The organism is Stenotrophomonas sp. YAU14D1_LEIMI4_1, from assembly GCF_003086815.1.
In the GTDB taxonomy this organism is placed as follows: Bacteria; Pseudomonadota; Gammaproteobacteria; order Xanthomonadales; family Xanthomonadaceae; genus Stenotrophomonas.
Genome location: NZ_CP025997.1, coordinates 2421003 through 2477966, shown reverse-complemented (window position 1 = coordinate 2477966; position 56964 = coordinate 2421003). Strand labels below are relative to the sequence as shown.

The following is a 56964-nucleotide window of genomic DNA, read 5'->3' as shown; positions in this document are numbered from 1 at the left end:
GACCTATCTGGCTGCCGCGCATCTGCTGGGCCAGCTGGGCGTGGGCTACGTGCACATTGCCGAGGCCGACTGGGAAGACGCACCGGAGATGCCGGTGGCGTTCAAGCAGGCGCTGCGGATGGTCTACCCTGGCACGCTGATCTATGCCGGCAAGTACAGTGCCGAGCGCGCCGAGCAGGCGCTGGCCGAGGGCTGGGCCGATCTGATCGGGTTCGGCAGGCCGTTCATTGCCAACCCGGATCTGCCCGAGCGGCTGCGTACCGGGGCGGCGTTGAACGCACCGGACCGCGCGACCTACTTCGGTGGCGGAGCGGCGGGCTACACCGATTACCCGGTGCTGGACGAGGCTGTCGAGGCCTGATGCTGGCAGAGGTGCCGACCAACGGTCGGCACCCACCGGCATCGGTAGCGCCGGGCCATGCCCGACGGGAACCTGGAAATCAGGGCTTGTCGCGCACCAGCGCGTCGGCTTCCAGCACGCCGCCGTCCTTGCCGTGCAGGTACAGGTGCATGTCCTGCTGCGGGTAGGGAATATTGATGCCGGCCTTGTCGTAGCCCAGCTTGATCTGCTCCAGCAGCGTGACCTTGGTGCCGAAGTGGTCGGCCGACTTCACGTAGCAGCGGATGCCCAGGTTGATGGCATGCGCGCCCAGTTCGTACACCACCACGTCCGGTTCGGGCGTGGCCAGCACGCGCGGGTCGGCCTTCATCAGCGCCAATGCAGTGTCGCGCGCCTGCTGGATGTTGTCCTCGTAGCCGATGCCCACCACCAGCTCCACACGGCGGGTGGGTTCGGCGGTCAGGTTGATGATCGGCGCGGCGGTGATCAGCGTGTTGGGAATGGTGGTGTGCTGGTTGTCGGCGCCGGTGATGACGGTCTGGAAGATGCGCACTTCGCGCACGGTACCGGTCTGCCCGGCCACGGTAACCACGTCACCCACGCGGAACGGGCGCAAGGTCACCAGCATCACCCCGGAGGCGATGTTGGACAGCGAGTCCTTCAATGCCAGGCCGACGGCCAGGCCGGCGGTGCCGAGCACGGCCAGCAGCGGGGTGATCTGCACCCCCAGCGTGCCGATGGCCAGGATCACCACGATCACCAGCGAGGCGGCGTAGACCACGTTGCGCAGGAAGCTGCCCAGCATCGGGTCCACGCCCATGCGCGCGGTGGCGCGCGGCATCGCGTTGGACAGGCGACGGGCCAGCCACATGCCGATCAACAGCACCACGATGGCGGCCAGCAGCGGCACCCCATACGTTTCCAGCAGGCGCTCCCAGTCCAGCGAGTGGAACCAGGACGCAGTGGGGGGGGCGGGTGGGGCAGTGGCAGTCATGGGGGCTCCTTGGCAGGGACGGCAACGGCGTGCGCGCACGCCAGAAACAACAAACCCCGCAGTAGCGGGGTTTGCGCGCAGCGCCAGTATGGGCCGACGACGATGAACACGACGTCAGCCCATGCCACTGCGACCTCAGCTGTTGGCCTTCAGCTTGGCCAGGCGCAGCCAGGTGTCGACCACGGTGTCCGGGTTCAGCGACACCGACTCGATGCCTTCCTGCATCAGCCATTCGGCCAGATCCGGATGGTCGGACGGGCCCTGGCCGCAGATGCCGACGTACTTGCCCTTGGCACGCGCCGACTTGATGGCCATCGACAGCAGCTTCTTCACCGCCGGGTTCCGCTCGTCGAACAGGTGCGCAACGATCGACGAATCGCGGTCCAGGCCCAGGGTGAGCTGGGTCAGATCGTTGGAACCGATCGAGAAGCCGTCGAAGATTTCCAGGAACTCATCGGCCAGCAGTGCGTTGGACGGCACTTCGCACATCATGATGATCTTCAGGCCGTTCTCGCCCTGCTTCAGACCGTTCTGGGCCAGCACCTCGACCACCTTGCGGCCTTCTTCCAGGGTGCGCACGAACGGAATCATGACCCACAGGTTGTCCAGGCCCATTTCGTTGCGCACGCGCAGCACGGCCTGACATTCCAGCGCGAAGGCGGCGGCAAAGCTCGGATCGACGTAACGGCTGGCGCCGCGGAAGCCGATCATCGGGTTCTCTTCGTGCGGCTCGTAGTTGCTGCCGCCGACCAGGTTGGCGTACTCGTTGGACTTGAAGTCCGACAGGCGCACGATCACCGGGTTCGGTGCGACCGAGGCGGTGAGGGTGGCGATGCCTTCGGCCAGGCGGTTCACGTAGAAGCTGACCGGATCACCGTAGCCGGCGATCTTCTCGTCGATCTTCTTCTTGGTGGCCGCATCCTGGCGGTCGTATTCCAGCAGCGCATTCGGGTGGATGCCGATGTGGCTGGCGATGATCATTTCCAGGCGGGCCAGGCCGATGCCGGCGTTCGGCAGCTGGCCGAAGTCGAAGGCACGTTCCGGGTTGGCCACGTTCATCATGATCTTCAGCGGCGCCGCCGGCATGTTGCCCAGGTCGGTGGTGGTGCGCTCGAACTTCAGCTGGCCTTCGTAGATGAAACCGGTATCGCCTTCAGCGCAGCTGACGGTGACCGGCTGGCCATCTTCGATGACCTTGGTCGCATTGCCCGAACCGACCACGGCAGGCACGCCCAGTTCGCGGGCGATGATGGCGGCGTGGCAGGTGCGGCCGCCACGGTTGGTGACGATGGCCGAGGCGCGCTTCATCACCGGTTCCCAATCCGGGTCGGTCATGTCGGCGATCAGCACGTCGCCGGGCTGCACGCGGTTCATGTCGTCCAGGGTCTTGACCACGCGGGCCACGCCCGAGCCGATCTTGGCGCCGACGGCGCGACCTTCGGCCAGCACGTTGCCGCCCTTTTCGGTCAGCGCGAAGCGCTCGATCTGGGTGGCGTGGCTGCGCGACTTCACCGTTTCCGGCCGTGCCTGCACGATGAACAGCTTGCCGCTGACACCGTCCTTGGCCCACTCGATGTCCATCGGGCGGCCGTAATGCTTTTCGATCACCAGCGCCTGCTTGGACAGTTCCTGCACGTCCTCGTCGCTGATGGAGAAGGTGCTGCGCAGGTCGGCCGGGGTGTCTTCGATCTTGACGCGCTCACCGGGCACGTCCGAATACACCATGCGGATCGCCTTGCTGCCCAGCGAGCGGCGCAGGATCGCCGGCTTGCCGGCCTGCAGGGTGGGCTTGTAGACGTAGAACTCGTCCGGGTTCACCGCGCCCTGCACGACCATTTCGCCCAGGCCGAACGAGGAGGTGACGAAGACCACGTCACGGAAGCCCGATTCGGTGTCCAGGGTGAACAGCACGCCGGAGGAACCGACGCCCGAACGCACCATCAGCTGCACGCCGGCGGACAGGAACACGTCTTCGTGCTTGAAGCCGTGGTGCACGCGGTAGGCGATGGCGCGGTCGTTGTACAGCGAGGCGAACACTTCCTTGACCTTGTGCACGACATCGTCGGCACCGGTCACGTTGAGGAAGGTTTCCTGCTGGCCGGCGAAGGAGGCATCGGGCAGATCTTCGGCAGTGGCCGAGGAGCGCACGGCCACGGCCACGTCGCCGCCGCCGTTGTCGGCGCTCAGCTTGGCGTAGGCACTGCGGATGTCCTGGTCCAGCTGCGGCTGCAGCGGCGCATCGATCACCCAGCTGCGGATCTCCTTGCCGGCCGCGGTCAGCGCGGTCACGTCTTCGACGTCCAGCGTGGCCAGCTTGTCGAAGATGCGCTTGGACAGGTCGTTGTGTGCGATGAAGTCCTTGAAGGCTTCAGACGTGGTCGCATAGCCTCCGGGGACGGAGACGCCCAGACCGGCCAGGTTGCCGATCATCTCGCCCAGCGAGGAATTCTTGCCGCCCACGCGGGCCAGATCGGCCAGACGCAGTTCGTGCAACCACAGGATGTTCTCGTTCAAGCGCGATGCTCCGTTTGGCCATCGCCCGAGGCGGGCTGAGTGGCCGCGTCCGTAGGAAGAAGTCGATATGATGCCGGGCAGACCACCGTCGGCACAAGCTTGTGCTGGCGGCCCTTTTAAGCTTCGTAGGGGGTAAAAGCGCGCATGTCGACCATCCGACCGGTGTTCTACGTTTCCGATGGAACCGGTATCACCGCTGAAACCATTGGGCATAGCCTGCTCACCCAGTTCACCGGGTTCAGCTTCATTACCGACCGAATGTCTTTTGTCGATGACCCCGAAAAAGCGCGTGAAGCCTGTGCCCGGATCCATGCGGCGGGGGAGCGCTACCAGGTTCGGCCGATCGTGGTGAACAGTTGCGTGGACCAGAGCCTGAGCCTGATCCTGGCCGAAAGCGGGGCGCTGATGCTGGATGTGTTCGCCCCGTTCATCGAGCCGCTGGAGCGGGAACTGGCCAGCCCGCGCCTGGCCCGGGTCGGCCAGGCCCACGGCATGGTGGATTTCGACACCTACCACCGCCGCATCAATGCGATGAACTTCGCCCTGACCCACGATGATGGGATCGCGGTGAACTATGACGATGCCGACGTGATCCTGGTGGCGGTGTCGCGGGCCGGCAAGACCCCCACGTGCATCTACCTGGCCCTGCATTACGGGGTACGCGCGGCCAATTACCCGCTCACCGACGAGGACCTGGAGAGCGACCGCCTGCCGCCGCGCCTGCGCAACTACCGGCGCAAGCTGTTCGGCCTGACCATCGACCCGGACCGCCTGCAGCAGATCCGCCAGGAACGCCGGCCGAATTCGCGCTACGCCAACCTGGACACCTGCAAGCGCGAGGTGGCCGCGGCCGAGGTGATGTTCCAGATGGAGCGGATCCCGACCCTGAGCACCACCCATACCTCGATCGAGGAGATTTCCAGCAAGGTGCTGGCCACGCTGGGGCTGCAGCGCGAGCTGTATTGACCGGTGCGGCCCGCCGGGTGCCGTGGTCGGTAGCGCCGGGCCATGCCCGGCGGTGGTTGAAACGCCCCCTTTGGCCGGGGCCATCGTGCCCCCACGTTGTATGGCCAACGTGTAGGATCGACCCATGGCCCACGCCTCGCCCCGAACCGAACGCATTCCCCGCCTCAGCCGGCTGAGCTGGCTGATGGGCCTGTATGCCGAGAATTACCGGCACCTGGTGCGCCTGTTCGCGCCGGCCGAACTGACCGCTGGCAGCTATGTTTCCTCGGTGGGCGACGGCCTGGACGTGCGCCTGGACGTGATCGAATGCCACCGTTACACGGTGGAGCTGCGCCTGACCTACGACCTGGCCGACCCGGTGACCGGCGAACCGGACCCCTCGGCCTATGTGCGCCTGTACCGGGATGCCCGCCAGGCCGAGACCACCCACTGCTACGTGGGCCGCCGCTGGCAGGACACCATGGGGCTGTACCCGCCACCGGCCGAGCTGATCAACCACCGCATGCGCATGAACACCTTCCTGGGCAAGTGGCTGGAATACCTGGCTGAGCGCGGCCATGGCGTGGCCACCCTGCGCCGCGACCCGGACGGCCCCGCAGCGGTTTCGGCCGAACGCCGCCTGTCGCTGGTGCGCTGATCGGCCATAATCGTGGGCTGACCCGCCGCCGGATCCGCCCCATGCCGTATACCCCGATCGTCGCCACCCTGGGCTATGTGCTGTCGCCCGATCGCCGCCAGGTGCTGATGATCCACCGCAATACCCGGCCCGGTGACCACCACCTGGGCAAGTACAACGGTCTGGGCGGCAAGGTCGAGCCCAGCGAGGACGTGGCCGCCGGCATGCGCCGTGAGATCGCCGAGGAGGCGGGCATCGACTGCACGGCCATGCGCCTGCGCGGCACCATCAGCTGGCCGGGCTTCGGCAAGCACGGCGAGGACTGGTTCGGCTTCGTCTTCGTGATCGACAGCTTCGAGGGCACCCCGCACGGCGGCAACCACGAAGGCACCCTGGAGTGGGTGGACGTGGACAAGCTGGACACGCTGCCGATGTGGGAAGGCGACCGCAACTTCCTGCCGCTGGTGTTCGATGCCGACCCGCGGCCGTTCCACGGGGTGATGCCGTACCGCGACGGGCGCATGCAGAGCTGGTCGTTCAGCCGGCTGTGAGGCGGTCGGGCGCCGCAGTGCTCGCCGGGCATGGCCCGGCGCTACCGATCTGACCCCGGCGGGGTGGCTCAGCGGCGCTGGGCCAGCAGCAGGTGGAAATACTTGTCCCGCGTCTGCCCATCATTGCCGACCGCCGTCTCGCGGTGCGCGCGCCAGCCGCACACACTGAACCCGGCCACGCGCAGGGCCAGCTCCACCGCGTCCAGTTCGTGCAGGTGGAAATCATCGGTGAAGGGCAGGGTGCGCATGAAGGCGGCATCGCCGAAGGCCAGGCACGCGCGGCCACCCCGGCGCAGCACGCGGGCCAGCTCGGTCAGTACCGGGGCCAGGTCCGGCCAGAAGTACAGCGTGTTGACTGCCAATGCGGCATCGATGCTGGCATCGGCGACCGGCAGGACGTGGGCATCGCCCGTGCGCAGCGCGGCGCGGTCGGCCAGTCCCGCCGCGGCAAGGTGCTGGTTGCCGGCCTCGACCATGGCCGTGGACAGTTCAATGCCCAGATAGCGGCTGCCCTGGGCCTGCAGCAGCAGCGGCACGAAGGCCGCGTTGCCGGGGCCGATTTCCAGAACGTGTTCGTGATCGGCAACGGCCAGCAGGGCGATGGCGGCCTGGTTCAGTGCCGCGTTGCTGCGGTTCATCGATTCGCCCATGGCCAGCGCGGCCTCGCCATGGGGCTGCCGCAACTGCGCGGCCAGCGTACGTGCATCCAGCATCAACATCGTCCGTCAAGGGGGGAACTCGGACGTGGCGGCGGCGGGTCCGCCGTTGACCATAGCGCTGCGCGCCCGGGTTGGGAAGTAGGAAAACCCCGCACCGTGGTGATGAGAAAATAGCCAGCGTCGCAGCCCCTGCGACGGGGTTGTCCACAGGGGGTGTGGATTACGCGTGGGCAACTTTGTGGATAAGCCGTGGCAGGCGCCACCCCCCTAGGCTGTCAAGATGGGTGGCGAAAAATTCACCGCAGGTGAGCGGGCGTGATGCCCGGGTGAAGGCGGGTCATCGCCGCGCTGTTGTCCGCGCCGGTGGTCGCGGTACCCTGTGGCCCTTGATGCCCCGTGAGATTCCATGAAACGTCATTTCTCGATGCTGCGCGAATTCCAGCTGGCCGATTGGTTCACCCTGGCCAATGCGTTCTGCGGCACCGGCGCGGTGTTTGCCGCGATGCGCTTCCTGCAGGACGGCGAGCGTGGCTACCTGCTGTTTGGCATGGCGCTGATCCCGCTGGCCTTCATCTTCGACGCGCTGGATGGCCGTATCGCACGCTGGCGCAAATCCAGTTCCACCCTGGGCCGCGAACTCGATTCGCTGTCCGACGTGATCTCCTTCGGCGTGGCGCCGGCGGCGCTGGCCTATGCCTGCGGCATGCAGGGTGGCTGGGACTGGCTGGTACTGAGCTATTTCGTCTGCTGCGGGGTCAGCCGCCTGGCCCGCTACAACGTGACTGCCGAGGCGCTGGCCGGTGACGAGGGCAAGGTCAAGTACTTCGAGGGCACGCCCATTCCCACCAGCCTGGCGCTGGTGATCGTGCTGGCCATCGCCGCCGGCACCGATGCCATCGGCCGGGACATCTGGTTCGGGCAGTGGCAGATCGGCCCGTGGCAGCTGCACCCGATGGTGCTGTTGTTCGCACTGTCCGGTTCGCTGATGATCAGCAAGACCCTGCGCATTCCCAAGCCCTGATGCAGCCCCGCGGAGGCGCACGATGACCAGCTCGGCCCACGACGCCGGCAGCAGCGATTTCGAAGCCCTGGCCCGGCAGTACTTCGGCGCCTGGGGCGATGCCCTGCGCCACGCCGGCGCACCGGGTACACCGGCCGGTGATGACCCGGCCAGCTGGCAGCGCCTGTTCGACTGGTGGGGGCAGCTGTTGCCCGAACAGGGGCAGGGCGCGCCGGAAGACGCGCTGCGCCGGTTCCGCGAACAGGCCGGCAGCTGGTACGGCACCATGCAGGAAGTGGCCGCGCGCTTTGCCGGTCGCGACGCCAGCAGCGCCGATGTGGCCCAGGCCTGGCGCGAGGCGGTGAACGGACAGGGCGAGGGCATGCTGCAGTGGATGCTGCAGGGCGCGCGCGGCAGCACCCAGGCCGGATCGTCGGTGCCCGAATTCGCCGCCTGGCTGCAGCAGTGGCAGCTGCAAGCCGGCCCCTGGCTGCAGAGCCCGGCGTTCGGCCCGGGCCGCGAGCACCAGGCGCGCTGGCAATCACTGCTGCGCGCGCAGGAGGAGTACCAGCAGCACTCGCGCGCCTACGTGGAGCAGATCAAGCAGGCGTTGGATGAAGCCTTCACCCTGTTCGAGCAACGCCTGGCCGAGCACGAACAGCCCGGCAGCCAGCTGACCAGTGCGCGGGCGATGTTCGACCTGTGGATCGAAGTGGCCGAAGAGGCCTATGCCAAGGTCGCCCTGTCCGAGCCGTTCCAGCAGGTGTATGCCTCGCTGGGCAACGCGCAGATGCGCCTGCGCGCAGGCCTGCAACGCGAGGTGGAACAGATGAGTGAACGCATCGGCCTGCCGACGCGGAGTGAGATGGATACCGCGCACCGGCGCATTGCCGAGCTGGAGCGCAGCCTGCGCCGCCTGCAGGCGCAGGTGGCGGTGCTGGCCGGAACGGCAGCCGTGGACCCGGTGGCACAGCCGGCGGCGGCCAAGGTGAAGCCGGCGCCGCGCAAGGCAGCGAAGAAGGCGGCGCCGGTGAAGAAGGCCGCCACGAAGAAAGCGGTGGCAAAGAAAGCACCGGCCAAGACAGCGACGGCCAAGACAGCGACGGCCAAGAAGACCACCGCGCGCGCGGCGCCGAAGGTGCGTGGGCGATGAAAGGGCCGCTGGGCTTCAATGCCGACGATCTGATGCAGGAAACCCTGGCCATGCAGCGCAAGCTGATGGAAGGGTTGAAGCTGCTGCCGCAGGTGGAGGACGTGGACTACGGCGCCACCGCCCGCGAGGAAGTCTGGCGCGATGGCAAGGTGGTGCTGTACCGCTTCGTTGGTGAGCAAGCGCCCACCCGGCGCCGGCCCCTGCTGATCGTCTACGCGCTGGTGAACCGGCCCTACATGGTCGACCTGCAGGCCGACCGCTCGCTGGTGCAGAAACTGCTGGCACTGGGCCAGGATGTGTATGTGCTGGACTGGGGCTACCCGGACCGCTCCGAGCGTTTCCAGACGCTGGAAGACTACCTGCTGCGCTATATCGACGGCGCCGTGGATGCGCTGCGCGCGCGCAGCGGCGAGCCGGTGGACATGCTGGGCATCTGCCAGGGCGGTGTGTTCGCCCTGTGCTACGCCGCGCTGCGCCGGCAGAAGCTGGCCAGCCTGATCACCATGGTCACCCCGGTCGATTTCCATACCGCCGACAACATGCTGTCGCACTGGGCCCGGCAGGTGGACGTGGACCTGCTGGTCGATACGCTGGGCAACATCCCGGCCGACCTGATGAATGCCAGCTACCTGATGCTCAAGCCGTTCCGCTTGAACGTGCAGAAGTACGTGGGACTGCTCGACATCCTGGATGACAAGGCGGCGCTGGAAGATTTCCTGCGCATGGAGAAATGGATCTTCGACTCGCCGGACCTCGCCGGTGAGGCATTCCGTGACTTCATCAAGCAGTTCTACCAAGGCAACGGGCTGGTGAACGGCACGGTGCGCATCGGCGAAGAGGCCGTGGATCTGTCGCAAGTAACGCTGCCGGTGCTGAACATCTACGCCGAGCAGGATCACCTGGTGCCACCCGATGCCTCGCGCGCGATGCGCGGGCGCCTGGGCACGCAGGACTACACCGAGTCCAGTTTCCGCGGCGGTCACATCGGCATCTACGTCTCCGGCCGCGCCCAGCGCGAAGTCCCGGCCACCATCGACGGCTGGCTGAACGCCCGCGACCGGTAGAGTCGAGCTTGCTCGACCGCCCTTGGCCACGACCCGGAAACCACGATGTCCCGACGAACCCTTCTCATCCTCGCTGCAGTGCTGGCCGCCCCGCTGGCCCATGCCGCCCCCGATCCCCAGGCCCAGCGTGAGATCGCCCAGCTGATCGGCAGCCTGGACGGCTCGACGTGCCAGTTCCAGCGCAATGGCAGTTGGCATGACGCCGCCGCCGCCCGTGCGCACCTGCAGCGCAAGTACGATTACCTGCTGAAAAAGAAGCTGGTCGACACTCCGGAACAGTTCATTGAACGGGCTGCCAGCCAGAGCAGCATGAGCGGCAAGCCGTACCGGATCCGCTGCCCGGGCCAGCCGGAGCAGAGCGCCGCCGCCTGGTTCAGCGCCCGCCTGCAGGCCCTGCGCCAACGCACGCCGTAGACAAGGGGCGGTGTAGAGTCGAGCCACGCTCGACTGCCTTTTCCGTAACCTGGGAGAACCACCATGAACACCACGCCGAAAACGCTGTCGCGTTCACTGAACGACCGCATGATCGCCGGCGTGATGGGGGGCATCGCCCACCGTTTCGGCTGGAGCCCGACGCTGCTGCGGGTGGTCTATGTGCTGGTGTCGCTGGCGTCGGCCGCGTTCCCCGGCATCCTGGTCTACCTGATCCTGTGGCTGCTGATTCCCAACGAGGCCGATTGAACACGGCCGCCTCCCGTCCGGTGCCGCTGTGGCTGCGCGCCGTGCAGGTGCTGGGCGCGCTGTGGACCCTCCCCAATTCGTTGATCGGCCTGCTGGCCGGGCTGGCGGGCCTGCTGGGTGGCGCCAGGCCGCGCTGGAGCGGCCGCGACTGCGCGCTGGTGTTCGACCGCTGGCCGTGGGGCCCGGGCGGGGCGATCACTCTGGGCAATGTGATCCTGCACACCGGCCACGATCTGGGCATGTGCTGCCGCACCTATGCGCACCAGGCGGGGTGGGGCGTGGAGCCGTTGATCCGGCTGGATGACCATGAGCGGGCGCATGTGTACCAGTACCTGGTGCTGGGGCCGCTGTACCTGCCGGTGTATCTGCTGTGCGGGGGCGTGAGTGCGCGCAATCCGTTCGAGCGCGCGGCCGATCGCTACGCCCGGTTCGGGCACGGCTGGTGGCCGTAGGTTCCAGCCAACGGCGCAGCCCCTCGTGGCTGGGGTCGGTAGAGTCGACCAGTCAGCAGTCGACTGGCATCGTGGGTTGGGCCGGGCGGGGTGGGTTCGCGGGACACGCCGTAAACCCATCCATGGGGGCTCGATGGCGCCATCCATGGCGCCAACGGTCCCGCGAACCCACCCCGCCCGACCCCTGACAGTTTCCGTGCGCGTCCAGCCACGGAAAAGAAAAAGAAAAGCAGAAGCGGGTCGCTCGCTGCGCTTGCTCGCAGCCGAGCGTGGCTATCCCGGTCGTCCTGACCGGCACCCTTCGGGCCGTCGCCGTGGGCGACGTTGGCAGCGGCTCCTGCCGCTGCCTTCGGCTCTACAGGAAGCAAAGAGCCGCCGGCCAAGCTGCTCTGCTTTTGATCTTCTTTTTCTTTTCCGTGGGTGGCGGACGCAGCAGCCATCTGTCAGAGGGCGGTCGGGTCGGGTTCGCGGGGGTGTCCGCGGCATGGATGCCGCGGCCAAGCCCCCATGGAAGGGTTTACGGCGTCCCCCGCGAACCCGACCCGACCGCCCAGCGCGACGGTTTTGCCGTTGATCGACCAGCTCCCAGCCACCCACGAGGGGCTGCGCCGTTGGCTGGCAACGCCCGTTTGTTAGTTGGAAGTTAAAGATCCGTAAGCGTTCTGCTGTGATCGGGCCGTCATCTGCATGCAACTGATCGTCATTAGCCTTCGTGACGTTCCAGTCAGCTTGGTCGCGGTAAGCTCTACCCCGATGAGCCCACAAGTACCGCTCATCGTGTGCAGTACGTAGTAGCAATTCGGAGGAAGACATCACATGGCGATTGTTCTTTATGTCGGTGGTAGCAAGGACGGCGAGAAGGGCGTGGTGCCCTACGGCTTCAGCAAATCCCGCGCCGACACCGCGCTGGGGCCGGAGTTCTACACAGAGCGGTTCATGGAACTGCAGGGTGTCGGCAAGGTCCGCTTGATGGCATTGGAAAGCATGCGTGACGATATCGTCATGCAGCGTGCGGCCCGCCATTACCGCTGACCTTCGCACCATGCGGCAGGGTGCGCCCACGCGCGCGCACCCGCGCCGGCATCCCAGCCCGGCCAGCACGGCCCCCTCTGCCAGGATGCCGGCGTCCCCACCCGGTGCTGCCGCCTGAACCCTGCTGCTGTCAACGCTTGTATGCCCGTGCCGGGCATGGCCAGAATGGGTCTTTCCCGTAACGCGGCACAGACCGGAAGCAATGCACGACGCCAAGAACGCCCAGAGCGCGCTCGCCCAGCAGATCGCCCAGACCATCGCCGTCGAGATCGGTGCCCAGTCCACCCAAGTGCGTGCCGCCGTCGGTCTGCTCGACGAGGGCGCCAGCGTGCCCTTCATCGCCCGGTACCGCAAGGAAGTGACCGGTGGCCTGGACGATACCCAGCTGCGCAACCTGGAAGTGCGCCTGACTTATCTGCGTGAGCTGGAAGACCGCCGCGCCGCGGTGTTGGCCAGCATCGACGAACAGGGCAAGCTGAGCGACGCGCTGCGCAACGACATCCTGGCTGCCGATACCAAGAGCCGGCTGGAAGATCTGTACCTGCCCTACAAGCCCAAGCGCCGCACCCGCGCGCAGATTGCACGCGAAGCGGGGCTGGAACCGCTGGCCGATGGCCTGCTGGGCGACCCCACCCAGGACCCGCAGGCCTTCGCCGCCACCTTCGTCGACAGCGACAAGGGCGTGGCCGACGCCAAGGCCGCGCTGGAAGGCGCGCGCGCGATCCTGATGGAGCGCTGGGGCGAGGATGCTGCGCTAGTGGGCGAACTGCGCACCTGGCTTGGCGATACCGGCGTGATCCGCGCGCGCGTGGCCGAGGGCAAGGAGACCGAGGGCGCCAAGTACCGCGACTATTTCGAACATGCCGAAGCGCTGGCGAAGATTCCGTCGCATCGGCTGCTGGCGCTGTTCCGTGCCCGCCGCGAGGAAATCCTGTTCCTGGAGCTGGACCCGGGCAGCGATGCCGAGGCCGGCCACCAGTACGCCGAAGGGCGCGTGGCGCGCAAGGCCGGCATCGCCGACCAGGGCCGGGCGGCCGACCGCTGGCTGCTGGACGCCTGCCGCCTGACCTGGCGGGCCAAGCTGCATACCCACCTGTTGCTGGACCTGTTCAACCAGGCCCGCGAAAAGGCCGAGGCCGAAGCGATCGCGGTGTTCGGTGACAACCTGAAGGATCTGCTGCTGGCTGCCCCGGCGGGCCCGAAGACGGTGCTGGGGCTGGACCCCGGCATCCGCACCGGTTGCAAGATTGCCGTGGTCGACGCAACCGGCAAGCTGCTGGCCACCGAAACCATCTACCCGCATGAGCCGCGGCGGCAGTGGGATCAGTCGCTGCAGACGATCAAGCAGTTGTGCACCCGGCACAACGTGGAACTGATCGCGATCGGCAACGGCACTGCCAGTCGCGAGACCGACAAGCTGGCCGGTGAGGCGATCAAGGCCATCGGCAACCCGAAGCTGCAGAAGGTGGTGGTCAGCGAAGCCGGTGCATCGGTGTATTCGGCCTCGGAATTCGCCGCCAAGGAATTCCCGGGCCTGGACGTGTCGCTGCGTGGCGCGGTGTCCATTGCCCGCCGCCTGCAGGATCCGCTGGCCGAACTGGTGAAGATCGAGCCCAAGGCGATTGGTGTGGGCCAGTACCAGCACGACGTGGACCAGTACCGCCTGGCGCGCGCGCTGGATGCCCGCGTGGAGGACTGCGTGAACGCGGTGGGCGTGTACGTGAACACCGCCTCGGCGGCGCTGCTGTCGCGCGTGTCGGGGCTGTCGTCCACGGTGGCCGAGAACATCGTGCGCCACCGCGATGACAACGGCCCGTTCAAGCGCCGCAAGGACCTGCTGAAGGTCGCGCGGCTGGGTGAAAAGACGTTCGAACAGTGCGCCGGCTTCCTGCGCATTGCCGATGGCGACCAGCCGCTGGACGCCTCGGCCGTGCACCCGGAAGCCTACCCGCTGGTCGAGCGCATCGTGGCCAGCACCGCGCGCCCGATCAAGGCGCTGATCGGTGATGGCAGCTTCCTGCGTGGGCTCAAGCCGGAACAGTTCACCGACGCCACCTTCGGCGTGCCGACCGTGCGCGACATCCTGAAAGAGCTGGAAAAGCCGGGCCGCGACCCGCGTCCCGAGTTCAAGGCGGCGCGCTTTGCCGAGGGCGTGGAAGACATCAAGGACCTGCGCGAAGGCATGGTGCTGGAAGGCGTGGTCAGCAACGTGGCCGCCTTCGGCGCATTCGTCGATATCGGCGTGCACCAGGACGGCCTGGTCCATATTTCCGCGCTGTCGGACACCTTCGTGAAGGACCCGCGCGAGGTGGTCAAGGCCGGCGACATCGTGAAGGTGAAGGTGCTGGAGGTGGACGTGGCGCGCAAGCGCATCGCCCTGACCCGGCGCCTGGACGATACCCCGGGCCAGGCCACCAGCCGCCCCGGTGCGCGCGATGAGCGCGGCCAGGGCGGGCCGGCGCGGCGCGATGGCGGTGCAAACCGTGGCCCCAACCGCGGCCAGGGGCAGGGCGCTGCGCGTCCCCCCACCTCGGCGCCGCCGGCCAACAATGCCCTGGCCGAAGCCTTCGCCCGGGCCAAGCGCAGCTGAGCCATCGCCCCCCGGCCACGCCTGCCGTGGCGGGGGGACTTGTCGGCCTTCCCCGGCGTGCGCACACTGGCGCCCATGGGGGGCCGCGGGCCGCCCTGCAGGGCGCCGGGGAGGGCCATGACGCCAGCACGAGCCGCCAACGCGACCGCAGGCTGCAGCGCCGGGCTGCGGCTTGGCTGTGCCCGCCGTTCCGCGCGGGGGCGTCGATGACCGGGCACGGCCACGACGCCAACGCCAACGCGCTGCTGGAGCGGCGCCTGCAGGAACTGTCCGAGGAACGCCGCCGTCTGGCGATGATCATCGAAGGCACCGCCGCCGGCACCTGGGAATGGAATGTGCAGACCGGGCAGATGCGGGTGAACGCGCGCTGGGCCGAGATCGTCGGCTACCGCCTGGACGAGCTGGAGCCGATCTGCCAGGAAACCTTCATCGCGCTGGTGCACCCCGACGACCTGGCCCATTCCGACGCGGCGCTGGAGGCGCACTTCCAGGGCCACAGCGACCATTACCGCTGCCTGCTGCGCATGCGCCACAAGAACGGCCAGTGGATCTGGATCCACGACCGTGGCCGCGTGTACGAATGGGACGGGCAGGGCCGCCCGCTGTGGATGGCTGGGGCGCATGCCGACGTGACCGAACTGCAGTTGGCGCGCCAGGACGCCGCCGACATGCGCCACCGGCTGCAGGCGGTGGTCGACGCGTCCGACGAAGTGGCGGTGATCGCCACCGATACCGAGGGGCTGATCACCCTGTTCAACACCGGGGCCGAACGGCTGCTGGGCTATGCCGCCAGTGAGGTGGTCGGCAAGCTCAATCCCGGTGTGTTCCATGAGCCGGACGAAATGCGTGCCTACCTGGCCCCGCTGGCCGACGCCGATGGCCAGCCGCCGTCGGTGTTCCAGGCGTTGACCGCGCAGGCGCAGGGCCAGACCTTTTCGCGGCAGTGGACCTTCCTGCGCAAGGACGGCCAGCGCCGCCAGGTGCGCCTGTCGATCAGCCGCATGGACGGCGCCGACGGCGAGCGCATCGGTTATGTCGGCATGGCCATCGACATCGCCGAGATCCTGCAGGCGCGTGCCGAAGCGCGACTGGCGGCGGACAAGTTCGCCGGTGCGTTCACCTCCGCGGCGCTGGGCATGGCTCTGGTGTCGCTGGAAGGGCGCTGGCTGGATGTGAACGATGCGCTGTGCCGCATCCTGGGCTACCCGCGCGAAGAATTGCTGCAGGTCGACTTCCAGCGCCTGACCCACCCGGCCGACCTGCAGGCCGACCTGCAGCTGGTGCAGGACCTGTTGAGTGGCCGGCGCAACCATTACCACCTGGAAAAGCGCTACCTGGACCGCGACGGCAACACGATCTGGGCGCGCCTTTCCGTCTCGCTGGTGCGCAACGAACGCGGCGAGCCGCTGCATTTCGTGTCGCAGATCCAGGACATCACTGGCCAGCGCAGCAGCGAACAGCGCCTGTTTGAAAGCGAGCAGCGCAGCCGCATCACCCTGGACGCGGTGGCCGACCTGGTGCTGAGCGTGACCCTGCAGGGGCGCATCGAATACGCCAATGCCGCCGCGGTGCGCATGCTGTCCGGTGATGGCGCGCTGACCCTGGCCGGGCACAACGTGAAGGACGTGCTGGCGCTGACCACCGAATACGCACCGAACTCGGTGCTGGACGTGGCGGTGCTGCTGGACCCGGACAGCAATGCGGTGGACCTGCATGCCGACCTGCTGCTGCGCCTGGGCACGGCCACGGTGCCGGTGGACCTGACCCGGGCTTGGCTGCGCGACGATGAAGGGCATGTGCGCGGTGCGGTATGGGTGCTGCGCGATGACACCCAGCAGCGCGCGCGACAGCGCGAAGCCCGGCACCTGGCCGAGATGGATCCGCTGACCGAACTGAGCAACCGCCGTGGCTTCGAGGTGCACCTGCAGCAGGCGATCACCCATGTCGAGCGCACCGGCCAGGCCGCCTCGCTGATGTACATCGACCTGGACCGCTTCAAGCCGGTGAACGACACCTGGGGTCATCTGGCCGGCGATGCGGTGCTGTGGGCGGTGGCCAGCGTGCTGCGCCATGGTGTTCGCGATTCGGACGTAGTGGCCCGGCTGGGCGGCGACGAATTCGCGGTGATCCTGTCCGGCTGCGGCCCGCGTCGCGCTGCACGCATTGCCGGTGAACTGCTGAACACCCTGGCCGCGCTGGCCATTCCGTGGGATCAGGCGGTGCTGCGAATCGGCGCCAGCATCGGCATTGCGCCGCTGGCGCCGGGCATGGGCGTGGACCAGGCGGTGGCCGCCGCCGACGCACAGTGCTACCGGGCCAAGGCGCTGGGCCGCAACAACGTTCAGGTGCAGGGGCTGACTGCAGATCTGCCACCCGAAGACGGCGACGGCGGCTGAACCGGCCCGTACCAAGGGCCCGCATGAAGGATGTTTCATTTGCCCGCCCCGGCCGATTTGGCGAGCATGGGCGGGTCTGAACACCCCAGGACCCCATGTCGCGCGTACTGACCATCGAGGACGATGCCATCACTGCCCAGGAAATCGTGGCGGAGCTGGGCAGCCATGGCCTGCAGGTGGACTGGGTGGCCGATGGGCGCGAAGGCCTGGTGCGCGCGGCCAGCGGCGAGTACGACGCCATTACCCTGGACCGCATGCTGCCGGGGTTGGACGGCCTGGCGATCGTGACCACCCTGCGCCGCATCGGCGTGAACACCCCGGTACTGATGCTCAGTGCGCTGTCGGACGTGGATGAGCGGGTGCGCGGCCTGCGTGCCGGTGGCGATGACTACCTGACCAAGCCGTTTGCCTCCGATGAAATGGCCGCGCGGGTGGAGGTGCTGCTGCGCCGCCGCCAGCAACCGGCCGGCAACGATATCGCGTTGCGCGTGGGCGACCTGCAGCTGGACCTGCTGGCGCGCACCGCACAGCGCGGTGGCCGCACCCTGAGCCTGCTGCCGACCGAGTTCAAGCTGCTGGAATACCTGATGCGAAATGCTGGCCAGGTGCTGACCCGCATGATGCTGTTCGAGGAAGTGTGGGGTTACCACTTCGACCCGGGCACCAACCTGATCGACGTCCACATCGGCCGGCTGCGGCGCAAGCTCGACCTGCCCGGCGGGCCTTCCATGATCCGCACCGTGCGGGGTTCGGGTTATGTCCTCAGCGAAGCTGTCTGACGGCTGGCGCTCATCCAGCAGCCGCTTGCTGGGCCTGTACAGCCTGCTGTTCGTGGCGTGGTGCAGCGTGCTGCTGGGTGTCCTGTACTGGCGGGTGTCGCATTACCTCGATGACCTGGCGCAGTCGGCGCTGCTGCAGCGTGCGCATCTGTTCGAACACTTCACCGGCGATGCGCTGTGCGAGGCGCTGCGCGAGAACCGCCGGTACGACGTGCACGGCATCGATGCCTATGGTGTCTTCACTGCGGCTGGCATGCCGTTGGCCGGCCCGTTGAAGGCGCTGCCGGCGCAGCTGCCGCTCGATGGTCAGGTGCACCGGGTCAGCGGATTGCCCTTGTCCGATCCGACGGCGGTGGGCAAGCGCGGCTTCGGCCTGGCCATGCCCACCCGCGATGACCGCGTGCTGGTGCTGGTGCGCTACAGCGGGCCCTTGAACGAAGTGAACCATCTGATCCTGGACGCGCTGCTGTGGGGGGTATCGCTGACCCTGCTGCCAGGCCTGCTGGGCTGGCATCTGCTGCGGCGGCGCCCGCTGCGGCGCATCCAGGCGATCGAGCAGGCCACCGCGCGCATCGTTGCCGGTGACTTGGGGCAACGCCTGCCGGTGGCCGATCGCCGCGACGAGCTGGACATGCTGGCGGCCATCGTCAACGCCATGCTGGACCGCATCGAGCAGTTGATGACCGAGGTGAAAGGGGTCTGTGACAACATTGCGCATGACCTGCGCACGCCCCTGACCCGCATGCGCGCGCAGTTGTATCGGCTGCGCCAGCAGCTGGGCGAGGGCGACACGCAGGCCGTGGCGCTGGACCAGGTATTGGATGAAACCGATACGTTGATGGCGCGCTTCCGCGCGCTGCTGCGCATTTCCGAACTGGAGGACCACCAGCGGCGCTCCGGTTTCGTCGAGCTGGCGCCGGAGGCGCTGCTGCAGGAAATCCATGCGTTCTATGCGCCGCTGGCCGAGGAGAAGGGTCAATGGCTGCGGCTGGAAGTGGCGGCGGACCTGCCCAGCGTGGTGGGTGATCGCGGGCTGTTGTTCGAAGCCATCGGCAACCTGCTGGACAACGCGATCCGGTTTTCGCCCGAAGGCGGGCGCGTGCAGTTGTCGGCGCGTGCTGAGGCCGGGGCGACGTGCATCGTGGTGGAAGATTCCGGGCCGGGCATTGCCGAGGCCGAGCGTGAGCTGGTGTTCCAGCGTTTCCACCGCAGCGAGGCCAGCCAGGGCGGCGGCTTCGGTCTGGGGCTGTCGATCGTGGCGGCCATCGCCGGCCTGCACGGTTTCCGGCTGGGGGTAGCGCAGTCGCCACTGGGCGGCGCCAGCTTCAGCCTGCTGTGCCGGCCGCAGGTGTTGTAGGAGGAGGTGTTTATGCAGGGCTTGCAGCCCTGCACCCGCTCCATGCAACGGCAACTTCAAAAGCTGGGGATCCGTGGGGTGGCGGGGCGGTGTCGGAGTGCGGGGACGCCGCAAGTACGTCCGTGTAGGCTTGGCAGCCGCATCCATGCGGCTGACACGCCGCACTCCGACACCGCCCCGCCTCTGACAGATTCCCGCGATCTGTCGGAATGGCGTTCTGCCCTGGTGGGTGTCGACCTTGGTCGACACGGTAGATCCACGCCATGCGTGGATTGATTCATTCGATACCTGAAAAATTGTGTCGACCAAGGTCGACACCTACCAACAGCCGCGGGAATCTGTCAGGGGCGGGGTGGGGTGGGTGGGCAGGACCGCAGGCGCCATGGATGGCGCCTACGAGCCTACAGGGACGTACTTGCGGCGTGTCCTGCCCACCCACACCTCCCCGCCACCCCACGGAATGCTGCTTTTGACGTTGCTTCAGTCGAGCACGGCTCGACTCTACAGGGGTGCAGGGCGCAGCCCTGCCGAACACCCCTTTCATGAAATATGTTTCATGCGCGGCACAGCCTTGTTTTAGGCGCCAGCACGGATACTTCACGGCCTGCGCTGCCCGCGGTGGGCAGTGGCACTGTTGGAGAGCTGCATGCTCGGCTTGGTCAGGACCGCGCTCAACAAGCCTTACACCTTCGTGGTGATGGCCATTTTCATCTGCATCGTCGGCCCGCTCAGCGCGCTGCGCACGCCCACCGATGTGTTTCCCGATATCGGCATTCCGGTCGTGGCCGTAGTCTGGCAGTACACCGGCCTGTCGCCCGATGCGATGGCCGGGCGCGTGATCTCGCCCTACGAGCGCGCGCTCAGCACCACCGTCAACGATATCGAGCACATCGAATCGCAGTCGCTGGCCGGCATGGGCGTGGTCAAAGTGTTCTTCCAGCCGGGCGTGGATATCCGCACGGCCAATGCGCAGATCACCGCCATCTCGCAGACCATCGTCAAGCAGATGCCGGCCGGCATGACCCCGCCGCTGATCCTCAACTACAGCGCCTCCACCGTGCCGGTGCTGCAGATGGCGTTCTCCAGCCCCACGCTGGGCGAATCGCAGATCCGCGACCTGGCGCAGAACAGCGTGCGCCCACCGCTCACCTCCATTGCCGGCCTGGCTATTCCCGCGCCCTACGGCGGCAAGCAGCGGCAGATCACCCTGGACCTGGATCCGCAGGCGCTGGCCGCCAAGGGCCTGTCGGCGCAGGACGTGGGCAACGCACTGGCGGCGCAGAACCAGATCACCCCGGTGGGTACGGCCAAGCTGGGCAGCAACGAGTTCACCGTGCTGCTCAACAACAGTCCCACCGACATCCAGGCGCTGAATGATCTGCCGATCCGCACGGTGAACGGTGCAGTGGTGACCATCGGCCAGGTGGCGCACGTGCGCGACGGCTCACCGCCGCAGACCAACATCGTGCGGGTGAACGGCGGTCATTCGGTGTTGATGGCCGCCCTGAAGAACGGCGATGCATCCACGCTCACCCTCGTCAGCCGCATCCGCGACATGTTGCCGCAGATCAGCGAGACCCTGCCGCCGTCCCTGAAGATTTCGCTGTTGGGCGATGCCTCCACCTTCGTGCGCGAATCGATCGGCAGCGTGGCCCGCGAGGGCATCATTGCCGCACTGCTGACCAGCGTGATGATCCTGGTGTTCCTGGGCAGCTGGCGCTCGACGGTGATCATCGCCGCGTCCATTCCGCTGGCGGTGCTGTCGGCCATCGCGCTGCTGTCGGCGGCGGGGCAGACACTGAACGTGATGACCCTGGGTGGCTTGGCGCTGGCGGTGGGCATCCTGGTGGACGATGCGACGGTCACCATCGAAAACGTAAACTGGCACCTGGAGCAGGGCAAGGGCGTGCGCGAGGCGATCCTGGACGGCGCCGCGCAGATCGTCGGCCCGGCGTTCGTGTCGCTGCTGTGCATCTGCATCGTGTTCGTGCCGATGTTCCTGCTGGACGGCATTGCCGGCTATCTGTTCCGGCCGATGGCGCTGGCGGTGATTTTCGCCATGGCCAGTTCGTTCGTGCTGTCGCGCACCTTGGTGCCGACCATGGCGCTGTACCTACTGAAGCCGCACCGGGTGGAAGGGGGCGTGGGTCACCACCCCGAGGATGCCTTCCTGAACCACCATGAGGGCGACCACCCGCAGCATCGCCGCGCACGTCTGGCGGCGATGCTGGTGCGCTGGCAGCAGCGCTTCGAGGCCGGGTTCTCCGCCGTGCGCGACCGGTATCACGCGGTGCTGGGACTGGCCTTGGCCAACCGCCGACGCTTCCTGTTCGGCTTCATGGCCTGCGTGCTGCTGTCCTTCGCGCTGCTGCCCACCCTGGGCCAGGACTTCTTCCCGGCCACCGAAGCCAGTGCATTGTCGCTGCACGTGCGGCTGCCGCTGGGCACGCGCATCGAGGAAACCGCAGCGGCCTTCGACCGCATCGAAGCGCGCATCCGGCAGGTGGTGCCGCCGCACGAGATCGACGCCATCGTCGACAACCTGGGCCTGCCGATGACCGGCATCAACATGGCCTACAGCGCCAGCGGCACCATCGGGCCGCAGGACGGTGACATCCAGGTCTCGCTGAAGCCGGGCCATGGCGATGCTGCTGCGTATGAAAAGCGCCTGCGCGAAGTACTGCCGTCGGCCTTCCCCGGCACCAGCTTTGCTTTCCTGCCGGCCGATACCAGCAGCCAGATCCTGAACTTCGGTTCGCCCGCGCCGCTGGATGTACGCATTGCCGGGCCCGATGCCGCCGGCAACCGCGCCTATGCGCAGGAACTGCAGCGCCGCCTGCGGCATGTGCCGGGGCTCGTGGATCTGCGCCTGCAGCAGCCCGACGGCTACCCGACGCTGCAGGTGGACGTGGATCGCCTGCGTGCCAACGGGCTGGGCATTACCGAACGCGATGTGACCAACAGCATGGTGGCCTCGCTGGCCGGTAGCGGGCAGGTGGCGCCCACGTTCTGGCTCAGCCCGAAGAACGGCATCTCCTACAGCGTGGTGGCCGCCACCCCGCAGTACCGCATGGACAGCCTGGCCGCGCTGCAGGCACTGCCGGTGACCGGCAGCAGTGGCACGCCGCAGGTACTGGGCGGCCTGGCGCAGATCCAGCGCGGTTCCAGCTCGGCGGTGGTCAGCCACTACAACGTGCAGCCCACGCTGGACCTGTACGCCAGCGTGCAGGGCCGCGATCTGGGTGCCGTGGCGGCCGACGTGCAGCATGTGATCGATGGCATGGCCGGCCAACGCCCGCGGGGCACCCAGGTCGGCCTGCATGGCCAGATCGATGCGCTGCATGTGGCCTTCACTGGCCTGGGCTACGGCCTGCTGGCCGCGATCGTGCTGATCTACCTGCTGATCGTCATCAACTTCCAGTCCTGGACCGATCCGTTCGTGATCATCACCGCGTTGCCCGCCGGCCTGGCCGGTGTGGTGTGGATGCTGTTCCTGACCCACACCACGCTGTCGGTGCCGGCATTGACCGGGGCCATCCTGTGCATGGGCGTGGCCACGGCCAATTCGATCCTGGTGGTCAGCTTCTGCCGCGAGCGACTGGCCGAGCATGGCGATGCCGCCAAGGCCGCGCTGGAAGCAGGCTTCACCCGTTTCCGCCCGGTGTGCATGACCGCCCTGGCGATGATTCTGGGCATGCTGCCGACCGCACTGTCCACCGAACAGAACGCGCCGCTGGGCCGCGCTGTGATCGGCGGCCTGCTGCTGGCGACCTGCGCCACCCTGTTGTTCGTGCCGGTGGTGTTTGCCCTGGCCCATTCCCGCAAGTCCGAAACCGCCCCCGCCGGAGAGCCCCTGCATGTCTGATGCTTCCTTGCCGCAGGCGCCGCTGCGCCGCCGTCTGATCCTGGGGGCTGCCACTGCCGTGGCGGTCGTGGCCGCTGGCCTGGCGCTGCGTGCGCAGCAGGCCCATGCGGTGGGCGAATGGACCGAACAGCAGGCCGTACCGGCCGTGCAGGTGGTCACCGCCGGTGCGCAGGGCGAAGCGGGCACGCTGACCTTGCCGGCGCATCTGGGGGCTTGGACCGAGGCGCCGATCCATGCCCGCGTGGGCGGCTACCTGAAATCCTGGAACGCCGATATCGGCCAGTCGGTGAAGGCCGGCCAGGTGCTGGCGGTGATCGACAGCCCGGAACTGGACCAGCAGATTGCACAGGCGCATGCGCACCTGTTGCAGGCGCAGGCGGATGCAGCGTTGGCCAAGGTCAGTGCCGAGCGCTGGCAGGGCATGCTGGGCAGCCACTCGGTATCGCGCCAGGAAGCCGATGAGAAGCAGGCCAATGCCGTGGCCGCGCAGGCCAGCGTGGAAGCGGCGCAGGCCGACTATGCGCGGCTGCAGGAACTGGGGCGCTACCGCACGCTGCGCGCGCCCTTCGACGGCACCGTTACCGCGCGCCTGACCGACGTGGGCCAGTTGATCCGCGCCGATGACAGTGGCCGCGAGCTGTTCAACATTGCCGATACCCGCCGCCTGCGGCTGATGGTGCCGGTGCCGCAGAACAGTGCGGCCAGCATCCAGCCGGGACTGCAGGCCACGCTGCAGGTACCGGGTCTGGCCGGCCGCCATTTCACCGCCACGTTGCAGGGTGATTCCAGCGCGATCGACCGCAGCTCGGGCACGCTGCTGGCGCAGTTCGTAGTGGACAACGCCGACGGTGCCCTGCTGCCCGGCAGCTATGCCGAGGTGACCCTGCCGCTGCAGGGCGGCGCCGACGGCGTAAGCGTACCGGCCGACGTGCTGATCTTCCGTGCCAAGGGCACCCAGGTGGCGGTGCTGGATGCGCACGACGTGGTGCATCTGCGTGACATCCATATCGCCAGCGACCTGGGCAGCACGCTGCGCATCGACCACGGCCTGAAGGCCGGCGAGCGGCTGATTCCGAACCCACCCGATGCGTTGCGCGAGGGCGATCACGTGCGCGTGGTGGCCGCGGCAAAGGAGCCTGCCCATGCGCGCGGTTGAGACCGGCGTCGCCGCGTCGCTGGCGCTGCTGCTGGCCGGGTGTTCGCTGGCGCCGACCTACCGGGTGCCTGCGGTGCAGGTGCCGCTGGCGTACGAGCAGCCGACCGCTGCTGCGGCGCAGCCGGCACTGGCGCAGGACTGGTGGCGGGCATTCAACGACCCCGTGCTGGACCGGTTGCAGGTGCAGTTGCGCCAGGCCAACCCGAACCTGGCGCTGGCCGTGGCGCACTACGATGCCGCGCGCGCCGCCGCAGGCGAGACGGCCTCCGCACGCGCACCCCAGGTCGGCTTCAGCACCGGCCCGATGCGCCAGCGGCAGTCCGACGACAAGCCGCTGCGCAGTGCCACCCAGCCAGCGGTGTATGACAGCAATGCGGCCACGTTCTCGCTGTCCTTCGATCTGGATCTGTGGGGCCGGCTGCGCAACGCGGCGGCGGCCGGGCATGCGCGCGCGCAGGCCAGTGCAGATGACCTGGCCGCGGCACGGCTCAGCCTGTCCCAGCAGTTGACCGCCACCTACCTGCAACTGCGCAACACCGAGGCGCAGCAGGCCATCCTGCGCGACAGCATCGACGACTACCAGCAGGCGCTGCGCCTGACCCAGGACCGCTTCCAGGGCGAGATCGCGTCGGAACTGGATGTGGCGCGCGCACGCCATCAGCTGGCCAGTGCGCAGGCCGATCTGGATGCGCTGCAGGTGCACCAGGCCATGCTGCGGCACGCGCTGGCCGAACTGGTGGGGGCGCCGGCCAGTGGCTTCAGCGTGGGGCCGATGGCACAGGCACCGATCCTGCCGCAGGTGCCCGCCGATCTGCCCAGCGCCCTGCTGCAGCAGCGCCCGGACATTGCCGCTGCCGAGCGCCGGGTGTTCGCTGCCAACGCTGGCATCGGCGTGGCGCGCGCGGCATGGTTCCCGCAGCTGAGCCTGACCGGCCTGTTCGGTGGCCAGACCTCGGGCAGCAGCGCGCTGCTGGATGCCGGCAACCGCTACTGGGCGCTGGGCCCGCTGGCGGCATTGCCGGTGTTCGACGGCGGCCGGCGCAAGGCCGCCAAAGCCGAGGCCTATGCCGAATTCGATGCGGCCTCGGCGCAGTACCGGGCCACGGTGCTGGCGGCGATCCGTCAGGTGGAGGACCAGCTGGTGCAGCTGCACGGACTGGCCGACCAGCGCGGCCACGAGGAAGAGGCCGTGCAGGCCGCCCGCCGTACCGAGCAGATCGCCCGTGACCGCTACGCCGGTGGCGCGGTGAGCTATCTGGACGTGGTGACTGCGCAGACTGACGCGCGGCAGGCGCAACTGGGGCTGCAGGACATCCAGGGCCGCCAGCTGCAGGCCAGCGCCGCCCTGATGGCCGCCCTGGGTGGGGGCTGGTCGGTAGTGGCAGACACGCGCGAGTGAGGGTGTCTCAACCTGTGAGAGGGCGGGGCGGAACAATGCCGTCATCGCAGTTCTCACGGGAGTACGGCATGAATGCTTGGATCGGCAACACCATCGGCGCCTACGCGCCGGCTTTCATTGGCTGGGTGCTGGCGCTGGCCGGTTGGCTGCGGCTGGAACAGCTGCGCATCGATCCGCAGGCCCAGGCGCTGGTGCCGGTGCTGCAATGGGGCGTGGTGAGTGCGCTACTGGTCACGTTGGGGTGCATCGTGGCGGCCAGCGCGATGCTGGCCCGGCGCAGCCGTTCGTAGCGTCGAGCTTGCTCGACGGTTTTTCCTGGGGCAGTCGAGCAAGCTCGACTCTACGGAGCGGGACGTCGAGCACGCTCGACGCCACGGTCACGCGGCCCTCAGCGCAGCAGCGGCGCGGTATCAACCAGCTGCACGTCGTGCATCTGGTCCAGGTAGGCCTCGTAGTACCACTTGTGTGACGCACCGACGATGGCCAGCATGCGCGTGCCGGGGTACTGGCCCAGTACGTCGCGGATGTTGGCGACCATGCGCAGGTTGCGGGTTTCCCAGTAGCCCAGGTAATTGCGGCCGAAACCCTGCGGCGACGGTTCGACCAGCGTTGCGCCGAAGTCGCTGTCATAGACCAGCTTGGCGGTAGCCGGATCATTGTCGTTGCGGTAGATCGCCATCAGCCCGTCAGGCGCTGCGACATCGGCGTACAGGCGGTCGTAGGCCGCCCGCCGTGTTGCCCCGGCGGAGGTGTTCCATGCCGCGCGGATCGCCTTGGCGTAGTCCTTCTGCAGTGCCTGCGGGGTAGGGGCATCGGCGGTATGGTCGTCCACCGACCACAGTCGCTCCAGGCCCAGGCGTGCGGCCAGTTCGGCGGCGACCAGACTGACTTCGTCCTTGCGCGCCGCACGGGCGTCCAGGAATTCGACCAGTTCCGCGGTCAGGCTGTCGCCCGCGCGTCGCTCGGCGGTGGGCAGGCGCAGCCACTGCACGATGGCCGAACCGCGCTCGCCTGCGGCCAGGAACACGGCGGCCAGGTGGCGACGCTGTGCCGGCGTCGGCGCCTTCGGCCAGTCCGCCAGCAGGCGCTCCATCTCGGCATTCGCAGTGGGAACATCCATGCCTGTGGCGGCTTGCGCCGGAGCGGTGTCGACGCAGTAGCTCTTGACGCTGTCGGCATAGCGGGTGGGATTGCGACGCATGAAGTCGCACTGCAGGCCGGACACGTTCTCAACCGCGATGGCGGTGGGCTGCCAGGCCTGCAGGCGCCCCAGCAGCGGCTCCAGCTGCGCAGGCTTGAATGCCTCCGGCAGGCCGGACAGATGCGGGCTGCCCAGCACCAGCACTTCGTTCACCCGTCCGGCGGGCGGACCCTTCAATTGATCGGGGCGGAACGAGGGGCGATAGCGCCCGTCGTCGGCAGCGGCCAGGGCACTGGCACCGCACAGTGACAACAGGGCAAGACAACGGAGCGGTCGCAGCATTTAGTTTCCTTGCATGAGGTGGCTTCCGTGGAAGTGCACAGCCTGCCAGTGCATGCGCGCACGCATATCTCCCGAAGGTCATGTAAACCTTGTGGCGCTGGCATGCATCGCAGGTTCAAGGGGTGTGCGCGACACTGCCGTTGTAGAGTCGAGCTTGCTCGACTGCTTTTTCCAGGACAGTCGAGCAAGCTCGACTCTACGAAGCGGACAGTCGAGCAAGCTCGACTCTACCGGGCAGGTTGTCGGGCACGCTCGACGTGGGTGACGCACAAGAAGGAAGCATCTGAATGGAAGCAGCCATTCCCATCGCAATGGTCGGTGCCCTGCTGGGTACTCTGGTCGGTTTCATCGGCCCGGTTCGCTGGCCCTGGCAGTTGCTGCGGTTGGCACCGCTGCTGGTGCTGCCGGGCGCGTTGTACATCCTGCAGCACACCAGCTGGATTCTGGGTGGGGGCGGGCCGTGGGTGAACGCTGCCCTGCTGGCCCTGATTGGCGCGGCGGGCTACCTGCCGTCGGTGCTGGCGGTGGCCGTGCTGCGCTGGGCGATCTGGCGCCGGGGCTGAACCGAGGCCGCAAGAAAGTCCTCAAGGCCCGGCAATGGCGGCCGATATCCAGACTGCCTCCCTTGCCGGAGGCGCTTGCTGCCGCTCCGCGCCATCGCTCGAGTGACGCCGCCCCCAGGTGTCTGCAGGTTCCAGGCAATCGATGTTCCCGTGGGCATTCCGCCCATGGGCCGCACCGCTCACGGAAACCAAGGAACAGACCATGCTCATGCCAGGCTTCACCGCGGGCGCGCAGGCGCCGGCTGAAACACCGTCCCGTTGGTCCTTCTGGCGCGCCCTGCAGGGGCGTCTGGCTGGGCAGGGCGGCACTGCCGCTTCCGAGACCGCGGCCGAGCGCGAACGCGCCGACATGGCGGCCCAGGTCGCGGCACTGCACCGGGTGCAGGCGGTCATCGAGTTCGCGCTGGACGGCACCATCCTGCAGGCCAACGACAACTTCCTGCAGGCGGTGGGTTACACCGAAGATGAGATCCGCGGCAAGCACCATTCCCTGTTCGTAGACCCCGAACACGCCCGCAGCGCCGAGTACCGGGCGTTCTGGGCACGCCTGGGGCAGGGCGAATTCGACGCGGGCCAGTACCGCCGTTTCGGCAAGGGGGGCCGCGAGATCTGGATCCAGGCCTCGTACAACCCGGTGCTGGACCGCTTCGGGCGACCGGTGAAAGTGGTGAAGTTCGCCACTGACATCACCGCGCAGAAGCAGCAGGCCGCCGAGCTGGCCGGGCAGCTGGCGGCGATCGACAAATCACAGGCGGTGATCGAGTTCAGCATGGACGGGCGGATCCTGACCGCCAACGCGAACTTCCTGGCCGCCACCGGCTACACGCTGGACGAGGTGAAGGGGCAGCACCACTCGCTGTTCGTCGAACCGGAGTACCGGGCCAGCCCGGCCTACCAGCAGTTCTGGGAAAAGCTGGGGCGCGGCGAATACGATGCAGGCCAGTACCGGCGGCTGGGCAAGAACGGCCGCGAGGTGTGGATCCAGGCCAGCTACAACCCGATCCTGGACGTGAACGGCCGACCGCTGAAGGTCGTGAAGTACGCCACCGACATCACCGCGCAGATGCACGAAAGCCAGGCCATGCGGCAGGCCGTGGCGCAGACCCGCGAAGTTGTTGCGGCGGCCAAGCTGGGCGATCTGACCGGGCGCATTCCGCTGGACGGCAAGCGTGGCCCGGTGGCCGAGCTGTGCGAGGGCGTGAACGCGCTGGTGGAGACCATGGCCGGCATCATCGGCCAGATCAAGTTCGCCGCCGACACCATTGCCGTGGGCGCCAGCGAGATTGCGCTGGGCAACAGCGACCTGTCGCAGCGCACCGAACAGCAGGCCGCATCGCTGGAAGAAACGGCCGTTTCGATGAAGGGGCTGGCCGACACCGTTCAGCGCACCGCCGGCAATGCCCGCCAGGCCAGCACGCTGGCCGGCGGCGCGGCCGAAGTAGCTGCACGCGGTGGCAGCGTGGTGCATGAGGTGGTGTCCACGATGGCCGTCATCAACGCGTCGTCGCGGCGCATCGTCGACATCATCGGGGTGATCGACGGCATTGCCTTCCAGACCAACATTCTGGCCCTGAACGCCGCGGTGGAAGCCGCGCGCGCTGGCGAGCATGGGCGTGGCTTTGCCGTGGTGGCCACCGAGATCCGTGAGCTGTCGCAGCGCTCGGCCAGCGCAGCCAAGGAGATCAAGCGATTGATCGACGAATCGGTGGCCAATGTCGGCGCCGGTACCGCCCAGGTGGAAAGCGCCGGGCGCACCATGGACGAGATCGTGCGCGACGTGCGCCGGGTGAGCGATCTGATGGCCGACATCAGCAGCGCCGCGCAGCAGCAGAGCGACGACATCCAGCAGATGAACCAGGCCGTGGACCTGATCGACCAGGGCACGCAGCAGAATGCTGCGCTGGTGGAAGAGGCGTCGGCGGCGGCGCGCAGCATGGAAGAGCAGTCTGCGCAGCTGCTGCAGACCGTGGCCGGGTTCCGGGTAGAGGCCGGGGCAGGGCACGGGCCTGCCGGGCATGCGCCGGTGCTGCGGGTGGTGTGAGCGCTCGGCAGGCCCAGAAACGCCAAAGGCCAGGTCGATGACCTGGCCTTTGATGCGTTGGTGCCGGTGAAAGGACTCGAACCTTCATGGGGTTACCCCCGGCTGATTTTGAGTCAGCTGCGTATACCATTCCGCCACACCGGCAGCAGCGGGCTAGTGTAACCGAGCCCGACGGCTGTTCATAGAGGGAGCCGGAAACTGAGACGATCCCCCCGTAATTTGTCGGTAACGGCACTGTGATGGCTATACTGCACCGGCTTAACACGTGCCGGAGCAAGAGCCCATGTCAGCGTTGCAGGACCTTCGGGTGCTGGTGGTCGAGAACGACGAAATGAGCGCCTCGCTGCTGCAGATGCAGTTGGAACAGTTCGGCGCCGAAGTGATCGGTGTGGCCGCTTCGGTGGCCGATGCGCTGCGTCTGCTGGCCGCCCAACGCCCGGACGTGGTGCTGCTGGATTACCGCCTGGCCCGCAACGAAACCAGCGAACCGGTGGCGACGGCCCTGGTCGAGGCAGGCGTACCGTTTGTGCTGGCCACCGGCATGAGTGCTGCGCAGTTGCCGGCCGCGATGGGCGCCGGCGTGCTGCTGGTCAAGCCTTACCTGTCCATTGATCTGTGTACCGCGCTGCAGCGTGCGGTGGGGCGATCCAGTCAGGCGGCCTCTTCGTACACGTAGTGGATGTCCTCGCGGTCGTCCAGGATCGCGTACTGCAGCCCCAGCTGGTCCGGATCCGGATTCAGCCAATCATCCAGATGTTCGGCCCGGATCGGCACCACGCCGCGGTCGTGGCCGGCGGCTGCCACGTCGGTCGGCGGCGCATCGGTAATGGTGGCAAACGATAGCAGGCGGCCTTCGGGCCCTTCCCATTCCGCCCACAGGCAGGCCAGCAGCAGGTCGCGCGGCGGGTCGGGGCGGAATTCGAGGATCACGTCCTGTTCCTTCTCGTCGCTGCCCAGCTGTCGCCCGGCGATGGCATGGCGCGGTACGTGCTCGTAGAACGCGCGCACCATCACCACCCCGTGGCGAAGGCCGAAGGCGCCGCGCCAGTAGCCCTCCAGGCTGTCGCGTCGCGCGTTGTAGGTACCCGGATAGAGCACGTCGTTGCGCGCCGGTTTGTCCGGAAGGCGGCATTGATAGCGCATCGGCTTGATCACCCGCTGGCCGTTCTCGCTGACCATGACCGGCGCGTAGGTGCCGGGGAAGATGCGGTTGTCGCGCGGCAGCAGCTGCACGCGGTGCAGATCATCCAGGCGCGCCTGCGCACGCTCGATGCGGTTGCCGGCCACGCGCAGGTCGTTGCGGGCCTTCTGCGTGGGACGGGTGGCCAGCGTGGCGGCGGCAATGTCGCGGCGCTCGCTCTGTTTCACCAGCTCGGCCTGCAGCGCCTGCTGTTCTTCGGCGTGCCATTGCTGGATCTTCGCCACGATGTCGCGGCCCTGCTCAGTGCGTGCGCCGGCAAAGCCATCGTCCATGGCCTTGGGGGTCTTGGGCCGCTTCTTGCCGGGATCGTGCGCGTACAGTTCGGCGAACTCCTCCAGCGACAGCACGGCGCCGTATTCACGGACAAGCTTGGCGTAGTCGGCGCGGATCAGGGCGGAATAGCACATGCGGGCGTGGCCGGTGGAGGTCGCAGCGGCTGCGACGGGAGTGCGGCAGGATAGCCGGACAATCCGGGAGAACGTGTATGAATGCTGCAAGCAACTGCCAGTTCCGCGACGCGGTGCCCACGGTGGAAGACTACTGCCAACTGCGGGCCCTGGCTGGGTTGAGTGCCAAGACGCGTGAGGCCGCCGAGCGTGCGCTGCCCAATACGGTGTTCGGGGTGTGCGCCTACCAGGGCAGTGAACTGGTGGCGATGGGCCGGATCATTGGTGACGGCGGCTGCCATCTGCAGGTGTGCGACATCGCGGTGCTGCCGCGGCTGCAGGGGCAGGGGCTGGGCAAGCAGGTGATGGCGCGGCTGGATGACTGGATGCGGGCCAATCTGCCGCCATCGGCATACGTGAGCCTGCTTGCCGATGGCGAGGCGCACCGCCTGTACGCGCAGTTCGGGTTCGCACCCACCGCGCCGGCATCGATCGGCATGTACCGGCGGTTTTGAGTTCAAGGCGGTGAGGCATCTGCCAGGATCGCAGGCGAAAAAAAAACCGGCCGAAGCCGGGTTTTTCAAAGAATTGGCGTCCCCACGGGGATTCGAACCCCGGTCGCCACCGTGAAAGGGTGATGTCCTAGGCCTCTAGACGATGGGGACGCACGAAAACTTCAAGTTGTAGAACTTCGACGGCCTAATGTCGAAGTGGTGGAGCCAAGCGGGATCGAACCGCTGACCTCCTGCATGCCATGCAGGCGCTCTCCCAGCTGAGCTATGGCCCCAATGAAACCGCGGATGATCTGCCGGGAGCAGAGTCCGTTTTGAAACTGGCGTCCCCACGGGGATTCGAACCCCGGTCGCCACCGTGAAAGGGTGATGTCCTAGGCCTCTAGACGATGGGGACGCACGAAAAACTTCAAGTTGTAGAACCTTCGACGGCCTAATGTCGAAAGTGGTGGAGCCAAGCGGGATCGAACCGCTGACCTCCTGCATGCCATGCAGGCGCTCTCCCAGCTGAGCTATGGCCCCGTGTTACCGAGCCGCCTATCTTACCAACGTATTCACCTTTGTGGAAGCTTTTTTTTTCGCTTTCTTCGTTGGGGTTCCGTCAGGCCACGAGGGCCGGGGATCCACAACGCCACAACCTGAACGCCGGTGGGCGGTGAACAAAAAAGACCCGGTTATCGGCCGGGTCCTCGTTGTTCATGATGAGTTGGCGTCCCCACGGGGATTCGAACCCCGGTCGCCACCGTGAAAGGGTGATGTCCTAGGCCTCTAGACGATGGGGACGCAGATCTCATCAATGTTCTTTGCGACCTTTCGACGGCCTAATGCCGAAAGTTTGGTGGAGCCAAGCGGGATCGAACCGCTGACCTCCTGCATGCCATGCAGGCGCTCTCCCAGCTGAGCTATGGCCCCACGTCGCTGAGGAGCGAAATAATAGCTGTGCCCCCGGGGGTTGGCAAGCGTTTGTTGCACTTTTCTTCACGTCGTTTGCGACGCCCGTGTCAGCCACCCGGCATACGCTGTGCGCGCAGGCGCAGCGCGTTGCTGATCACCGAAACCGAACTCAGGCTCATCGCCACCGCAGCCAGCATTGGCGACAGCGAAATGCCCCAGGGCACCAGCACACCGGCGGCCACCGGAATGCCCAGGCCGTTGTAGAGGAAGGCGAAGCCCAGGTTCTGCCGCATGTTGCGCACGGCTGCACGCGACAACTGGCGCGCACGCAGGATGCCGCGCAGATCACCCTTCACCAGCGTGACCTGTGCACTGGACATGGCCACATCGGTGCCGGTGCCCATGGCAATGCCGACGGCGGCGCTGGCCAGGGCCGGCGCGTCGTTGATGCCATCGCCGGCCATCGCCACCGTGCGGCCCTGCGCCTGCAGCTGCTCCACCAGTGCGGCCTTGTCAGCCGGGCGCGTTTCGCCGTGTACCTCGTCCAGGCCCAGCGTGCTGGCCACGGCCTGTGCGGTCAGCAGGCCATCGCCGGTGGCCATGATGATGCGCAGGCCATCCTGGCGCAGCGCCGCGATCGCTTCGGCCGTGGTGGGCTTGATCGGATCGGCCACCGACAGCAGGCCGGCCAGCTGCCCGTCCGCCGCCAGGTACATCACGCTGGCACCGCGTCGGCGCAGTGCGTCGGCGGTGTCCTGCAGCGGCGTCACGTCGATGCCGTGTTCGTCCATCAGGGCGGTGTTGCCCAGCCACAGCTGGCGCCCCTCAACGCGTCCGACGACACCGAGCCCGGTGATCGAATCAAAGTCCTGCACGGGCAGCAGTTCCATCGTGCGCAGGCGTGCTTCGGCCACGATGGCGGCGGCCAGCGGATGTTCGCTGCCCTGGTCCAGGCTGGCGGCCCAGTGCAGCACCTGGTCGGGCGCATGGCCGTCGGTGGCATGCACCGTATCGAACGCCGGGCGACCTTCGGTAAGGGTGCCGGTCTTGTCCACCACCAGCGTATCGACCTTCACCAGGGCCTCGATGGCCTCGGCGTCGCGGAACAGCACACCGTGCTGCGCAGCCCGACCGGTGGCCACCATGATCGACATGGGTGTGGCCAGGCCCAGCGCACAGGGGCAGGCAATGATCAGCACCGCCACCGCACTCAGCACGCCATGGGTCCACGACGGTTCCGGGCCAAACAGACCCCAGCCGAACAGCGTCAATACGGCCACCGCCAGCACCGCCAGCACGAACCAATAGGCAACCTTGTCCGCCATGCGCTGCATCGGCGCGCGTGAGCGCTGTGCCTGCGCCACCAGCTGCACGATCTGCGCCAGCATGCTGTCATCGCCCACACGCTCGGCCTCGATCACCAGCGCGCCCGAGCCGTTCAACGTGGCGCCGATCACACTGTCACCCGCCTGCTTGCCGACGGGCACCGGTTCGCCTGTCAGCATCGATTCGTCCAGCGTGGAACGACCTTCCAGCACGCGGCCATCCACCGGCACCTTCTCGCCTGGGCGAACGCGCAGGCGGTCGCCGGCCTTCACAGCGCTCAATTCCACGTCGTGTTCGCTGCCATCGGCGTCGATGCGCCGCGCGGTCTTCGGTGCCAGCCCCAGCAGCGCCTTGATCGCCGCCGAGGTGCGGGCACGGGCACGCAGTTCCATCAACTGGCCCAGCAGGGTGAGCGAAATGATCACTGCCGCCGCTTCGAAGTACACGCCCACGTGCCCATGCTGCTGGAACGAGGGCGGGAACAGGCCCGGGGCCACGGTGGCGACCACGCTGTAGCCATAGGCCGCGATCACGCCGGTGCCGATCAAGGTCCACATGTTCGGGCTGCGGTTGCGGATCGACTGCGCCCAGCGCTGCAGGAACGGCCAACCGGCCCACAGCACCACCGGCGTGGCCAGCGCGCCTTCGATCCATACCCGCATGGTGGGCGACAGCGCGTGCAGCAGGGGCGTCATGGCCAGCATCGCCAGCGCCATGGTCGCCACGCTCAACGGCAGCGACACCCAGAAGCGGCGGCGGAAGTCGGTCAGCTCCGGGTTCTCGCCGTCATCCAGGCTGGGCATCATCGGTTCCAGCGCCATGCCGCAGATCGGGCAGGTACCGGGGCCTTCCTGCACGATTTCCGGATCCATCGGGCAGGTGTACAGCGTGCCCGCCGGCACCGGGGGCGCGACATGCGAAGCCGGGTCCAGATAGCGCTGCGGATCGGCCAGGAACTTCTGCCGGCAGCCGCCGCTGCAGAAGTGGTAGGCCGTGCCCTGGTGCTGGGCGTGGTGTGGGGTGGTGGCGGGGTCGACGTCCATGCCGCAGACCAGGTCCTTCACCGTGCTGGCGGTCTTCTTCGAGCCGCCGCAGCAACTGGCCTTGGCCGCGGTCGCGCCGTGGTCGTGCGCGGGGCCGGTATGCGTGCTGTTCATGCGTTGTCCTCGGTCAGCGCGGCCAGGATCGGGCACTGTTCAAGCGCGCCGTGGCCCGGGCAGGCATCCACCAGCTGTGACAGCGCCGCCTGCATGCGTTGCAGTTCGACCATGCGCTGTTCGATATCGGCCAGCCGCGCCCGTGCGGTATCGCGCACGCTGCCCATGTCCTGCGCATGGCGGTCGCTCAGCGCCAGCAGCTCGGCGACTTCTTCCAGGCTGAACCCCAGCGCCTTGGCGCGGCGGATGAAGCGCAGCCGGCGAAGGTCCTGCTGGCCGAAGATGCGATAGCCGCCGGCCGACCGCGCTGCGGTGGGCAGCAGGTGCTGCCGCTCGTAATAGCGGACGGTGTCGATCGGCACGCCTGCTTCGCGTGCCAGTTGCCCGATGTTCATGGCGCACTCCCGTGGAATCTGCAGCCATTGTGAACCCTTGAGTCTGGTCCAGAGTCAAGGGTTGTGAACGGAAGCCGCTCGTTCAGGGATATTTGCAACTTTCTTCATAGCCCCCGCTCCGGGGCGGTTTCTACCCTTCGTCTGCACCGGCCGCTGGATGGCCTGAACGAACGGAGGAAGGGCTGTGGACGCACTCAATAGCGAAGGATTCGTGGAGGTTGCAGTGGTGGAGTACCCGGGCGGTGACCCCTCGGCGGCGTCCGTCCTTTCCGAGATGGCGCATGTTGCCAATCGCCTGGCCCAGCAGAAGAAGCGCCCCTTCCCGCGGGTGCTGATCACGCGGTGGATCGTGCCGGCCAGCAACAGCGGTGTGCATCGGCTGGCGGGTGCGGACATGCTGGATGCGGCCATTCCTGCGGTCATCGCCTTGCCGACCCTGGTCAGCCCCGGGGCCGCGCTGCGTACCGAAGATGTGCTGCTGGACTGGCTGCGGGCACATTACGACGGTGGCAGCCTGCTGGCGGCCGCCGGCGATGGCGTGGGCGTGCTGGCCCGTGCCGGGCTGCTGGCCGGGCGCACGGTGTCCGGTCCCGACCTGAGCCGCTACCCGGGCCTGCAGGGCCAGCCGTCCAGCTGGGCGCCCAGTGAGCGCGCGCTGGTGGATGATGGCGATGTGTTGACGGTGGGCGGCAGCCAGGCCTGGCGTTTCATGGGGCTGCGCCTGCTGTACCGGCTGCATGGGCAGGGCGTGGCCAGCGAGGTGGCCGCACAGCTGGGCATCAGCGTGCCGGTGGCGATCCAGCAGGATCTGGAACGTTTCAGTGCGAACTTCGCCCATGGCGACCGTGATGTGCTGAAGGCGCAACGCTGGCTGCACACGACCGCAGCGCGGGGCGCCACACTCACCAGCATCTGTGAAATGTCCGGGCTGGAGCCGCGCACCCTGCAGCGACGTTTCCTGAAGGCCACCGGCCTGCGCCCGATTGAATATTGCCAGCGGCTGCGCATTGCCAAGGCGCAGGCCATGCTGCAACAGGGCGCCAGCATTGATGAGGTCGCCTGGGGCGTGGGCTATGCCGACCAGAGCGCGTTCCGCCGCCTGTTCCTGCGCATCATCGGGATGACACCGGCCAACTATCGGCGCCACGTGAGCTGCAACAAGCAGCGCGAGCGTGCCGCGGTGGCTGCGGCTACGGCCACCGTGCGCGGGCTGCGGCCATCGCCGGAACTGCAGATGCGGCGCGATGCCGCCTGACCCGCAACCAGGCCGCCCCTTGCCTTTGCAGCGGGCGGCTTTGAACATGCAGTGTGCTGTGATGGATTGAGTGGGCGTATGTCGAGTGTAGGGCCGGTGCCGATGCCGGTGATTCTGATCGTGTTGGCCTTGTTGGCGGCCATGGGCCTGGCGCGGCTGTGGCCGCGCGCCACGGCCGGCGATGCAGCGCCGTCGCCTGCCAGCGTGGTGCTGGACATGCTGCTGCTGGGCCTGCTGTGTGGGCGGTTGGCGTTCGTCGTGCTGAACTTCGAACTGTATGGGCCGTCACCGTGGTCGGTGTTGCAGATTGCCGATGGTGGCTACTCGCTGCCCGTGGCGCTGCTGTCAGGCGCTGGCTGGGGGCTGTGGGCGCTGCGCCGGCATCCGCGCCTGCGCCTGCCTGTGTTCAGCAGTGCGGCCCTGGGTGTGTTGTTGTGGGCGGGCGGCGGTATGGCGCTGTCGCAGTGGCGGGCCGCACACATGCCGCTGCCAGCGGTGCAGACGGTGGATCTGCACGGGCAGCCACAGGCGCTGCAGCAGTTCCAGGGGCGCCCGCTGGTGCTGAACCTGTGGGCGACCTGGTGCGGCCCGTGCCGGCGCGAGATGCCGGTCCTGGCCCAGGCGCAGCAGGCCAATCCACAGATCCAGTTCGCCTTCGTCAACCAGGGCGAAACCACCGGGGACGTGCAGGCATTCCTGTCCGCCAATGGTCTGGCGCTGGATAACGTGCTGCTGGATGAAGCGTCCGGGGCGTCCACGGTGCTGGGGGTGAAGGCGTACCCGTCCACGCTGTTCTTCGATGCGCAAGGACGCCTGCAGGAGCTGCACCTGGGTGAACTGACCGCTGCCGGCCTTGAACACAAACTGCGCCGGCTGCGGTAGCCTGCCCCGGCATTTCATTCCGGAGTTCCCATGCTGTCCATTTCCCCGCGCGTTGCGCACAAGGCCCTGATCCTGCCGGCATTGCTGGCCTTGGCTGCCTGCAGCCAGGCGCAGACCCCGCCGGACAAGGCGGGGGCCCAGCCCGCGGCGACCGCAGCCGCCGCAGCCAAGGGCGATCGCCCGGCGGTGCTGCAGGGCATCGAGAAGCACGGCTTCCAGGTCGTAGCCGAGTTCGATGCGCCCGGTGGCCTGCGTGGCTTTGCCGGCGTGGTCAATGGCCAGCAGCCGGCGGCCGCTTACGTGACGGCCGATGGCAAGAACGTGCTGGTCGGCAGCCTGTTCGATGCGCAGGGCAACGAAGTGGCCGCCGACAAGGTGGAAAAGCTGGTGGCCGGCCCGATGTCCGAACGCATCTGGAAGGATCTGGAAGGCAGCGCCTGGGTGCGCGATGGCAAGGCCGACGCGCCGCGTGTGGTGTACACCTTCAGTGATGCCAACTGCCCGTACTGCCACAAGTTCTGGGAAGCGGCACGGCCGTGGGTGGATACCGGCAAGGTGCAGCTGCGCCACGTGCTGGTGGGCGTGATCCGTGAGGACAGCCCGGCCAAGGCCGCGGCCATCCTGTCCGCGCGTGACCCCAGCGCGGCACTGCTGCAGAACGAACACCAGTTCGAGCAGGGCGGGATCAAGCCGGTGGCCACGATCAGCCCCGAACTGGCCGGCAAGCTCAATGCCAACCAGGAACTGATGATCAAGCTGGGCTTCCAGGGCACGCCGGGCATCCTGTTCCAGGATGCGCAGGGCCAGGTGCAGCGTCGCTCGGGCATGCCGCAGGGTACCGATCTGCAGACGGTGCTGGGCCCGCGCTGACGGCGCCGGGACGTGTGCCGACGCGGTTCGGCACACGTCGGTAGTGCTGTCGCATTCTGCGACATGGCGGCTGTGCGGACGGCGCAGTGGCCTCGCCGGTGTCACCGATGAAGCGTGACCTGGTTCAACAATTCTGCCTTGATTCTGGTCAAGGCCAAAAGCGACACGCTGGCTACGCTGGTGTGCATGAAACCCCGCACGGCAGCGCATTTCGCACCCCCTGGCACGTGGCTGAATCCGCAGCACCACGGCGTGCCGTTCACGACACTCTCACTCCGCGCTTGTTACCCAGACCGCTGCGACCGCCACCTCTCCGGCAGCGTGGCCGCAGCGGCGAAGACGTCGACAGCCGCAGGGCAGTGTCATCGTCCTGTTGCCTGCGATGGGCAGGCTGTCAGCGCTCGCCAACGCAGTACCTGCATTTCCAGTAGCGGTGGGGTGTCCATCCAGCTGCGCGCATGCGCACGCCGGCAGCGCCCCGCGATCGTTCGTTTGGGGAGAATGCAATGCGCGTTGCGGTACTGAGTGTGGCGTGTGCGGCGGTGCTGGCAGCAGCACCTGCCCAGGCACAGGAAGGTGCACCCGATGATGCACAGGCGCTGCGGCGCGAAATTGAAGGCATGCGGCAGACGCTGGAGCGCCTGCAGCAGCGTCTGGACCGGTTGGAGCAGCGCGATGGCAGTGCGCCGGTTGCGGCAACGCCGTCCCCACCGTTGCCCAGGCCGGAGCCGGCCACGCCAGCGCTGGCAGGCACTGCGGCAGGGCTGCACGCCACCCAGGTGCCAGGCGTTGCGCAGCCCGTTCTTCCCCAGCGTGATTCGGTGTCCGATCCCTCGACGGCGGCTTCGCGCCCGGACAGTGCGGCCGGCCCGACCGATCCTGACCTGAAGGGCTTCTTCGCCATCCCCGGTACCGACACGGTGATCCGCATCGGCGGCTACGCCAAACTGGATGCGATTGCCGATTCGCGGGCAGCCGGCGACGAAGACCAGTTCATTCCCTCGTCGATGCCTGTCGGCGGCAGCCACCGCGATGTGTCCAACTTCAACCTGCATGCCAAGCAGACACGCTTCAGTTTCGAGGCACGTCGGCCGACCACCCACGGCAACCTGCGCTTCTACCTGGAAAACGATTTCTTCGGCAGCAGCGACGGCTATCAGTTCCGGTTGCGCCACGCGTACGGGCAGTTGGGCAACACCTATGCCGGCTACGGCTATTCCAGCTTCATGGATGCCGACAGCCTGCCCGACACGCTGGACTTCGCCGGCCCGGGTGGCGCGGGCTACCTGTTGGTGGCCGGCATCCACCACAGTTTCGCGCTGGGCAAGGGCACCACGCTGACGCTGGCCGCCGAAGACCCGGATACCGAGCTGGCCGGGGCCAGCGACAGTGTGATTGCCGCCAACCGGCTGCCGGACGTGACCTTGGCCGCGCGCGTGGAACGCGACTGGGGCCACCTGCAGTTGGGCGCGGTGGCGCGCAGCCTGGCCTACGACGGTGACGGCGAACGCGACCGGCGCGTGGCCGGCGGTCTGCAGTTGAGTGGTTCGGCGGCGGTGGGCGTGCGTGACCTGCTGCTGTTCGGTGCACTGGGCGGGCGCGGCTTGAGCCGCTACACCGCCGATCTGACCGGTTCCGGCCTGGACGCGGTGGTGGATGCCGACGGGCGCCTGCGCGCGCTGGACGTGCGCGGTGGCTTCGTCGGCTACACCCATTACTGGTCCGAACTGTGGCGTTCGAACCTGATCTACGGACAGCTGACGCTGGAGCGCAACGCGGCGCTGCCGGCCGACGCCTTCCGTGAGAGCCGCTACGGCGTGTTCAACCTGATCTGGAGCCCGGCCCCGTCGTGGACGATGGGCATGGAGCTGCTGTACGGCCGCCTGGAACAACAGAGCGGCGCGCGCGGCGACACGGTCCGGGTGCAGGGCAGCCTGCAATACAACTTCATCAAGTAGACGCCAGCGGCAGTACGCCCGCGTTTTCCGTCCCCATGCCCGGTGCTGCCGGGCCCGTGCCAGGTGCAGGAGAGTGTCATGGCAGAGACAAAGAAGATCGGGGTGGTCGGTGCCACCTTCCTCGTGGCCGGCAACATGATGGGTTCAGGGGTGTTCCTGTTGCCATCGAGCCTGGCCAAGATTGGTACCGCGTCGATCTGGGGCTGGTTGATCACCACCGCCGGGGCGCTGCTGCTGGCGTTCGTGTTCGCCAAGCTGGGCAAGCTGGCGCCCAAGGCCGGCGGCCCGTATGCCTATGCGCGTGACTGGTTCGGGCCGTACATGGGCTTCCAGACCAACACCATCTACTGGTTCGCCAACTGGATCGGCAACGTAGCCATCCCGATCGCGGCGGTGGGCTATTTCAGTTACTTCTTCCCGATCCTGTCCGAGCCGCTGGTGCGCTGCATCGCCGTGCTGGTCCTGGTGTGGGCACTGAGTTTCGCCAACGTGATCGGCCCGGCCTTCGTGACCAAGGTGCAGACGGTCACCACCAGCTTCGCGCTGGTGCCGATCCTGGGCATCGCCATCTTCGGCTGGTTCTTCTTCGATGCGGACATCTTCAAGGGTGCCTACAACGTATCGGGTGAATCGAACTTCGGCGCCATTTCCAGTGCCGCCGCACTGACGCTGTGGGCGTTCATCGGCGTGGAATCGGCGTCGGTGACCGCCGGCGTGGTGGAAAACCCGGAAAAGAACGTGGCCCGCGCCACCCTGGCCGGCGTGTTCCTGGCGGCGGTTGCCTATATCGCCAGCTCGTCGGTGATCATGGGCATGGTGCCCAATGCCGAACTGCAGACCTCCGATGCGCCGTTCGCGCTGGCCGCCGCCAAGGCGGTGGGCGGCTGGGGCGGTGGCCTGGTCAGCCTGTGCGCCTTCATCGGCGCGGCCGGTTCGCTCGGTGGCTGGATCCTGCTGACCGCGCAGAGCGCCAAGGCGGCGTCCGACGATGGCCTGTTCCCCAGCATCTTCAGCAAGACCAACAAGGACGACGTGCCAGTGAAGGGCGTGCTGATCGTCGCCGTGCTGATGACCCTGGCTGTGCTGGTCACCTCCACCTCGGAAACTGCGTCGGCACAGTTCGATGTGATCACCTCGGCGGCGGTGGTGCTGACCCTGCTGCCGTACATCTATTCCTGCGTGGCCTGCTATTTCGTGGTGGAGCGCTCGCACACCATCGTGCATACCGGTGCGTTCTGGGCGCTGACCAGCCTGACGGTGGTGTACTGCCTGTGGGCGATCTACGGCTCGTCGGGAACCATCGTGCAGTACGCCTTCCTGTTCGTGCTGTTCATCACCGTGTTCTATCCCTTCTTCAGCGAGGAGCGCCGCCAGCAGCGGCAGCGCACCCGTGAGGCGGCCGCGTTGTCTGGCGGCGCCCAGCGTTCCTGAGTTCGACAAGGAGAATCAACGTGTACTTCAAGTCCCTGGATTACCCGGTCATCGTCATCGATGGCGATTACGATTCGCCGCGCATCGGCGGCATCCTGATCCGCGCGCTGGTGGAAGAGCTGCGTGGCAACGGCCAGCGCGTGCTGTGCGGCCTGAACCTGGACGATGCGCGCGCCGGTGCCCGCACCTACGTGGCGGCGTCGGCGGTGCTGATCTCGATCGATGGCAGCGAGGAAGGGGAGGGCGAGTTCCAGCGCCTGGCCGCCTTCCTGCGCGAACAGAGCGCGCGCCGGGCCAACCTGCCGGTCTTCCTGTACGGCGAGCGGCGCACCATCGAGAAGGTGCCCAGCAAGCTGCTCAAGTACATCCACGGCTTCATCTTCCTGTTCGAGGACACCAAGAACTTCGTCGCCCGCCAGGTGATGCGTGCGGCCGAAGACTACATGCACAACCTGCTGCCGCCGTTCTTCAAGGCGTTGATCCACCACGCGGCCGAATCGAACTATTCCTGGCATACCCCAGGCCATGCCGGCGGCGTGGCGTTCACCAAATCGCCGGTGGGCCGTGCGTTCCACCAGTTCTACGGCGAGAACACCCTGCGCAGCGATCTGTCGATCTCGGTGCCGGAACTGGGTTCGCTGCTGGACCACACCGGCCCGATCAAGGACGCCGAGGACGAGGCCGCGCGCAATTTCGGCGCCGACCACACCTTCTTCGTCACCAACGGCACCTCCACCGCCAACAAGATCGTCTGGCACGGCACGGTGGCCCGCGGTGACGTGGTGTTCGTCGACCGCAACTGCCACAAATCGCTGCTGCATGCGCTGATCATGACCGGCGGCGTGCCGGTCTACTTCACCCCAAGCCGCAACGCGCACGGCATCATCGGGCCGATCAGCCTGGACCAGTTCACCCCCGAGGCGCTGCAGCAGCGTATTGCCGACAACCCGCTGGCCAGCCAGGCCTACCAGGCCGGGTCGAAGCCGCGCATCGCGGTGGTCACCAATTCCACCTACGACGGTCTGTGCTACAACGCCGAAAAGATTGCCGAGGAGATCGGCAGCGCGGTGGACTTCCTGCACTTCGATGAAGCCTGGTATGCCTACGCGGCGTTCCATCCGTTCTACGAAAATCATTACGGCATGGCCAAGGGCAAGCCGCGCGAGCAGGACGCGATCATCTTCACCACCCATTCCACCCACAAGCTCCTGGCCGCGTTCTCGCAGGCGTCGATGATCCACGTGCGCAACTCGGCCAGCCGCGACCTGGATGCCGAGCGCTTCAACGAATCGTTCATGATGCATACCTCCACAAGCCCGCATTACGGGGTGATCGCGGCCTGCGACGTGGCCTCGAAGATGATGGAGGGCGAGGCCGGGCGTTCGCTGGTGCAGGAAATGCACGACGAAGCGATTGCCTTCCGCCGCGCCATGCTGCACGTGCGCGATGACCTGGGCCGCGACGACTGGTGGTTCAGCGTGTGGCAGCCCACGAAGGTGGAGCGCAGCCTGGACAAGGGCGATACGCCGGCACCGCTGGTGGCCAAGCGTGAGGAATGGTACCTGCAGCCCGATGCGCACTGGCACGGCTTCGATGGGCTGGTGGACGACTATGTGCTGATCGACCCGATCAAGGTGACCCTGCTGACCCCGGGCCTGTCGATGGACGGCAGCATGGGCAAGCTGGGCATTCCGGCGGCGGTGCTGAGCAAGTTCCTGTGGGGCCGCGGCATCACCGTGGAAAAGACCAACCTGTACTCGGTGCTGTTCCTGTTCTCGATGGGCATCACCAAGGGCAAGTGGAGCACCCTGGTGACCGAGCTGATGGCGTTCAAGGAGCTGTACGATCGCAACGCGCCGCTGAACCAGGCACTGCCGACGCTGGCCGCCGATTATCCGGTGGTCTATGCCGGCTGGGGCCTGCGTGACCTGTGTGAGGCGCTGCATGCCTTCAACCAGGAATTCGCCGTGGCCAAGGTGATGCGCGAGATGTACGTGGACCTGCCGACCCCGGTGATGACCCCGGCCGATGCCTACAACCATCTGGTGAAGGGCGAGATCGAGCGGGTGGACATCGAACAGCTCAGCGGCCGCATTGCCGCCACCATGCTGGTGCCGTACCCGCCGGGTATTCCCACCATCATGCCGGGCGAACGCTTCGGCGCCAGCGACGAGCCGATCATCCAGTCGCTGCGCATTGCCCGCGAACAGAACGCGCGCTTCCCCGGTTTCGAATCGGATGTGCACGGGCTGATCATCGAGCACGACGAAGAAGGCACCACCTACCGGGTGGAGGTGCTGAAGACCTGAATGGATACCGCCCGCGAACAACGCATCCTGCTGCTGTCGATCGGGATGACCGTGGCGGTCAGTGCGGCCGGCTTCCTGGGCGGCCTGCTGGTGGGATCGCAGGCCATCCTGTTCGACGGCATCTACAGCCTGGTGGACGTGGCCCTGACCCTGGTGTCGCTGTCGGTGCTGCGGCTGGTGGCGCGGGAGCAGAGCCCGCGCTTCCAGTACGGCTATTGGCATCTGGAACCGATGGTGGAGGCGCTGGGCGGGGTGATCCTGTCGCTGGCCTGCGTGTACGCGCTGGCCAACGCGGTAATCGGGCTGACCACCGGCGGCCACGTGGTGAAGTTCGGGCCGGCGCTGTGGTGGGCCGGTCTGATCAGTGCAACCAACCTTGGCATGGCCGCGTTCGTGGCGGGGCAGGCACGGCGCCTGCACTCGCCCTTGCTGTGGCTGGACGTGCGTGCCTGGCTGCTGGGCGGGCTGATGGCACTGGCCGTGGTGCTGGCCTTCCTGCTGGCGCTGGCCCTGCAGGACGGGCCGAGGCAGCACTGGGTACCGTACCTGGATTCGATCGTGCTGATGCTGATCAGCCTGGCCGTGCTGCCGGTGCCCACGCGCGCCGCGTTCAAGGCGCTACGCGAGGTACTGCAGGTCGCGCCCGATGACCTGGACCAGCGCGTGCAGCAGGTGATGCAGGCGTTCGTGGGCGAGCGGGGCTATGCCGGCTTCACCAGCCACGTGGCGAAGATGGGGCGCATGCGCTTCATCGAGATCCATGTGCTGACCGACCCGGCCACGCCGCTGGGCACGGTGGGCGAGGTGGATGCCATGCGCGATGAGATTGCCGTGCGCCTGGATGCACGCGGCGGCATGTTCTGGCTGACGATCGATTTCACTGCCGACCCGGCCTGGACCTGAGCGGCGGCGCCGCGCGCTTCAGCGCAGGTAATACTCCACCGGTACCACGCGTTCCTGCGGTGCCGGCAGATCATCGGGAATACGCGGCAGCGGCTGCGCGCGGCGGAAGGTCTGCAGGGCGGCCTGGTCCAGCATGGGTTCGCCACTGCTGCGTTCCAGCAGCAGCGTGCGCAGGCGGCCACTGCGGTCGACGCTGGCGCGCACCCAGGCCGTGCCCTGCTGCCGGCGCGCGCGGGCGGCACTGGGGAAATAACGGTGGCGTTCCAGACGGGCCATCAGACGTGCTTCCCAGGAATCGCTGTGGGTGCCGGCCAACTGCGGTGCCGGTGCGGCGTCGGGGGTGGGCGGTGCTGCACTGATCGACGCCGGTGCCGGGGGCGCGTCGTGGGTCGGCAGGACCAGGGCGGGTAGGGGCTGTGCCTGTGCATCGGGGGTACGACCGTCAGCGGCGGCCAGGGTGCCTTCCTTCGCGCGGCTGGGCGGGGGCGGCGACAGGGTGCGTGGCTGCGCTGGACGCGGCTGCTGGGCCTGGCTGGGACGCTCGGCCTTCAGTTCTTCCAGCGGCTGTGGTGGCGCGGTGGGGGGCAACAGGCGCAGGCTGATGCGCACCTCTTCGACCGGGGGCGTGGGCCGGGGTGTGGACGTCGTCCAGTGCAGCAGCCCCAGCACCGGCAGCAGATGCAGGCTGGCGGTGATTGCCACCGCCATCCAGTGCGTGCGACGCTCGCGTGCGCCGCGCCGCGCCGGGCGGGCAGGCGTCAACGGCAATGGCATTGGACGGAGCGCTTGGACGGGCACGGACGGCTGCGGAGAGCGGGACAGGAACGGCCCGCGGCGGCAAGGGCAGCGCGCGCACATTACCGTAAAAGAGAATCGTTTGCATTAATGCCGGGCTGTCAGGGCCCGGTTCACGGCGCGGCGTTGACCCCTGGGCGCACGTAGTAGGTCTGCCCACTGTCGTCCAGGAACAGCAGTTCCGGTTTGCCCTGCCACGAGGTGAGCATGGCGCCGGTATTGTTCTGGTGGCGGACCATCAGGGTGGCGCCGCGATCGGGGTTGGCGACCACCTTGAACACTTCGGTGGTGCCGCTGGCATCGTCCAGGGTGAGCAGGGCTTCGCCGCCGCGGTCGCTGGTGCCGTAGCCGCCGCGTTCGGAACCGTCCGGGCCGAGCAGGATCACACCGGACAGTGCCGCGGCACGCGGGCCCTGGCTGCGCCCCTTGCTGGTCGGATCGGGCACCGGCGCACCGACGATGACGCGGGCCTGGCCATTGGCATCGTGGACGACCAGGCCGCGTGCATGGATCACGCGTTCGGGTGACTGGCTGTCGTGCAGGTTCCAGGCCGTCCAGCCGGACACCAGCAGGGCGAGGGTGGATACCCCCAGGGTGGTAAGCAGCAACGCACGGGCCATCGTGTAGTCCTTCCTTGGATGTGGCGACGATAGCGGATGCAAAAGCGGATGGGTAGGGCCGACACATCAATGACCCATCAATGGAAATCGCGGCTGTGGCTGCGCAGGCCCTGCAATAGATCGTCCAGCCCCAGCATGCGCTGCACGATGACATGCTGCACGCCGTCCACGCGTTCCAGCCGGCCGTCGATCTGCATCAATTGGGTATCGACCAGGATGCGGTGCTGGCGGTCGGCCACGTGCCGCCAGACCACGGCGTTGACCATGCCGGTTTCATCTTCAAGGGTCAGGAAGGTGACCCCGCTGGCGGTCTGCGGCCGCTGCCGCATGCGCACCAGCCCGGCAATGCGCACGCGGCGGCCATGCCCGTGGGCAGCCAGCTGCGCGGCATCCAGGCAGCCGCGGCTGCGCAGCTGTGCGCGCAGGAACGACAGCGGGTGGCGGCCCAGCGTGGTGCCGGTGCTGCGGTAATCGGCCTGCATGTCGTCCCAGGCGCTGGGCAGCGGCAGCGGCACGCGCGCTTCGCCGGTGGCGCGGGCCGGGTCGAACAGCGGCAGGCGGTTTTCCACGCCGGAAACATCCCAGCGTGCGCGATGGCGATGGCCACTGAGACCGCGCAGGGCGCCGGCATCGGCCAGCAGGCCCTGCTGGCGGCGATCCAGTGCGACGCGCTGGCACAGATCGCCCACATCGTCGAACGGGCGCCGCGCGCGCTCGCGCACCAGGGCCTGCACGGCCTGTTCGCTGCAGCCATCGACCAGGCGCAGGCCCAGGCGGATGGCGGCCGCGCCCTTGCTGAAATCGAGGGTGCAGTCCCAATGGCTGTGGCGCACGTCCACCGGCAGCACGGCAATGCCATGGCGGCGCGCATCCTGCAGCAACTGGTCGGGGCTGTAGAAGCCCAGCGGCTGGCTGTTGATCAGGCTGGCGGTGAACGCGGCCGGGTGGTGGCACTTCAACCAGCAACTGACATAGGTGAGCAGGGCGAAGCTGGCGGCATGGCTTTCCGGAAAACCGTAATTGCCGAAGCCCTTGATCTGCTCGAACAGGTGTTCGCCGTATTCGCGGCTGAAGCCGTTGCGCAGCATGCCGGCCAGCAGTTTTTTCCGGTGCGGTTCCAGCCCGCCGCGGCGCTTCCAGGCGGCCATCGAACGGCGCAGGGCGTCGGCCTCGCCCGGGGTGTAGCCGGCCGCTTCCACCGCCAGCTGCATCACCTGTTCCTGGAACAGGGGAACGCCCAGGGTGCGTGCGAACACGCGTTCCAGCTGCGGTGGGTAGAGCGGGTTGGCCGGGTCGTTCAAGGCCTTGGGGCCCTGTTCGCGCAGGATCCGGCGGCGTTCCAGATAGGGGTGCACCATGTCGCCCTGGATCGGCCCGGGGCGCACGATGGCCACTTCGATCACCAAGTCGTAGAAGGTGCGCGGCTGCATGCGCGGCAGCATGGCCATCTGCGCGCGCGATTCGATCTGGAACACGCCGATGGTATCGGCGGCGCAGATCATGTCGTAGGTCGCGCTGTCCTTGGCGGGCACCGCATCCATGCGGCCGCTGTGCAGACCGTGCTGCTGCAGCAGGGCCAGGCATTTGCGGATGGCGGTGAGCATGCCCAGCGCCAGGCAGTCGACCTTCATCAGACCGGTGGCGTCCAGATCGTCCTTGTCCCACTGGATGACGGTACGGCCAGCCATGGCGGCGTTCTCCACCGGCACCAGGGTGGACAGCGGGTGTTCGGAAATCACGAAACCGCCCGGGTGCTGCGACAGGTGGCGGGGGAAGTCGATCAGCTCTTCGGTGAGTGACAGCAGCCGCCGCATCAGCGGCGTGTCCGGATCGAAGCCGCGCTCGCGCAGGGTGTCCGGCAGCGGGATGTTGCCGCCCCAATGGTCCATGGCCGCACCCAGCTCGTTCACCTGGTCCATCGGCAGGCCGAGCGCGCGGGCGACATCGCGGATCGCGCTGCGACCGCGGTAGCTGATCGCCACGGCGGTGAGCGCGGCACGCTCGCGGCCATAACGCTTGAACACGTACTGCAGCACTTCCTCGCGGCGCTCGTGTTCGAAATCGATGTCGATGTCCGGTGGTTCGTCGCGCTCTTCGGAAATGAAACGCTCGAACAGCAGGTTGCTGCGTGCCGGGTCGATCTCGGTGACGCCGAGCACGAAACACACCGCCGAATTGGCCGCCGAGCCGCGTCCCTGGCAGAGGATCTTCTGGCGGCGGGCGAAGCGCACGATGTCCTGCACGGTGAGGAAGTACGAGGCGTAGTTCTTCTTGGCGATCAAGGCCAGCTCGTGTTCGATCTGCGTGCGCTGCTTCTGTTCGATGCCTTCCGGCCAGCGCTCGGGAATGCCTTCTTCCACCAGGGCGCGCAGCCAGCTGTCCGGGGTGTGTCCTTCCGGTACCAGTTCGCGCGGGTAGGTGTACTGCAACGCATCCAGGGTGAAGTGGCAGCGCCCGGCGATGCGCACGGTCTCTGCCAGCAGTTCCGGTGGATACAGCTGGGCCAGCGCGCTGCGCGGGCGCAGGTGGCGTTCGCCGTTGGGAAACAGCCGCCAACCGGCTTCGGCCACGCTGCAGCGGTGGCGGATCGCGGTCAGCGTGTCCTGCAGGGCGCGGCGGCGGCGCACGTGCATGTGCACGTCACCACTGGCCACCAGCGGCAATGCATGGCGTTCGCCGAAGGCCTGCAGCTGCTGCAGGCGGCGCACGTCGTCATGTTCGTGGTGCAGCTCCACCGCCAGCCACAGGCGGTCGTTGAACCCGGCACGCAGCAGCGGCAGGTGGCTGGCATCAGGCTGCCGGTCCAGCCACAGGCACAGCAGGCCCTCGGCCAGGCCATGCAGATCCTCGCGCAGGCAGCGGTATTGGCCTTTGCCTGCGCGCCGCCGGCAGGTGGTGATCAGCTGGCACAGCCCGGCATAGGCATCCTGGTCGGTGCACAGCAGGGCGATCTTCGGCCCGTCTTCGATCTGCAGTTCGGCGCCGACGATCAGCGCCACGCCATGCGTCCTGGCCGCCTGCCAGGCGCGGACGATGCCGGCCAGCGAGCATTCGTCGGTGATCGCCAGAGCGCGGTAGCCCTGGCTGGCGGCGCGCGCGAACAGTTCGTCGGCGGTGGAGGCGCCGCGCTGGAAACTGAAGGCCGACAGGCAATGCAGTTCGGCATAGGCGGGCAGTTCTGCGTGCATGCCGGTTCAGCCGAACCAGCCGTGCAGCATCCACGGCGCATGCGGGTCGTTGCGCGGGCGGAACGCCCAACCGCGTTGCCCGTGCGCGGTTTCCACCACGTAGTAGTCGCGCCGCGCATCGGCCTGGTCCCACCAGCCCGATTCAATCCGTTCCGGGCCAGCAACGATACGCAGGCGCGGGTCGCGCAGCGGCTGTGGTGCCTCCAGCAGCCAACCGGGCCGCAGCGGCCAGTGCGCGGGGGGGGGGGCCGGCGACTGGGTGCCGCTGGCACGCTCGGGGCGATGGTCGGCCTGCACCGCCAGCGGTTGCACGGCATCATCGCCCAGCCGCGCGCGCAGCCGTTCGCGCAGCTGGTTCCAGGGCATGGCCTGGGCCGGGCGGGTGTCGAACAGATCGCGCGCCACCGGCACGAACGGCGGCAGTTGTTCGGCCTGCAGGCGCAGCGCGCGGCTGCCGGCGGGCAGGGCGAAGGCTTCCATGCGGTTGCGGGCGATTTCGAACAGCAGCGCGGCATCGCGTTCGGGGGCCAGCAGGCCGATGGTCAGCACGCTGGCCGGCAGCAGGTCGTGTTCGAAGTGCAGGTCGAAGCGCTGCACGCCGCCATCGCGCGAGCAGAGGAAGGCGGCAAGGTCCAGCAGCAGGCGCCGCAGTGGGAACAGCAGGGCCTGGCTGGATTCGATTTCGTATTCGAATTCGATGCGGGCATCGAAACGGTCGGGGGGCTGGTAGTAGCGCAGCGGCGTGTTGTCCAGGCCGCGCACGGCATCCAGCTGCTGCAGCACCTGCGGGGCGAAGCGGCGGGCCAGGCTGTCGCGCGGCAGGTCGAACACCGCGCCCAGCGTACGCAGGCCGGAACGGCCGAGCACGGTGACCGCATCGGCCGGCAGGCCGCTGCGTGCCAGTGGCAGCGGCGCCAACGCGGCCGCCAGCTGCGTGGCATCGATGCCCAGACCGTCGTGCACGTTGGCCAGCACGCGCGCGGCATGCGGGTTGGGCGCGGCCACCAGACGGTGGCGGAAACCGAGTTCATGCAGGCCGTGGCGCAGGCGCTGTTCAATCTGTGGCCAATCACCGAACAGGGCGCGGCTGGCGTGGATTTCCAGCACCAGCGCATGCGGGAAATCGAGGCTGACCTGCGAACTGTAGGCGTACAGCCAGCTGGCCAGCAGTTGCCGGGTCTGCTGTTCGGCGGCGGGATCGTAGTCGTGCAGCTGCATGTCCTGCACCAGCACCTGAGCGGCCGACAGCAGCATGCCCGGGCGCAGGCCGGCGGCCCGTGCGGCCGGGCTGACCGCGCGCAGCACCCGGCGCTGGGCCGGGCCCTGCAGCAGCACCAGCGGCCGCTGCGGATCCGGCTGCTGGCGCAGTACGCTGTCCAGCGCCAGTTGCGGCAACAACAGGCAGGCCCAATGCATGGCGCGGCCTCAGTGGGCGATGGCCAGCGGCAAGGGCTGCGCAGGCGGCAGCCCGCCGCGGCACTTCAGCACGCGCACCTGGCCGGGGTCGAGCTGCAGGCGCAGGCTGGCCGGCGACGGATTGCGCGCGGCGCGTGCTTCGCGGAACACGAAGCCCAGGCACTGACCACTGTCGGCGGCCACCTGCAGCCGGCGCAGGGAACGATCATCGGCCTGCTGCGGCCAGCACAGCACGGCCGCACAGGCGGCCGAGCGCAGGCACTGTTCGGCCGCCCACAGCGCCTGCTTCGGTGCGGCGTGGATGATCTGCAGCTGGGCCAGGTCCAGCCCGGCTGCGGCCCAGGCCGGGGCATGCGGCCGATGCGGCGGGGCGACCAGCACGATCGGCCGATCGCGCTGGCTCAGCTTGGCCAGTGCCGGCCAGACCAGGGCCAGTTCGCCCACGCCGGGGCAGGCCAGCAGCACTTCGCACAGCCCGCTGGCGGGCCAGCCGCCGCCGGGCAGGCGGGCATCCAGGGCCGGGTGCCCGCTGGCCAGATGGTCGCTGGCCGGGCCATGGCGGGCCGGGCCGCGCCACAGTTGGCGGCCATCCAGCAGGCGGTCCAAGGCGACGACGGCACCCATCAGCCGGTCCTCCAGGGGAGGCGCCGGGCAGGCAGGAAGCGGCGGCATTGGACGGAAACGGCAGGCATGGAACGAGTATCGACAGGCCGGTATCAGGGGCTGAGACCGGACATGCTACTCGCCTTGTGAGTAGAATTACTAATGAAATCGAGGGGTGGTTTTCAGGTTGCTGAAGGGGGCAGGGAGTGCCGACCAAGGTCGGCACCTACCCGGCATGGGACGCCCGGCGCTACCCGGCGCGTTACCGGCGTACTGGCAGGGCTACCGGGCGCAGCGGGGCGGCGTCGCCGCCGCGGATCTTCAGCGGGCCGCCGATGAAGGCGAACTCGTAGACCTGGTCACGGGCCAGTTCGTCCAGCGCCACCAGTTCGATGATCGGCGCACCCTGCTGGGCCAGCAGGTAGGTGTGCAGTGGCACGTAATCATCGGACACCTCCGAGGGGAAGGTCTCGAAGCTGAGGTTGTCGGCGCCGACGATCATCGCGCCGCTGTCTTCCACCAGGAAACGGGCCGCGTCCAGGCCCATGCCCGGCGGGTTGGCCATGTAGGCGCGGGGCTGTTCGAACAGGCGCATGCGACCGGTGCGGATCAGCACCACGTCGCCCTGCTGCAGGGTGACGTGCTGGCGTGCCAGCGCATCCTTCAGGTCCTGGCGGGTGACGCGGTAGCTGTCCGGCAGCATGTCCACGCCCTTGGCGCCGGCCACGTCGATCAGCACGCCACGGGCGATCAGCGGCGGGAATTTCTCGATGCCGGTGACCTTCCAGCCACGGTCGCCGAGGTGTTCATCGGCCTCGAAGCCATTCCAGATCTTTCCGTGGATGCCGAAGTGGTTCAGCGCATCGATATGGGTGCCGGTGTGGCTGTACATCGAAAACGCGGTGCCGGTGTAGCTGCGGGTGAGGTTCATGGCCTGGCCCACGCCCATCGGGTCGTCCACCACGGTGCCGCGCGGGGTATGGGTCATCCAGAACTGGTAGTGCGGGTCGCCGGCGTCCTGCCAGCTGGGCATGCCCACGTAGTACTCGGTGGCCAGGTCGTAGGCCTTGCCGCCGCTGACCCGCGACAGGATGGCGGCACGCGAGGCGTCGGTGATCAGGTTGAGGCGACCGATCTCGTCCCTCGGCCCCCAGGGGCTGGTGCCGACCTGCTGGCCGGACGGAACGCGTTCGTGTGCGGGCGCGGCGGTGGATGCAGCAGTGCTGGCCAGCAGCAGGGCCAGTGCGCTGGCCAGGGTACGTGGGGTCATGGGGTTTCTCCTTGCAGGGTGGGGAAGGGCGCGGTGGTGGCCGCGACCAGGGGCGCCAGGGCCTGGCGCAGCTGTGGCAGCGGCAGGGTCTGCAGGCGCAAGCCGTGGCCGCCGATGACGGTGGGAATGGAACGGATGCCGAGGGCGGCGGCTTCGGCGCGGTCGGCCTGTACGCGCTGGCGCACGGTGTCGCTGCGCATGTGGTCAGCGAAGACGCCGCGCCGGTGGCCCAGCGATTCGGCGATGTCCAGCAGGACGTCGGCATCGCCGATGTTGCGGTGCTGGTGCAGGTGCGCCCACTGCACCGCATCGAACATCGCGCCATGGGCATCGTTGCCGCCGAGCACGCCGGCCGCCTGGCAGGCCAGTGCGCCCAGCCAGCCGGAGGGGTATTCGAACGTCTGCGCGCGCATGCCGTCGATGTCGATGCGCGCGCTGTCTTCATGCGCCGCGCAGTCGGCCCAGTGGCGCAGGATGGTGTCCTTGGCGCGCGGCATGGAACCGAAGACGTCGATCATCCGGGCGCGCGAGTCCTGCAGCACGAAGCTGCGGTGGCGCACCTGGATGCCCAGTTCGGCCGAAACCTGCTGCAGGCGCGGGGCCAGCACGAAGCACCAACCGCAGACCACATCGTGGAAGAAATCGACCACCGGCGTGGCGGTGGTGGGGGAGGGAGCGGAAGACATCTGCCTGCCATCGGTGAGAGGGGAGGCGGCAGCGTAGGCAGCGCGGCGTGGCCGAAACAGCGGGTTTCGGGCAGCTCAGTTTTCGCTGGCGGTTACGAATCCAGTCCCGCGCAGCCGGGCAGTTCGGCGTGCAGGAAATCGATGAAGGCCCGTACCTTGGGTTGCAGGTGGCGCGCGGTGGGGTAGACCGCATGCACAAAGCGCGGTGGATAGCGGTGGTCGGGCAGCACCTGCTGCAGGTCGCCGCGTGCCAGCGCGGGCGCGGCCAGGAACGAGGGCAGCGCGCCGATGCCCAGGCCTGCCAGCAGCAGGTCGCGCAGCAGCAGGCTGTTGTTGGCGGTCACCCGTGCCGGCAGGGTGATCGTGACCTGGCCATCGGGGCCCAGCAGCGGCCAGCTGCCCGGTGAATCGGACAGGCTGTAGGCCAGCACGCTATGGGCATGCAGATCCTGCACGGTGTGCGGCGCGGGGTGCTGCTGCAGGTAGGACGGTGCCGCGCACAACACCTGCTGCAGCGAGGCCAGCCGCCGCGCCACCAGGCGTGAATCGTCCAGCTCGGCGCGCAGCCGCAGCGACACATCAAAGCCTTCGCCCACCGCGTCGAGCAGGCGGTCTTCCATCACCAGATCCAGCGACAGGTGCGGATGCTGCTGCAGGAAGCGCGGCAGCAGCGGCGACAGCGTGCTCAGCGCGAACGACTGCGGTGCGTTCACCCGCAGGCGGCCGGCAACCTCGCCACGCTGTTCGGCGATGCCGCGTTCCAGCGCGTCCAGTTCGTCCAGCAGGCGGCAGCACTCGCGGTAATAGGCGTGGCCGGTTTCGGTCAGGCTCATGCGCCGCGTGGTCCGCTGCAGCAGCACCACGCCCAGGTGCGCTTCCAGCGTGCGCAGCTGTTTGCTCAAGCCGGCCGCTGACAAGCCCAGATCTTCGGCCGCGCGGGCCAGGCCGCCGCGTTCGACGATGCGACGGAAGGTGCGCATCAGGTTGAAGGAATCCATGCCGCCCCCGGCGCAATGAGGGCGCCATTGTAGATCCACGCCATGCGTGGATGCCCCCCCGGCGCACGGATTGCGCCGTTTGTTCAAGCCGGCAACCCACAGGCCGCGCCAGCATGCAGGCCTCCTCACTCCCGGGTTGCCCATGAAGCACTGGATGCTCCGCCTGTATGCGCCGTTGTTCCTGTCTGGATTCGTTGCCGCTGCCGTGGTCTGGGTTGGCCATCGGCAGGGTGACCCCCTGTGGCTGCTGGCCCTGCTGGCGGTAGCCATTGCCGTTTCATTCGCCGCCGAGCGGGTCTGGCCATACGATCCCGCATTCAATCGGGCGCACGGCGACCGGCTGCGCGACAGCCTGCATGCGCTGGTCAACGAAGGCCTGAACCTGTTGTCGATCGCGGCGGTGCCTGTGCTGGCGGCGGTGATTCCGTGGCAACTGTGGCCGGTGCAGTGGCCGTTTGCGGTGCAGGTGCTGCTGGCGATCGTTGCCGCCGATCTGGGCATCACCTTGGTGCACTACGCCAGCCATCGCATCGGATGGCTGTGGCGGCTGCATGCGGTGCACCACAGCGTGACCCGCATGTACGGCTTCAACGGCCTGATGAAGCATCCGCTGCACCAGGCCGCCGAAGCGCTGGGCGGCGTGCTGCCGTTGCTGGTGCTGGGCCTGCCGATGCCGGTGGCGGCGGTGCTGGCCTTCGCCATCGCCATCCAGTTGCTGCTGCAGCATTCCAACGTGGACATGCGGCCCGGCGTGCTGGGCCGGGTGATGGCCTGGGCGCCGCTGCATCGCTTCCACCACATGCGCTACGGCACCGCAGGCGATGTCAACTTCGGGCTGTTCCTGACCGTCTGGGATCACCTGCTCGGCACCGCCTTCGATGCGCCGGGCTACCGGTTGCGCACGCATGACCTGGGCATCGGCAGCCAGCCGGACTATCCACGCGGCTATGCGGGGCAGTTGCTGGCGCCGTTCCGTGCGCTGCCCCATGGGCAGGTACCCGAAGTGCCCGAAGGGCTGCGCCGTCGCCGTTGAGTGCGCCTCAGGCAGCGCGCAGCTGCAGGCCCTTCAGCTGCGCCGCACCGATGCCGAACATGCGGCGCAGGCTGCGCGACAGATGGGCCAGATCGGCGAAGCCGGCAGCATGCGCACTGTCGGTCAGGCTGTGTCCGTGCAGGTGATGGGCCAGGGCGATGCGGAGCCGCTGCCAGAGCACCCAGCCACGCAGGGTCACGGCCAGGTCGGACTGGAAGCGGCGATGCAGCTGGCTGGTGGACAAGTGTGCGGCCCCAGCGATGTCGGCGGCCGGCACCGGGCCGGGCAGGTGCTGGGCGATGCGTTCCAGCGCCACCTGTACGCGGCGGTCCAGCGGCTGCGCACGGCTCAGCTGCGACAGGCGTTGCTGCAGGGCCGTGATGTCGGTGGACAGCGTGGGCAGCTGCTGCTGGATCTGTCCGGGATCAGCGTGGGCCGGTTCCAGGAATAGGGTGCAGCCGTCCTGCGGCGCCGAGAGGATGGCGTGCGGCGCGAAGGACGGCAGCCACAGGCGCTGGCCGTGCTGCTCCACGCCGTCGATCTCCACCTGCCAGGGCGCGCCATCGCTGAGCAACAGCTGGTGGGCGTAGTGCGCGTGCGTGCCGCTGTCACCGGCATGGCCCTGCAGCACCGCCACGTGTGCGTGCAGCAGCAAAGTGCCGTTCCAGGGCCGGGCAGGTGAGGACATGCAGCGATTGTAGATCCACGCCATGCGTGGATGGATTTCCATCGGAATTGAATCCATGGAGATCCGACCCCCGTGCCGACCAACGGTCGGCACCCACCATCATCAGCACCAGCTTCCATCAGCAGCAGGTTCCAACAGCTCGCAGGAAACCGTCGAAGGCGGGGCACTGTGGGTGTGCGGGGTGTGAGCCGCATGGATGCGGCGACCAAGCCTTATCTGACGGAAATCTGGCAGCGTAGGTGCCGAGAGCCGGCGTGGGCCGCCGTATGAGCCTGGATCTCGACGATCGCCATGGAGCTTGGCGCCCACGCCGGATTCTCCCTTGATCCGCCCGAACAGTTGCTGGAGCTGGACACTCGAAGCGATAAGACTGGGCAAGCGGGGGAGCTCTCGACCCTTCCAGACTATACGGAGTCGGGCAATGAACGGGATCGGGATTGATGTGAGCAAGCGCCGATTGGATATCGGTACGACAGACGGCGAGACCCTGCAGGTCAGCAATAGCCCTTCTGGCTAAGCTGAATTGGATGCTTGGTT

General features: G+C 67.7%; 47 protein-coding genes, 7 tRNA genes and 1 pseudogene (1 of these 55 cut by a window edge). 32 read left to right on the top strand and 23 right to left on the bottom strand.

The annotated features are described in order from the left end of the window. Positions 1-361, top strand: the 3' end of a protein-coding gene (locus C1932_RS11525; protein ID WP_108762257.1) for an alkene reductase. Its footprint begins 755 nt before the window's first position; the window shows 361 of its 1116 coding nt (coding positions 756-1116); its start codon lies beyond the left edge, outside the window; it ends in the stop codon at positions 359-361. Between the two features lie 79 nt (positions 362-440). On the opposite strand, the gene C1932_RS11520 is transcribed toward C1932_RS11525, so the two are convergent. Next, positions 441-1334, bottom strand: a complete 894-nt coding sequence (locus C1932_RS11520) for a mechanosensitive ion channel domain-containing protein (protein ID WP_108762256.1) — start codon at positions 1332-1334, stop codon at positions 441-443. 135 nt (positions 1335-1469) lie between these two features. Beyond that, positions 1470-3848, bottom strand: coding sequence for a phosphoenolpyruvate synthase (gene ppsA / locus C1932_RS11515; RefSeq protein WP_108762255.1), 2379 nt, complete (start codon positions 3846-3848; stop codon positions 1470-1472). A gap of 144 nt (positions 3849-3992) precedes the next feature. On the opposite strand from ppsA, the gene C1932_RS11510 reads away from it, so the two are divergent. The 3 genes from C1932_RS11510 (at position 3993) to C1932_RS11500 (ending at position 5981) form a co-directional block, all read left to right on the top strand. Next, positions 3993-4814 carry a pyruvate, water dikinase regulatory protein gene (locus C1932_RS11510; protein ID WP_108749919.1) on the top strand — a complete coding sequence of 274 codons (822 nt, stop codon included), beginning with the start codon at positions 3993-3995 and terminating at the stop codon, positions 4812-4814. 124 nt (positions 4815-4938) lie between these two features. After that, positions 4939-5451 (top strand): DUF1249 domain-containing protein, encoded by a 513-nt coding sequence (locus C1932_RS11505; RefSeq protein WP_108749918.1) that lies wholly within the window; start codon positions 4939-4941, stop codon positions 5449-5451. Positions 5452-5492: 41 nt separating this feature from the next. After that, positions 5493-5981: an 8-oxo-dGTP diphosphatase gene (locus C1932_RS11500; protein WP_108753381.1), complete on the top strand. Its 489-nt coding sequence runs from the start codon at positions 5493-5495 to the stop codon at positions 5979-5981. Positions 5982-6049: 68 nt separating this feature from the next. On the opposite strand, the gene C1932_RS11495 is transcribed toward C1932_RS11500, so the two are convergent. Beyond that, a complete protein-coding gene (locus C1932_RS11495; RefSeq protein ID WP_108762254.1) occupies positions 6050-6700 on the bottom strand; it encodes a class I SAM-dependent methyltransferase in 651 nt (216 codons plus the stop codon). Between the two features lie 346 nt (positions 6701-7046). Here C1932_RS11495 and C1932_RS11490 point away from each other — a divergent pair, with 346 nt between their 5' ends. The 15 genes from C1932_RS11490 (at position 7047) to C1932_RS11415 (ending at position 25854) form a co-directional block, all read left to right on the top strand. Then, complete coding sequence (locus C1932_RS11490) at positions 7047-7661, top strand: phosphatidylcholine/phosphatidylserine synthase (RefSeq protein ID WP_108749915.1); 615 nt, start codon at positions 7047-7049, stop codon at positions 7659-7661. Between the two features lie 22 nt (positions 7662-7683). Then, positions 7684-8793: a class III poly(R)-hydroxyalkanoic acid synthase subunit PhaE gene (gene phaE, locus C1932_RS11485; protein WP_108762253.1), complete on the top strand. Its 1110-nt coding sequence runs from the start codon at positions 7684-7686 to the stop codon at positions 8791-8793. Further along, a complete protein-coding gene (gene phaC / locus C1932_RS11480; protein WP_108756460.1) occupies positions 8790-9857 on the top strand; it encodes a class III poly(R)-hydroxyalkanoic acid synthase subunit PhaC in 1068 nt (355 codons plus the stop codon). The genes phaE and phaC overlap by 4 nt, the downstream gene beginning before the upstream one ends. Before the next feature lie 45 nt (positions 9858-9902). Next, positions 9903-10271, top strand: coding sequence for a YfeK family protein (locus tag C1932_RS11475; protein ID WP_108762252.1), 369 nt, complete (start codon positions 9903-9905; stop codon positions 10269-10271). 63 nt (positions 10272-10334) lie between these two features. After that, positions 10335-10538 (top strand): PspC domain-containing protein, encoded by a 204-nt coding sequence (locus C1932_RS11470; protein WP_108749910.1) that lies wholly within the window; start codon positions 10335-10337, stop codon positions 10536-10538. Further along, positions 10535-10990: a hypothetical protein gene (locus C1932_RS11465; RefSeq protein ID WP_108762251.1), complete on the top strand. Its 456-nt coding sequence runs from the start codon at positions 10535-10537 to the stop codon at positions 10988-10990. Before C1932_RS11470 ends, C1932_RS11465 begins: the two co-directional genes overlap by 4 nt. An 816-nt stretch (positions 10991-11806) precedes the next feature. Beyond that, entirely contained in the window at positions 11807-12022 is a 216-nt protein-coding gene (locus C1932_RS11460; RefSeq protein WP_006452005.1) for a hypothetical protein, read from the top strand. 202 nt (positions 12023-12224) lie between these two features. After that, positions 12225-14612 (top strand): Tex family protein, encoded by a 2388-nt coding sequence (locus tag C1932_RS11455; protein WP_108762250.1) that lies wholly within the window; start codon positions 12225-12227, stop codon positions 14610-14612. A 206-nt stretch (positions 14613-14818) separates the two neighbouring features. Further along, entirely contained in the window at positions 14819-17008 is a 2190-nt protein-coding gene (locus C1932_RS11450; RefSeq protein ID WP_108762249.1) for a PAS domain S-box protein, read from the top strand. Between the two features lie 95 nt (positions 17009-17103). Continuing rightward, a complete protein-coding gene (locus C1932_RS11445; protein WP_108762248.1) occupies positions 17104-17787 on the top strand; it encodes a response regulator transcription factor in 684 nt (227 codons plus the stop codon). Continuing rightward, a complete protein-coding gene (locus tag C1932_RS11440) occupies positions 17765-19144 on the top strand; it encodes an ATP-binding protein (protein WP_108762247.1) in 1380 nt (459 codons plus the stop codon). Before C1932_RS11445 ends, C1932_RS11440 begins: the two co-directional genes overlap by 23 nt. 646 nt (positions 19145-19790) lie before the next feature. After that, positions 19791-23009, top strand: a complete 3219-nt coding sequence (locus C1932_RS11430) for an efflux RND transporter permease subunit (RefSeq protein ID WP_108762246.1) — start codon at positions 19791-19793, stop codon at positions 23007-23009. Further along, positions 23002-24165: an efflux RND transporter periplasmic adaptor subunit gene (locus C1932_RS11425; RefSeq protein ID WP_108762245.1), complete on the top strand. Its 1164-nt coding sequence runs from the start codon at positions 23002-23004 to the stop codon at positions 24163-24165. The genes C1932_RS11430 and C1932_RS11425 overlap by 8 nt, the downstream gene beginning before the upstream one ends. After that, positions 24152-25564, top strand: a complete 1413-nt coding sequence (locus C1932_RS11420; RefSeq protein WP_108762244.1) for an efflux transporter outer membrane subunit — start codon at positions 24152-24154, stop codon at positions 25562-25564. The genes C1932_RS11425 and C1932_RS11420 overlap by 14 nt, the downstream gene beginning before the upstream one ends. Before the next feature lie 68 nt (positions 25565-25632). Further along, positions 25633-25854, top strand: a complete 222-nt coding sequence (locus tag C1932_RS11415; RefSeq protein WP_108762243.1) for a hypothetical protein — start codon at positions 25633-25635, stop codon at positions 25852-25854. A 98-nt stretch (positions 25855-25952) separates the two neighbouring features. Here the strand turns inward: C1932_RS11415 and C1932_RS11410 are convergent, their stop codons facing one another. Continuing rightward, positions 25953-27047, bottom strand: a complete 1095-nt coding sequence (locus C1932_RS11410; protein WP_108762242.1) for a DUF5694 domain-containing protein — start codon at positions 27045-27047, stop codon at positions 25953-25955. 287 nt (positions 27048-27334) lie between these two features. Here C1932_RS11410 and C1932_RS11405 point away from each other — a divergent pair, with 287 nt between their 5' ends. Together C1932_RS11405 and C1932_RS11400 are read left to right on the top strand one after the other, a co-directional pair. Continuing rightward, entirely contained in the window at positions 27335-27610 is a 276-nt protein-coding gene (locus C1932_RS11405; RefSeq protein ID WP_108762241.1) for a hypothetical protein, read from the top strand. Between the two features lie 202 nt (positions 27611-27812). Further along, positions 27813-29651 (top strand): methyl-accepting chemotaxis protein, encoded by a 1839-nt coding sequence (locus C1932_RS11400; RefSeq protein WP_108763428.1) that lies wholly within the window; start codon positions 27813-27815, stop codon positions 29649-29651. A gap of 58 nt (positions 29652-29709) precedes the next feature. Here the strand turns inward: C1932_RS11400 and C1932_RS11395 are convergent. Next, positions 29710-29795: transfer RNA gene (locus C1932_RS11395), tRNA-Leu, on the bottom strand. A 139-nt stretch (positions 29796-29934) separates the two neighbouring features. Here C1932_RS11395 and C1932_RS11390 point away from each other — a divergent pair. Beyond that, the gene (locus tag C1932_RS11390; RefSeq protein WP_108753364.1) at positions 29935-30327 is read left to right on the top strand and encodes a response regulator; all 393 of its coding nucleotides are present in this window, start codon (positions 29935-29937) and stop codon (positions 30325-30327) included. Here the strand turns inward: C1932_RS11390 and C1932_RS11385 are convergent. After that, on the bottom strand, positions 30303-31259 hold the full coding sequence (locus tag C1932_RS11385; protein WP_108753363.1) for an SOS response-associated peptidase family protein: 957 nt from the start codon (positions 31257-31259) through the stop codon (positions 30303-30305). The two genes, C1932_RS11390 and C1932_RS11385, sit on opposite strands and share 25 nt — an antisense overlap. A 77-nt stretch (positions 31260-31336) precedes the next feature. On the opposite strand from C1932_RS11385, the gene C1932_RS11380 reads away from it, so the two are divergent. Next, positions 31337-31753, top strand: coding sequence for a GNAT family N-acetyltransferase (locus C1932_RS11380; RefSeq protein ID WP_108753362.1), 417 nt, complete (start codon positions 31337-31339; stop codon positions 31751-31753). Between the two features lie 74 nt (positions 31754-31827). Here the strand turns inward: C1932_RS11380 and C1932_RS11375 are convergent. The 8 genes from C1932_RS11375 to C1932_RS11340 form a co-directional block, all read right to left on the bottom strand. Further along, positions 31828-31903, bottom strand: a tRNA-Glu gene (locus C1932_RS11375). 46 nt (positions 31904-31949) lie between these two features. Then, a tRNA-Ala gene (locus C1932_RS11370) sits at positions 31950-32025 on the bottom strand. Between the two features lie 46 nt (positions 32026-32071). After that, positions 32072-32147 (bottom strand) — tRNA-Glu (locus C1932_RS11365). Positions 32148-32196: 49 nt separating this feature from the next. Then, positions 32197-32272, bottom strand: a tRNA-Ala gene (locus tag C1932_RS11360). Positions 32273-32457: 185 nt separating this feature from the next. Further along, a tRNA-Glu gene (locus C1932_RS11355) sits at positions 32458-32533 on the bottom strand. A gap of 53 nt (positions 32534-32586) precedes the next feature. After that, positions 32587-32662 (bottom strand) — tRNA-Ala (locus C1932_RS11350). An 89-nt stretch (positions 32663-32751) separates the two neighbouring features. Then, the gene (locus tag C1932_RS11345; protein WP_108762240.1) at positions 32752-35127 is read right to left on the bottom strand and encodes a heavy metal translocating P-type ATPase; all 2376 of its coding nucleotides are present in this window, start codon (positions 35125-35127) and stop codon (positions 32752-32754) included. Beyond that, positions 35124-35522, bottom strand: coding sequence for a heavy metal-responsive transcriptional regulator (locus C1932_RS11340; protein ID WP_108753360.1), 399 nt, complete (start codon positions 35520-35522; stop codon positions 35124-35126). The genes C1932_RS11345 and C1932_RS11340 overlap by 4 nt, the downstream gene beginning before the upstream one ends. Before the next feature lie 184 nt (positions 35523-35706). On the opposite strand from C1932_RS11340, the gene C1932_RS11335 reads away from it, so the two are divergent. From C1932_RS11335 to C1932_RS11305, 7 genes are all read left to right on the top strand, one after another. Beyond that, on the top strand, positions 35707-36777 hold the full coding sequence (locus C1932_RS11335) for a helix-turn-helix domain-containing protein (protein ID WP_108762239.1): 1071 nt from the start codon (positions 35707-35709) through the stop codon (positions 36775-36777). A gap of 78 nt (positions 36778-36855) precedes the next feature. Next, positions 36856-37659, top strand: coding sequence for a TlpA disulfide reductase family protein (locus tag C1932_RS11330; protein WP_108762238.1), 804 nt, complete (start codon positions 36856-36858; stop codon positions 37657-37659). Positions 37660-37689: 30 nt separating this feature from the next. Continuing rightward, positions 37690-38529 carry a thiol:disulfide interchange protein DsbG gene (gene dsbG / locus C1932_RS11325; protein ID WP_108762237.1) on the top strand — a complete coding sequence of 280 codons (840 nt, stop codon included), beginning with the start codon at positions 37690-37692 and terminating at the stop codon, positions 38527-38529. A 506-nt stretch (positions 38530-39035) separates the two neighbouring features. Beyond that, entirely contained in the window at positions 39036-40487 is a 1452-nt protein-coding gene (locus C1932_RS11320) for a DcaP family trimeric outer membrane transporter (protein WP_108762236.1), read from the top strand. A gap of 78 nt (positions 40488-40565) precedes the next feature. Beyond that, positions 40566-41918 (top strand): arginine/agmatine antiporter, encoded by a 1353-nt coding sequence (gene adiC / locus C1932_RS11315; protein WP_108753355.1) that lies wholly within the window; start codon positions 40566-40568, stop codon positions 41916-41918. Between the two features lie 20 nt (positions 41919-41938). Beyond that, complete coding sequence (locus tag C1932_RS11310) at positions 41939-44227, top strand: Orn/Lys/Arg decarboxylase N-terminal domain-containing protein (RefSeq protein WP_108762235.1); 2289 nt, start codon at positions 41939-41941, stop codon at positions 44225-44227. Next, positions 44228-45130, top strand: a complete 903-nt coding sequence (locus C1932_RS11305) for a cation diffusion facilitator family transporter (RefSeq protein WP_108762234.1) — start codon at positions 44228-44230, stop codon at positions 45128-45130. It begins immediately after the preceding gene. 18 nt (positions 45131-45148) lie between these two features. Here C1932_RS11305 and C1932_RS11300 read toward each other — a convergent pair whose 3' ends face one another. From C1932_RS11300 to C1932_RS11265, 8 genes are all read right to left on the bottom strand, one after another. Continuing rightward, the gene (locus tag C1932_RS11300; protein WP_234412113.1) at positions 45149-45892 is read right to left on the bottom strand and encodes an energy transducer TonB; all 744 of its coding nucleotides are present in this window, start codon (positions 45890-45892) and stop codon (positions 45149-45151) included. A gap of 146 nt (positions 45893-46038) precedes the next feature. Next, positions 46039-46545, bottom strand: a complete 507-nt coding sequence (locus C1932_RS11295; protein WP_108762232.1) for a hypothetical protein — start codon at positions 46543-46545, stop codon at positions 46039-46041. A 77-nt stretch (positions 46546-46622) separates the two neighbouring features. Beyond that, positions 46623-49733, bottom strand: coding sequence for an error-prone DNA polymerase (locus C1932_RS11290; RefSeq protein WP_108762231.1), 3111 nt, complete (start codon positions 49731-49733; stop codon positions 46623-46625). Positions 49734-49739: 6 nt separating this feature from the next. Continuing rightward, positions 49740-51149, bottom strand: a complete 1410-nt coding sequence (locus C1932_RS11285; RefSeq protein WP_108762230.1) for a DNA polymerase Y family protein — start codon at positions 51147-51149, stop codon at positions 49740-49742. A gap of 9 nt (positions 51150-51158) precedes the next feature. After that, positions 51159-51773 (bottom strand): translesion DNA synthesis-associated protein ImuA, encoded by a 615-nt coding sequence (imuA, locus tag C1932_RS11280; RefSeq protein WP_108753349.1) that lies wholly within the window; start codon positions 51771-51773, stop codon positions 51159-51161. A gap of 241 nt (positions 51774-52014) precedes the next feature. Continuing rightward, positions 52015-53022, bottom strand: a complete 1008-nt coding sequence (locus C1932_RS11275) for a cyclase family protein (RefSeq protein ID WP_108762229.1) — start codon at positions 53020-53022, stop codon at positions 52015-52017. Next, entirely contained in the window at positions 53019-53708 is a 690-nt protein-coding gene (locus C1932_RS11270; protein ID WP_108762228.1) for a DsbA family protein, read from the bottom strand. The genes C1932_RS11275 and C1932_RS11270 overlap by 4 nt, the downstream gene beginning before the upstream one ends. A gap of 92 nt (positions 53709-53800) precedes the next feature. After that, a complete protein-coding gene (locus C1932_RS11265; RefSeq protein WP_108762227.1) occupies positions 53801-54706 on the bottom strand; it encodes a LysR family transcriptional regulator in 906 nt (301 codons plus the stop codon). A gap of 154 nt (positions 54707-54860) precedes the next feature. Here C1932_RS11265 and C1932_RS11260 point away from each other — a divergent pair, with 154 nt between their 5' ends. After that, positions 54861-55739: a sterol desaturase family protein gene (locus tag C1932_RS11260; RefSeq protein WP_234412112.1), complete on the top strand. Its 879-nt coding sequence runs from the start codon at positions 54861-54863 to the stop codon at positions 55737-55739. 7 nt (positions 55740-55746) lie between these two features. Here the strand turns inward: C1932_RS11260 and C1932_RS11255 are convergent, their stop codons facing one another. Further along, positions 55747-56451, bottom strand: a complete 705-nt coding sequence (locus C1932_RS11255) for an AraC family transcriptional regulator (RefSeq protein WP_108763427.1) — start codon at positions 56449-56451, stop codon at positions 55747-55749. Positions 56452-56848: 397 nt separating this feature from the next. On the opposite strand from C1932_RS11255, the pseudogene C1932_RS11250 reads away from it, so the two are divergent. Then, positions 56849-56941 (top strand): annotated as a pseudogene (locus tag C1932_RS11250) (IS110 family transposase); the annotation flags it as partial. Between the last annotated feature and the right edge of the window lie 23 nt (positions 56942-56964).

What these genes read in the sequence shown, in the direction of transcription:
- C1932_RS11520 (WP_108762256.1), bottom strand. Translation starts at nt 1,334, where the DNA reads ATGACTGCCACTGCCCCACCCGCCCCCCCCACTGCGTCCTGGTTCCAC.
- C1932_RS11510 (WP_108749919.1), top strand. Translation starts at nt 3,993, where the DNA reads ATGTCGACCATCCGACCGGTGTTCTACGTTTCCGATGGAACCGGTATC.
- C1932_RS11505 (WP_108749918.1), top strand. Translation starts at nt 4,939, where the DNA reads ATGGCCCACGCCTCGCCCCGAACCGAACGCATTCCCCGCCTCAGCCGG.
- C1932_RS11500 (WP_108753381.1), top strand. Translation starts at nt 5,493, where the DNA reads ATGCCGTATACCCCGATCGTCGCCACCCTGGGCTATGTGCTGTCGCCC.
- C1932_RS11495 (WP_108762254.1), bottom strand. Translation starts at nt 6,700, where the DNA reads ATGTTGATGCTGGATGCACGTACGCTGGCCGCGCAGTTGCGGCAGCCC.
- C1932_RS11490 (WP_108749915.1), top strand. Translation starts at nt 7,047, where the DNA reads ATGAAACGTCATTTCTCGATGCTGCGCGAATTCCAGCTGGCCGATTGG.
- phaE (WP_108762253.1), top strand. Translation starts at nt 7,684, where the DNA reads ATGACCAGCTCGGCCCACGACGCCGGCAGCAGCGATTTCGAAGCCCTG.
- phaC (WP_108756460.1), top strand. Translation starts at nt 8,790, where the DNA reads ATGAAAGGGCCGCTGGGCTTCAATGCCGACGATCTGATGCAGGAAACC.
- C1932_RS11475 (WP_108762252.1), top strand. Translation starts at nt 9,903, where the DNA reads ATGTCCCGACGAACCCTTCTCATCCTCGCTGCAGTGCTGGCCGCCCCG.
- C1932_RS11470 (WP_108749910.1), top strand. Translation starts at nt 10,335, where the DNA reads ATGAACACCACGCCGAAAACGCTGTCGCGTTCACTGAACGACCGCATG.
- C1932_RS11460 (WP_006452005.1), top strand. Translation starts at nt 11,807, where the DNA reads ATGGCGATTGTTCTTTATGTCGGTGGTAGCAAGGACGGCGAGAAGGGC.
- C1932_RS11455 (WP_108762250.1), top strand. Translation starts at nt 12,225, where the DNA reads ATGCACGACGCCAAGAACGCCCAGAGCGCGCTCGCCCAGCAGATCGCC.
- C1932_RS11450 (WP_108762249.1), top strand. Translation starts at nt 14,819, where the DNA reads ATGACCGGGCACGGCCACGACGCCAACGCCAACGCGCTGCTGGAGCGG.
- C1932_RS11445 (WP_108762248.1), top strand. Translation starts at nt 17,104, where the DNA reads ATGTCGCGCGTACTGACCATCGAGGACGATGCCATCACTGCCCAGGAA.
- C1932_RS11440 (WP_108762247.1), top strand. Translation starts at nt 17,765, where the DNA reads ATGTCCTCAGCGAAGCTGTCTGACGGCTGGCGCTCATCCAGCAGCCGC.
- C1932_RS11430 (WP_108762246.1), top strand. Translation starts at nt 19,791, where the DNA reads ATGCTCGGCTTGGTCAGGACCGCGCTCAACAAGCCTTACACCTTCGTG.
- C1932_RS11425 (WP_108762245.1), top strand. Translation starts at nt 23,002, where the DNA reads ATGTCTGATGCTTCCTTGCCGCAGGCGCCGCTGCGCCGCCGTCTGATC.
- C1932_RS11420 (WP_108762244.1), top strand. Translation starts at nt 24,152, where the DNA reads ATGCGCGCGGTTGAGACCGGCGTCGCCGCGTCGCTGGCGCTGCTGCTG.
- C1932_RS11415 (WP_108762243.1), top strand. Translation starts at nt 25,633, where the DNA reads ATGAATGCTTGGATCGGCAACACCATCGGCGCCTACGCGCCGGCTTTC.
- C1932_RS11410 (WP_108762242.1), bottom strand. Translation starts at nt 27,047, where the DNA reads ATGCTGCGACCGCTCCGTTGTCTTGCCCTGTTGTCACTGTGCGGTGCC.
- C1932_RS11405 (WP_108762241.1), top strand. Translation starts at nt 27,335, where the DNA reads ATGGAAGCAGCCATTCCCATCGCAATGGTCGGTGCCCTGCTGGGTACT.
- C1932_RS11400 (WP_108763428.1), top strand. Translation starts at nt 27,813, where the DNA reads ATGCTCATGCCAGGCTTCACCGCGGGCGCGCAGGCGCCGGCTGAAACA.
- C1932_RS11390 (WP_108753364.1), top strand. Translation starts at nt 29,935, where the DNA reads ATGTCAGCGTTGCAGGACCTTCGGGTGCTGGTGGTCGAGAACGACGAA.
- C1932_RS11385 (WP_108753363.1), bottom strand. Translation starts at nt 31,259, where the DNA reads ATGTGCTATTCCGCCCTGATCCGCGCCGACTACGCCAAGCTTGTCCGT.
- C1932_RS11380 (WP_108753362.1), top strand. Translation starts at nt 31,337, where the DNA reads ATGAATGCTGCAAGCAACTGCCAGTTCCGCGACGCGGTGCCCACGGTG.
- C1932_RS11345 (WP_108762240.1), bottom strand. Translation starts at nt 35,127, where the DNA reads ATGAACAGCACGCATACCGGCCCCGCGCACGACCACGGCGCGACCGCG.
- C1932_RS11340 (WP_108753360.1), bottom strand. Translation starts at nt 35,522, where the DNA reads ATGAACATCGGGCAACTGGCACGCGAAGCAGGCGTGCCGATCGACACC.
- C1932_RS11330 (WP_108762238.1), top strand. Translation starts at nt 36,856, where the DNA reads ATGTCGAGTGTAGGGCCGGTGCCGATGCCGGTGATTCTGATCGTGTTG.
- dsbG (WP_108762237.1), top strand. Translation starts at nt 37,690, where the DNA reads ATGCTGTCCATTTCCCCGCGCGTTGCGCACAAGGCCCTGATCCTGCCG.
- C1932_RS11320 (WP_108762236.1), top strand. Translation starts at nt 39,036, where the DNA reads ATGCGCGTTGCGGTACTGAGTGTGGCGTGTGCGGCGGTGCTGGCAGCA.
- adiC (WP_108753355.1), top strand. Translation starts at nt 40,566, where the DNA reads ATGGCAGAGACAAAGAAGATCGGGGTGGTCGGTGCCACCTTCCTCGTG.
- C1932_RS11305 (WP_108762234.1), top strand. Translation starts at nt 44,228, where the DNA reads ATGGATACCGCCCGCGAACAACGCATCCTGCTGCTGTCGATCGGGATG.
- C1932_RS11295 (WP_108762232.1), bottom strand. Translation starts at nt 46,545, where the DNA reads ATGGCCCGTGCGTTGCTGCTTACCACCCTGGGGGTATCCACCCTCGCC.
- C1932_RS11290 (WP_108762231.1), bottom strand. Translation starts at nt 49,733, where the DNA reads ATGCACGCAGAACTGCCCGCCTATGCCGAACTGCATTGCCTGTCGGCC.
- C1932_RS11285 (WP_108762230.1), bottom strand. Translation starts at nt 51,149, where the DNA reads ATGCATTGGGCCTGCCTGTTGTTGCCGCAACTGGCGCTGGACAGCGTA.
- imuA (WP_108753349.1), bottom strand. Translation starts at nt 51,773, where the DNA reads ATGGGTGCCGTCGTCGCCTTGGACCGCCTGCTGGATGGCCGCCAACTG.
- C1932_RS11275 (WP_108762229.1), bottom strand. Translation starts at nt 53,022, where the DNA reads ATGACCCCACGTACCCTGGCCAGCGCACTGGCCCTGCTGCTGGCCAGC.
- C1932_RS11270 (WP_108762228.1), bottom strand. Translation starts at nt 53,708, where the DNA reads ATGTCTTCCGCTCCCTCCCCCACCACCGCCACGCCGGTGGTCGATTTC.
- C1932_RS11265 (WP_108762227.1), bottom strand. Translation starts at nt 54,706, where the DNA reads ATGGATTCCTTCAACCTGATGCGCACCTTCCGTCGCATCGTCGAACGC.
- C1932_RS11260 (WP_234412112.1), top strand. Translation starts at nt 54,861, where the DNA reads ATGCTCCGCCTGTATGCGCCGTTGTTCCTGTCTGGATTCGTTGCCGCT.
- C1932_RS11255 (WP_108763427.1), bottom strand. Translation starts at nt 56,451, where the DNA reads ATGGCGTGGATCTACAATCGCTGCATGTCCTCACCTGCCCGGCCCTGG.